The following is a 57,671-nucleotide window of genomic DNA, read 5'->3' as shown; positions in this document are numbered from 1 at the left end:
CATGTTCACCATTGGGAACGGGCCCAGGATCACGGAATCCGGTTCTACCCGGAGACCGTCCTGCACCGCCTGCCCGATCGCCAACCAGTCGCCGTGACAACGGGGTACACCCTTCGGTGCGGCCTCGGTACCGCTGGTCCAGCAGATCGTGATGCAGTCGTTGACGGTTCGCTCGATCCGTGTGGACGCGGTGCGGGCGGCATCGGACTCGCTCGCCGCCGGAGCCCCCCGGTCCAGGGCAACGCCGGCGTCGCCGTCGGACGGCCCGAAGGTGAAGACCTGGCGTAGCGACGGCGATTGACCGATGAGTCCGAGGACCTCCTCGTGCGGAGTTCGGTCGTGCTGACGCGTCGTGGTGACCACCGCCACCGCGCCGGAGGACTCGACGATCCGGCTGAGCTCGTGGCGGCGGTACGAGGCGGGCATCGGTGAGGCGATCGCACCGAGCCGCCACAGCGCGAAGTAGGTGGCGGTGAGGGCCGCCGAGTTCGGCATCAGGATCGCGACGACGTCTCCTGCGCGAATCCCGTTGGCGTGCAGTGTTGCTGCAATCCGGTCGACGGTCGCGTCGAGCTCGCGCCAGGACAGCGACAGCGGTGTCATCCCGGCGACGTCCGGCAGGTTTCCCGGATCGGTGATCGCAACGTCGTCTCCACGGGAGCGGACGTGACCGGCGAAGAGATCGAGGAGCGTCTCGGCACGCCACCAACCGTGCTCCACGTTGTCCCTGACACGATCCGCCGGATGGCAGCCACGCAGGGTGATAGAAGTGCACTGATCCATGGTGTCGGCTTTCATTTCCGTGTGGGAGGTGGAGGCACTCATCGCAGGCGCCTGACGACGACGGCGGCACCGAGTCCCAGTGCTGCCGGAATGGTGATGAGCGCGTGTTCGCCGTCGATGCGGCGCAGCTGATCGAGCGCGTTGACCAGCAGAACACCGCCCCCGGCGCCGAGCGGATGCCCGGTGGCCATGGACCCGCCCAGCGGATTGACCTTGGCCGGATCCAGACCGAGCTCGCGCGTGACCAGGAGAACGGAGGCCGCGAAGGACTCGTTGGCCTCCACCACATCGAGCTGCGCCGCGGTGATTCCCGCATTGGCGAGCGCACAGCGGGCGGCCACCACCGGTGCGGTCAGCAGCGGCGAACGCACCGCAGCCTGCGCGACGCCGATCACCTCGGCGATCGGCTCCCGGCCGATACGCTGAGCGGCGGACTTCGTGCCGAGGACGGCGACTGCTGCGCCGTCGGCGGGAGCGGGTGCGGTTGCGGCAGTGTGCAACCCGGAGTCGGGCCGCACAGCGTCGGGCAGTCGGTGTGCGACGCGTTCCCAGGAGGGGTCCTCGCCGAACAGCGGCTTCAGTTCCGCGAGACCGGCGAGATCAATGCCCTGCCTGGGTCCTTCGTCGACCGCGAAGACGGACTCGTCGCCGACACGAATCGGCACGATGGAGTCGGACGCCGGGGCCGCCAGCGCGCGCTGATGCGAGGTGACCGCGGCAGTGTCGAGATCGGTTCTGGTGAAGCCGTACTGGGCCGCGGTAAGGTCTGCCGAGACGCCGATCGCGACGTAGCCAGTGCGCCCGCCGAGAGTGTCGTCGAGCGCGAACGAGGGCCGATCGGCCATCATCGGAACCCGCGACATCGACTCGACGCCGCCGGTCACGACGATATCCGCGATACCCGACGCAACCTTGGCGGCGCCGGTCTCGACGGCGTCGAGGCCTGAGCAACACAGCCTGGACACGACACCGGCGCTGACGTCGTCGGACCATCCCGCCCAGAGGGCTGCTGCCCGAGCGATATTGCCGCCCTGGTCCCCGACAGCCGTGCTGGTTCCGATCAGGATGTCACCGACGGAGTCGGGATCGAGGCCTCGCGCCTGCACCGCCGTGAACAACTGGCCGAGCAGATCGTGTGCCGGAACGTCCGCGAGCGAACTACCCTGCTTGCGAACTCGGGCCTTCGGCGACCGGACCGCGTCGTAGAGGAAGACCCCGGATGCGAACTGAGAGATGCCGGTCATCCCTCGACCTGCCGGCGGTCCTGGACGATGCGGAATCGTCCGGCCACGAAGGACTCGTCGGTGAGGGTGGCGTTGCCCGCCGGATTGAGTCCGGTCACGTGGTAGTCGCTGTATGCGGCCGCATACTGCATGGGCATCGACGACACCAGGTTGGCCGACAGCGACGCTCCGGCATCGGCGTAGGCATCGGCGATCGTGTCGATCGCCTCGTCATCGGTGCAGTAGAGATACGAGCTGATCGCACCGTGCGCCCGGACGCTCGCGGTCGCCTGTTCCACCGCGGCGTCCCTGTCGGCGCAATCGATGAGGTACGCGACGGCGCCGAACTGCTCGCCATCGGGCAGTTGCTCGCCGCGGCGCGGGTCGACCCGGATCAGCAGCGGGGTAGCGGCGCGGGCCTGCGGGTAGTCAGGGTGCGCGTACGGTGTCGGGCGCCGCACCAGGGTGCCGTCCGATTCCGCCTTGTCGGCCATCGCGTTCAGCGACTGCAGCGTGGCGTCCGCCTGCAGCGCGCCGCACACTGCGGCGGCGCGGCGCGGCGCACCTGCCAGCTCGTCGATCGCCGAGCTCAGCGACGCGACCACCTCGTCGCGGGGGACGACGCCGTCCGGAGTCCGGACGCCGGCGTCGGGAATGTAGATGTTCTGGGGCGTCGTGCACATCTGCCCGCTGAACAGGGACAGTCCGCCGGCCAGAGTCCGCAGGACGGCGCCCAGGTCGGTCACGGAGTCGAGGATCACGGTGTTGACGCCTGCGGTCTCGGTGAACACCAGTGCATTGCCCGAGTTCCGTTCGAGCCAGGTGCCGAAGCCCTGGCTTCCGGTGAAGTCGACGATCCGCGTCGCCGGATCGGCGGCGAGGTCTCCGGCGACCGGCTGGTCGACCGTGTCGACGACGAGCTGGACCGCGTCCACCGGAAGTCCTGCGTCCGTGAGTACCTCACGGATGACCTGCACGGCGACGGCCGTCGCGAGCACCGAGCGGGGGTGCGGTTTGACCAGGACGGGGTTACCGGTGGCCAGGTTCGCGAGAATCGCCGGGTAGGCATTCCACGCCGGGAACGAGGCGCAGGCGATGACGAGCGCTGTGCCGAGTGGGCGGGGGCGGAAGCGCTTGTGAAGGGTCACGGGTGTCTTGCCGAACGTCTGCTGCCAGGTGACGGTCGCGGGAACACGGTCCATGGCGGCCCATGCCATGGCCACCGCCTCCAGGCCGCGGTCGAGTGCGTTGGTTCCGCTGCCGCTGCAGGCCATACCCAGGCTCTGCCCGGTGGTGTGGGAGGTAAGGGCCGCGAACTCCGTGCCGCGCTGGTGGATTCGGTGGAGCGCTTCGAGGCACGCTCCCACGCGGACCTCGACGCCGGCGTCCCGGAGTGCGGTCGCGGCGCCGGCGGCGCCGGCGAGGGCTTCGGAAACGGTCGGCGCACTGTAGGTGACGTTCAGTGCCTTCCCGGTGTAGGGCGAGATCTCGTCGGCTGCGATGGTCGATTCGGTCCGAGTCGAGAGGTTCAGCGTCACAGCGTCGTACGCGCCGACGTAGGCCTCGGCCTGCGTCGTGTCGGGGGGTGTGATGGGGGCGAAGCCGGTCCACGCCGAGCGCGTCCGGTTGGCTTCGGCGGCGGCTCGGAGAAGCGGAAGGTGGGCTGCGAAAAACATGAACGCTCGTTCCTGTCGGGCAACGGTGCAACTCAGTAGTCGAGTGCGAATTTTCGCCGGTGGGTAGGCGCGGACCGCGCGACCCAGATCAACTACTATTAATGAAGTGAATCAATCCCGGCAGAACTTGTCAATGCTCAATCGGGATGCGAAGACTGGATCGACAAGCCGGACGACGCATGGAAATGCGGGGCACCGACTGCACCCGACAACGATCGTCTAAACACGGTTCAGGAACCGCCGTCGCGAGAAACGGGGTCGGCTCAGCGTTCGAAGATCACGGTGGTGCGCTCGAGGATCGCCCCGCACCCGCGGCAGCAAAGCCCCGGTTCGAGCGAGCTCCCACATGCGGTGTGGTGAAGCCTGGGGCCCAACTGCTCGACGGGAACATCCGGATGCGCAACCTTCGTCCACGCCAACTGGCAGGCGAAGATGGGGAACAATGCCCGTCCACGAGGTGTCAGGACGTACTCTCGTCCGCCTTCCTCGCGCCTGAGAACTTGCACCTCGCAGAGCCTGGTCAGGCGCTCCGTCAGCGTCGTGGGAGAGACCTTCAGCAACGACTGGAACTCGCTGAACCGCCGCACTCCGGACAGCGCGAAACCGGTGACGAGGGCGCTCCAGCGGTCTCCGATCGCCTCCATGACCACAGTAAACTGCAGGTCAGCGCGACTCAGTGCGGGCGCACCGCGCGTCGACCGACGCCGACTGCCTCGCGCCGCGACGACCAGCGAGTCGGCGTTGACCTCCAAGCTGACGTCACGCGCGCCGACACGCCGGCCGCAGACCCGGCATACCAGCTCCGGTGGACCTCGGTGGCCGCAGCCCGCGTGCACGAGCTCGGGCTGGAGCAGACCGTCCGCGGACCATTCCCGCTGCCAGGTCCAGACACTGACCAGGAACTCCCATGTAGCGAGCCCCAGGTCGGTGAGCAGGTAGTCATGCCGATCGTATGCGCCCTCCTGCGGCCGTCGCTCCATCAGTCCGGCATCGACGAGAGTGTTCAGCCTGGAAGACAGCACGGCGGGTGGCGCGCCGGTCCGTTCGATCCACTGGCTGAAACGCCGGATGTGGTCCACGAACGCGTCGCGCAGAATGGCGACGGTCAATCGGTCCCCGAGCAGATCGATGGTCCGAGCAACCGGGCTCGGCTGAGCCGCGACGTCATCACCCACGTGACACGACCACCAATCCTCTCCACTCGTGCGCATATCCCGACCGTCGGTCAGGCCTCCACCACGATAGCGATGCCCTGCCCGACGCCGATGCACGCTGCCGCCACGCCGATGCCACCGCCGAGTCTGCGCAGGTGCCGCATGCAGTCGACGACCACACGCGCCGCCGACGCACCGAGCGGGTGTCCCATCGCGATCGAACCGCCGAAGGGGTTGACCCTGTCGAGGGAAATGGAAGGCAGCTCCCGCAGGCACGAGAGGACAACCGCCGCGAACGCCTCGTTCAGCTCGAGGACCCGGACATCGGACAGGGTGCGGCCCGCCCGATCCAGAGCCTTGCCGATCGCACCGACGGGCGCGACAGCGAACTGATCCGGAGCAACACCGACGACCGCGGAGGCCAGCACCCGTCCGAGTGGTTCGACGCCGAGGTCGCCGGCGACCGCACCGCTCGCGATCAGTGCGGCGACCGCACCGTCGCTGACGGGCGATGAGTTGCCCGCGGTGACGCTGCCGCCCGGGGAGAACGCGGGGCGCAGACGCGCGAGCGCGGACGGATCCGCCGCGCGGATCGGTTCGTCGCGTTCCAGGCCGCCGTGCGCCGTCACGAACCCGTCGTGCACACCGTCCGCCCAGGCCGTGGTCGCAAGTTCGTGCGACCGCAGCGCCCACTCGTCCTGTTCACGGCGACCGATGCCGCGCTCGTCGGCGACCAACTCCGCGGAGCGTCCCAGCGACTCGACCCACGGTGCCGGGAACTTCGGATTGACCATGCGCCACCCGACCGTGGTCGGCACCAGGTCGAGGAACCGCGGGAACGCGGTGTCCACGGGTGGAAGAACATACGGGGCACGGCTCATGCTCTCCGACCCGCCTGCGATCACGACGTCGGCGTCACCACCGGCAACCAGGCGCATCCCGGTCAGCAACGCTTCGGCGCCGGAGCCACACAGGCGGTTCACCGACACCCCGGGCACCGTGTGCGGCAGCCCGGCGAGCAGGGCGGCCATCCGAGCGATGTTTCGATTGTCCTCACCGGCGCCGTTCGCGTTTCCCCAGACCACGTCGTCGATTCGAGCGGGGTCCAACGCGGGGTGACGCTCCATGAGGTCGACGATGGGCAGCGCTCCCAGGTCGTCCGCCCGGATGCGGGACAACGCGCCGCGGGCCGAGCCGAACGGTGTTCGAGCTGCATCGATCACCCAGGGCGTGCGGGCGTTCGCGGGTGACGTAGCCACACGGGACATAGAGGCTCTCCTGTTCTCGCCGACCGCTGGGGGCTTGCGAAAGCGGCACAAAACGTTATTTACTTCAATAAGTGTAGCGAATCGGGAGGAATCGAATTCGATGTCAATCGCCAACGTGATCCGCACCGCGGCCGAGAAGTTCGGCTCCAGGGTCGCCGTGCAGGACGCCGACGGTGCCGTCACCTTCACCGACCTGTCCGCCCGTGCTCACCGACTGGCCACGGGCCTGGACGCCATCGGAGTGGCACCGGGCGCCGCCGTGCTCGTACTTCTTCCCAACAGCGTCGCGTCGGTGGAGGTCGACCTGGCGCTGGCGATCGGCGGGCAGATTCGGGTCGCCCTCAACCCGCGCGTCGGCGAGCGGGACTGGGAACGGATCATGGCGGACTGCACTCCCCGAGCCCTGATCTTCGATCCCCGTGTCGACGGCGCGTCCGAATTCGCGGCTCGGTGCAATGCAGGCATCATCATCGCTACCACCGCATCCGACAAGGCCGCACACCTGCTGAGCGACCTGATCTCGGGTGCGCCGGAGCATCCCGCGCTGCCCGATCTCCCCGCGGATGCCCTGTGCGCGTTGCATTACTCCTCCGGCACCACCGGGATCCCGAAGGGTGCGCAGCGGTCGCATTCCAACCGGCTCGCCTCGATGCGCGCGATGCGCGAGCACGTGCTCGCCGGGACCCTGGACGGACCACAACAGCCGGTGTTCGTCCACGCGGGCCCCGTCATCCACACCAGCGGCCTGTTCGTTCTGCCGTTCCTCGAGGCCGGTGGTCGCCAGGTTCTGCTCGACCACGCCCGTCCCGACCAGGTGGCCCGGGCGATCGGGCAGCACAACGGAACCCACACCGCATTGGTCCCCACCGTCATCACCCGGCTGCTCGACCTGAGCGATGCCGAACTCGCGCCGCTGCGACGGATGCGCATGCTCGCTTATGCCGGAGCGCCGATGCCCGTCGAACACCTCCGACAGGCCTACCAGCGGATCACGCCGAATCTCGTCCAGTACTACGGCATGGTCGAGGCCATCCCCCCGCTCACCGTGCTCAGCCCACACGATCACCAGATGGGGATGACCGAGAACCCGGACCTGCTCGGGTCCGTCGGCCGCCCCTGCACGCATGCCCAAATCGAGTTCCGGGCCGACAACCGCGAGCTCCCGAACGGACAGATCGGCGAACTCGTCGTCAGCGGCCCGGCAGTCAGCCCCGGCTACCACAATGCCTCCAGCCGAACGGATCTCGGGAAGAGCCACAGGGACGGCATCTTGTACTCCGGCGATCTCGGCTACCGCGCACCCGACGGATACATCCACCTGACCGGCCGAAGCAAGGACATGATCATCACCGGCGGCTACAACGTCTACCCACGAGAGGTCGAAGAAGAGATCTCCGCGATCGCGGGAGTGAACGATGTCGTCGTCGTCGGGCTTCCCGACGAGCTGTGGGGTCAACGCATCGTCGCGGCCTTCACCGGGGCCGCCGACGCCGCAATCGACGCGGCCGAGGTCCTCGCCGAGAGCCGGCGCCGCCTGCCGGATTTCAAGCGCCCCAAGTCCGTACACCGCGTCGAAGCGCTCCCGCTGACACCGCTGGGGAAGGTGGACCGGGCGAGCGCGACCCGGCTTCTGGAGAGCCTCACCCACGCCTCGGACGCATGAACCCGCAGCCGCCACTCAGCAACCACATCCAGAGTAGGACAGCCATGAACCACCATTTCGTCGACTCGCTCCGCCTTCCGGTCGTCGCCGCACCCATGTTTCTGGTCTCGGGGCCCGACCTCGTCGTCGCCGCCTGCGAGTCGGGCATCATCGGATCGTTTCCCACGCAGAACTGCCGAACCGCCGAGGACCTCGACACGTGGATGGGAACCATCACGGATCGCCTCGGCGGCGAACCGGGGGCGGGAACCGCTCCGTGGGCAGCGAACCTCATCACCCACAGCAGCAACGCACGGCTAGGCGATGACCTGAAGCTCATCGCCGAATACCGACCGCAGGTTGTGATCACCGCGCTCGGCTCACCCCGCCCCGTGATGGAGGTCGTGAAGGGATACGGCGGCGTCGTGATCGCGGACGTCGTCAATCTGAAGCTCGCGCACAAGGCCGCAGCCGCGGGGGTCGACGGTATGGCCTGCGTGTCGGCCGGCGCGGGAGGGCACACGGGTCATCTCTCCCCGTTCGCCTTTACCTCCGCCGTCCGCGAGTTCTTCGACGGCCTGATCATCATCGGCGGTGGGATCAGCGACGGCTACGGAGTCGGCGGCGCGGTGACCGCAGGTGCCGACCTGGTGTACATGGGCACCCGCTTCCTCGCGGCGAAGGAGAGCATGGCCGAACCCGAGTACAAGCAGATGATCGTCGACAACGGCCCGGACGACCTCATCGTCAGCTCCGCCGTGACCGGCACCCCTGCGTCGTGGCTGCGGGCCAGCCTGGTCGCCTGCGGGCTCGATCCCGACAACCTCGAGCCGCCGACGGGGTCGAAGATCTACACCGCGGGCAGCAGTTCGATCAAGCGGTGGAAGGACGTGTGGGCCGCGGGTCAGGGTCTGCAGACCATTCGCGCCGTCGAGTCCGTCGGCAGCATCGTCGATCAGATCGAACGCGAGTACGAAACCGCCTTGCACCGAGCCGCACTCGCGCGCTCTCGTCGCGAAGCCCTCGGCTCTGAAGTCACCGCGTAGCAGCGCATCCTCCGCCGTGGGGATTTGCGCCACTCGGTCGAGTTCGTGGTGTCGCGCCTGCGGGACGGACGCAACCAGTTCAGCCGTAGTGTCATGGCAGTTCAGAACGGCCACACCATCGTGACGGTCACGATCTCATCGGCCATCGACAGCGCACCCCCACTGACTCTGTTTATAGTAGTTACAGCGCCCCGCGACTGCGACCACACGGCTTACTCGAGGTCGCCGACGGCAGACACAGAATCGACATCGCCAGCAAGGAGACCCGCGTGTCCCACTACACCGCCAACACGCGCGACATCGAGTTCAACCTGTTCGACATTCTTCAGCTCGGACCTCTGCTCGACAGCGGTGCCTACGGCGACCTCGACAGCGAGAGCGTCCGCGGAATCCTTGTCGAGGTCGCCCGTCTCGCGGAGGGCCCCGTGGCCGAGTCCTTCGTCGACGCGGACCGCAACCCGGTGCAGTTCGTACCGGAGGAACACACGATCACCGTCCCCGATTCGCTTCGCAGAACCGTCGAGGCCACACATGCGGCGGGCTGGGCCGCACTGGGACTACCCGAGGAAATGGGTGGCGTCGACGCCCCCGCGACACTGATGTGGGCGACGCAGGAGATGTTCGCGGCCGCGAACCCCGCGGCGCTCTTCTTCCACATGGGACCGCCCATGCACTTCGTGCTCTTCAACGAAGGCACCGAAGAGCAGAAGCGCTGGGCTGCTCATGCTTTCGCCGAACACTGGGGCGGAACAATGGTGCTGACCGAGCCCGATGCCGGGTCCGATGTCGGTGCGGCCCGCACCAAGGCAATCGCCCAGCCCGACGGCACCTGGCACATTGAGGGCGTGAAGCGGTTCATCTCGGGAGGAGACGTCGGGGATACCGCCGAGAACATCCTGCACCTCGTTCTCGCCCGTCCCGAAGGCGCGGGCCCGGGCACGAAGGGACTGTCCCTGTTCGTGGTGCCCAAGGTGCAGTTCGACTCCGAGACCTTCGAACTCGGCGAGCGCAACGGCGTGTATCTGACGGGTGTCGAGCACAAGATGGGACTCAAATCCTCCCCGACGTGCGAGCTGTCGTTCGGCCTGGGCGACCGGCCTGCGGTCGGGTATCTTGTCGGGGACGTTCACAACGGGATCGCGCAGATGTTCAAGGTGATCGAGAACGCGCGCATGATGGTCGGGACGAAGTCCGCGGGCACCCTGTCGGCCGGATACCTGACGGCACTCGACTATGCGAAGCAACGCATTCAGGGTGCGGACCTCGCGAAGATGGCGGAGAAGGACTCCCCGCGGGTGACGATCATCCGTCACCCCGACGTCCGGCGCAGCCTGATGTTCCAGAAGGCGTACACCGAGGGCCTGCGCGCCCTCTACCTCTTCACCGCTGCTTTCCGGGACGCCAGGCACGCATCCCACGCCTTCGGACTCGACGAGGACGCCGCCGCCCGCGTCAACGACTTCCTGCTCCCCGTCGTCAAGGGCGTGGGTTCCGAACGGGCGTACGAGATGCTCACCGAAGCACTGCAGACCCTCGGCGGTTCCGGGTACCTGCAGGACTACCCCATCGAGCAATATATCCGCGACGTCAAGATCGACTCGCTCTACGAGGGCACCACAGCCATCCAGGCGCAGGACTTCTACTTCCGTAAGATTCTGCGGGACAATGAATTTGCACTCAATTACATCAGCGACGAGATCCAGCGCTTCATCGAGACGGACGCCTCGGCAGGCGCACTGGCCGAGGAACGCAAGGTCCTCGCCCAAGCCTTGGCCGACGTCGCATCGATGACAGCCTCCATGGGAGCCAACCTCACCCGCGCCGGCGAGGACCCCGACGCGATCTACACCGTGGGTCTGGCGTCCGTGCGTTATCTGATGGCGGTCGGCGACGTCCTCATCGCGTGGCTCCTGTTGCGGCAGGCGGAGATCGCACTCACCAAGCCGGCAGACCGAGCCGATCCGGCCGGCCGCGCCTTCCTCGACGGAAAGGTCGCCGTGGCCCGCTTCTTCACAGCGAACGCCCTGCCCCTGCTCAGCGGTGTCCGGGACGTGGTCAACCGACTCGAGCCTTCCGTCATGCGGATCGACGAAGCGGCATTCTGACACCCATCGGGGTCTGGCCTGGCCGTCCCCTGCGGCAGCCGCAGATATGAATGACAGCCGCGCGGTGCGTGCACCGCGCGGCTGTCTTACCGGCATGCGCTTGCGCGTCCGGCCGGGCTTCAGACGTTGAAGCGGAACTCCACCACGTCGCCGTCGGCCATGACATAGTCCTTGCCCTCCATGCGGACCTTGCCCTTGGCCTTCGCCTCGGCCATCGAACCGGCCGCGTCGAGGTCGGCGAACGAGACGATCTCGGCCTTGATGAAGCCGCGCTCGAAGTCGGTGTGGATCACGCCGGCCGCCTTGGGGGCGGTGTCGCCCTTTCGGATGGTCCAGGCTCGCGATTCCTTCGGACCCGCCGTCAGGTAGGTCTGCAGACCGAGTGTGTGGAAACCGGCGCGCGCGAGCTGCTTCAGACCGGCCTCGGTCTGGCCGATGGATTCGAGCAGCTCCATCGCCTCGTCCTCGTCGAGCTCGAGGAGCTCGGACTCGACCTTGGCGTCGAGGAAGACCGCGTCGGCTGGGGCGACCGCCTGACGCAACTCTTCCTTGCGCTCCTCGTTGGTGAGGACGGCTTCGTCGGCGTTGAAGACGTACAGGAACGGCTTGGCGGTGAGCAGGTGCAGGTCGCGCAGCAGCTCGCCCTTCACCTCGGCTTGGGCGGAGAAGATGGTGCGGCCGTCCTCGAGGATCGCCTGCGCCTTCTTCGTCTCCTCCAGCTGGGCGACGAGTTCCTTGTTCTTCCGGGACTCCTTCTCGAGCCGCGGCAGTGCCCGCTCGATCGTCTCCAGGTCGGCGAGGATCAGCTCGGTCGCGATGACCTCGATGTCGGCCATCGGGTCGACCTTGCCCTCGACGTGGACCACGTCGGGATCGTCGAACACGCGCACGACCTGACAGATGGCGTCGGCCTCGCGGATGTTGGCGAGGAACTTGTTGCCCATGCCCTCACCGGCGGAGGCCCCCTTGACGATGCCGGCGATGTCGACGAACGACACCGTGGCCGGGAGGATGCGCTCGGAACCGAAGATCTCGGCGAGCCGGTTCAGTCGCGGATCGGGCAGTTCGACGACGCCGACATTGGGCTCGATGGTGGCGAACGGATAGTTCGCTGCCAGCACATCGTTCTTGGTCAGCGCATTGAACAGCGTCGACTTGCCGACGTTGGGAAGACCGACGATTCCGAGGGTAAGGCTCACGGAATCGGTATTCTACGCGGCCGTCCGCCGCTCATTTCACCCGCACGCCACCCGCACCAGTTGCGCGATGCGCGCTGCCTGGTCCTCGTCGGGCACGGTCGATCCGTTGGCCGCGACTTCCTGAACCTTCGCGTTCACTTCCTGGTCGGATGCACCATCGTCGATGAGAGGGCAGGTCTCGGTGACGATGGACTCGATGTCCTGCGTCTCCCGGTCGGCCGACAGCTGCGGGTAACCGGTGCGGAAGGCCGCGACGAAGACATCGAGCTTCGCCTTGTCGAAGATGTCGCCGGCCCGCTCGGCCGCGCTGGACGCGACGCTCTGCACCGACGAGATGGCGCCCTCTGCCTGCTCCTGAACGCTCGTGACCGCGACATCCGCCGAGGAGCGCACGTCCTCGCCGCTGGGAGTGTCGTCGGAGCTGCACGCGGTGAGCGCGAAGGCGGCGGCGATCGCCACAGTCGCAGCGGACACACGCAGGAGTCGGGTCGTGCTCGTTCGGTTCGTCACGTTTCGAGAATGCCACGGCAGGGGACCCTTCAGCGCCGTTTCCGGCGTGTCGTCCGGACCACGCGCGGCGCTCGGTGACCGTAGATTGGCGACTGTCGATCGGTATCGAGCTCGATACATGTCGGAAGGACCGTCGTTGACCGAATCGAAGACCGCGCCCAGCGGTGACAGCAGTGGGAAGCCGTTGGCGAAGCCCGACCGCGGAAGCCTGCTGGGTACGGGCGGAATCTGGCTCGCCAAGTGGTCGGCCTGCTTGGTCGTCATCGCCGCCGGTGCGGTGGTGATCGGCTGGATCATCGAGAAGATGTGGGTGATCGTGCTGCCGGTCGCCCTCGCGATCGTCGTCTCCACGATCCTGTGGCCACCCACCCGCTTCATGACCAAACGCGGTGTTCCTCCGGCTGCTGCGGCCGGCTTGACCCTCGTGATGTTCTTCGCGATCGTCGGTGGCATCATCGCCGGCATCGTCCCGTCGGTGGTCTCCCAGATGCCCGATCTGGCCAACAAGGCCACCGAAGGCATCAACACCGTGCAGGAGTGGGTGAAGGGACCCCCGATCAACCTGCGCGACGAGCAACTCGACAATGCCGTCCACGCCGTGGTCGAACGAGTGCAGGGCAGTGCCGCCACCATCGCGGGCGGCGTCTTCTCCGGTGTCAGCACGGCGGGCTCACTGCTCGTCACGCTCGCTCTCGTCCTCGTGCTGACGTTCTTCTTCATCAAGGACGGTCCGCGCTTCCTCCCGTGGCTGCACCGTGTGAGCGGCGGCCGCGCCGGCCGCCACCTCGAAGCGGTACTCGGCCGCATGTGGGACACGCTGGGCGGGTTCATCCGCACGCAGGCCCTCGTGAGCTTCATCGACGCCCTCTTCATCGGTATCGGCCTGCTGATCCTCGGAGTCCCGCTCGCACCCGTCCTGGCGATCCTCACCTTCATCGGCGGGTTCATTCCCATCGTCGGTGCGTTCGTCGCGGGTGCGTTGGCAGTCCTCGTGGCGCTGGTCGCCAACGGTTTCACGACCGCGATCATCGTGCTGGTCCTCATCATCGCGGTGCAGCAGATCGAGGGGAACGTGCTGCAACCGGTGCTGCAGTCGCGGTCGATGAACCTGCATGCGGCCGTGGTGCTGCTCGCGGTGACGGCCGGCTCGTCGCTGTTCGGGATCGTCGGTGCGTTCCTGGCGGTGCCGGTCGCGGCGGTGGCCGCGGTGGTCATCCGCTACATCGGCGAACAGATCGACGAGCGCGCCAGTGAAGGCGAGGACGACGAGACGAAGGCACTCCCGGCTCCGGGCGACACCTCGGTGCCCGATCCGAAGCCGGCCTCTCCGGCACCGGCCGCCTCCGAGGACTGAGGGGCGGTCAGCTCACGACGCGGACGGTGGATCCCGAGCGGCCACGGATGACGTGTAGCCTGCTCGGGATCCGCTGCCGCATCTCGTCGACGTGACTGACCACGCCCACCACGCGGCCTCCCGCGCGCAGTTCGTCGAGCACCCCCATGACCGCTTCGAGGGCGTCGGCGTCGAGTGAACCGAACCCTTCGTCGATGAACATCGTGTCGAGCACGAGCCCGCCGGCCTCGGCGGCGACGACGTCGGCGAGGCCGAGGGCAAGGGCGAGGGACGCCTGGAAGGACTCGCCGCCCGACAGTGTCTTCGTCGATCGCACGGCGCCGGTGTACTCGTCGTGGATGTCGAGACCGAGACCGCCGCGACGCCCCCTGCTTTCGGCCGCGTCGGAGTGCACGAACTCGTAGCGACCGCCGGACATCCTGCGCAGGCGTTCGGAGGCGGCGTCGGCGACCTCCTCGAGTCGCGCCGCGAGCACGTACGAGCGCAACGACATCTTCTTGGCGTTCGACCCCATTCCGGCGACGACGTCGGCGAGCGCGGAGAGTTCGGCGTGTTCGTCGAGCAGCGGGACGAGTTCGGCGCAGGCACGCTCGAGTCGCCGGGAGTAGTTCTCGATGTCGAGGTGCCGGCGCTCGGCCTCGGTGGCCGCGCTCAGGGCGGCCTCGACCGCCGCGGCACCGTCGTCCACCGCTGCGCGCGCGGCCGTCACGTCAGCGACCTCGTCGCCGGTGAGGGCCGCGATCGCCGGGTCGTTCAGCGTGGAGGTAGCCACCGCGCGTTCGTCGTCGGCGGCGCGCAGGACGCGGTCGATCTCAGCGAGCCGCTCGGGTGTCCGGACAGCTGCGCGGGCGCTGTCGAGGTCGGTGAAGCCCGCCTCCGCGGCTGCGGTGCGGGCGTCGGCGGCGCGTTCGTCGGCGGCCGTGCGCGCCTGCAGGGCCGCGGTGCGGGCGTCGAGCAGCGCGGTGGCGGCGGCGGACAGTGCCGCGACCGTCCTCCGTCGCGGGGCGAGCAGGTCGAGGTCGCCGACGGCCTCGACGATGCGCTCGCGGATCTCCGTGATCTCGGCCGCGCGGACCGCGTCCTCGCGGGCGAGTTCGGACAGTTCGGCGTCGAGCCGCTTCTCCTGTTCGGCCAGCACCGTGTCGAGTTTGCGCAGGTCCTCGACCGTCGCGCGCAGATGGTCGAGCCGACCGGCGACGGTGGCGGCCTCGTTGTGGGCGCGGACCGCCTCGGCGTGGGCGGTGGTGAGTTCGGCGAGTTCGGCGTCGCCGCAACGCTGTCGGAGGACGGCGACGATCCCGGAGAGTTCGGTGACGGCCTCGCGTGCTTCGCTCAGCGCGGTGGCGGCGCGTTGCTCGGCGGCGTGGGCGCGTTCCTCGTCTGCCTTCGTCGCAGTGTCGGGAGCCGGGCGCGCGGGCTCGGGATGTTCGGTGGAACCGCAGACCATGCACGGTTCGCCGTCGGTGAGACGCGCGGCGAGTTCGGCTGCCATTCCGTCGATCCGGCGCTGCCGGACGTCGAGGTGCGCGTCGCGTGCGTGGTTGTATTCGGAGTGCAGTTGCAGTACCCGGGCTTCGAGCCGTTCGAGTTCGTTTCGGCGCGAAGCGAGTTCGGTGGCGGCGTCGAGCGCGTCGGCGGCACGGTCGCGTGCGGTGGACAGGCCGAGGAGCATCGCGGCTGCGCGTTCGGCCTCGGCGACCGCATCAGCAGCGGCGGTCGATCGTTCGGGCAGCGCGGCGCGCTCGTCGATCACCTGCCGACGCTCGTCGGTGAGGGCACGGCGACGTCCGGCGAACTTCTCGCGTTCGTTCTCGAGCTCGGTGAGACGACGACGGCGATCGAGTAGGACGTCGAGTCGCGCTGCCTCCGAGGACCATTCCTCGCATCGAGGTCGGATGATGTCGCGGTCGGCGGCGGACGACATCGGCCCGACAGCCTGGAGGAGTTCGCGTCCTTCGTCGTCGTTGCGGAGCGGCGCGGCGGCCGTCTCGGCGCGCGCCACGGCGGCATCGGCCTCGCGCGCGAGGCGGGCGGCCTCCCGATCGACGACCGCGACGCTCACCGCGCGATGCGCGGCGTCGCGTTCGGCTGTCACGGCGACGCGCTGCGTCTGCGTCTGCTCGAGTTCGGCAAGGATGTTCAGGGCGTCGCGGCGGCGGCGGAGTCGGTCAGCGAGAGCGACGGTCTCGTCGAGCCTGCGCCGGTTGACCTCGTCGACGGCGCGGACTCGTGCAAGCGCTGCGGCGGCGTCGTCGCGGCTCTCGGCGGCCTCGGCGAGCAGGCGGCCCGCCCATTCCACCGGATCGGCGTCGGCTCCCGCCTCGATCCCGGCCGACGCGGCCACCTTCGCCGCGAGCACTTCGACCTTCTTCTGTTGCTCGGCAAGCAGTTTCGTTCCGGCACCGCGCCGATCGCGGAACCACTGCTCGACGTCGCCGAAACGGGTGGTGTCGAACAGACGCTCGAGCAGCCTGCCGCGCTCCTCGCTGTTCGCACGCAGGAACCGGGCGAAGTCGCCCTGCGGGAGGAGCACCACCTGGAAGAACTGTTCGGCGCTCATCCCGAGCAACGACTTGACGACGTCGCCGATCTCCTGGGCGCGGGACAGGTTCTCCCCCGACCCGTCGAGCCAGGTGAGATTCGCCTTGGCCTGCTGCTTGATCGTGCCGGTGCCGCGCTTCTTCGGGCGTTCGAACTCGGGGCTGCGTTCGATGGCCAGACGGCGACCCGCGATGGTCGCCTCGAGCCGGACCGTCGGCACAGCACCCACCCGTGCGTGGTCGGACAGCAACCGGCGCCCCTCGGAGCGAGCACCGGGGACGGTGCCGTAGAGCGCGAACGCGACCGCGTCGAGGATCGACGTCTTGCCCGCGCCCGTCTGCCCGTGCAGTAGGAACAACCCATCGGCGCCGAGCTCGTCGAAGTCGATCTCGACGGTGTCGGCGAACGGACCGAAGGCCGTGATCTCGAGGTGGTGCAGTCTCATGCCGGCACGTCCGTCCGCCACTGCGTGTCGGTCTCGTCGCCGATGCCACGACGACGGTCGACCTCCCTCAACGCTTCGTCGATCCAGCCGCGCTCGCGTTCGGACGGCTCGGAACGCACATCGGTGAGGAACGACGCGGCGATGTCGCGATCACTGCGCCCGCGCACCTTGTCGCGGTAGCTGCTCTCCGTGGACCCGGTCGGTCGCTGCCATTCGACGTGCACGGCGTACGGGAACCGCTCCTGCAGGCGACGCATGGCGTCGAGCGGGCGGATCGCGTCGGTCAGCACCGCGGAGACGTAGTGCTCCTCGACGGCGGCATGCGCCGGATCGGCGAGCAGATCGTCCAGTTCGCCTTCGAGACGAGTCAATTCGCGGATCACCGGGAGATCGACCCGCTCGACGGACGCCGCACCCGAGGCGTCGAGGTCGACGACGAAGACCGCCTTGCGGTGCGAGCGCTCGCCGAAGGAGTACGGCAACGGCGATCCCGAGTACCGGACCGTCTCGCTCACCGTCTGCGGGGAATGCAGGTGACCGAGCGCGACGTAGTCGACACCGTCGAACGACGACGCGGCGACCGTCTCGACCCCGCCGACGGAGATGGACCGCTCGGAGTCGCTGGGCTCGCCACCGACGACGAAGGCGTGCGCCAGGACGACCGTGCGGCCGTGCCGATCCGCGACATCGGCGCGCACGCGTTCCATCGCCGCGTCGAGGATCTGCTGGTGCGAACGGGCCTCGGGCACGCCGAGCTCGGCGCGGGTGATCTCGGGTTCGAGATACGGGATGCCGTAGAAGCGGACCGGGCCGTGCTCGTCGTGCAGGACAACAGGGCTGTCGATCTGAGATACGCGGGTGATCAGGTGCAGACCCCCGTGCGCGGCGAAGGCAGCGCCGGCACCGAGCCGGACCGGCGAGTCGTGGTTGCCGGAGGTGGCGACGATGATCGCCCCTGCCTCACGGATGGCCTCGAGGCCGGCGTTGCACACGGCGACCGCGTCGGAACTCGGGATCGACCGGTCGTACACGTCGCCCGGCACGACCACCACGTCGATCCGGCGTTCGGCCACCAGATCGGCGATGGCCCGCAGCGCACGCGCCTGGTCGGCGAGCAGGTCGACACCGTGGAAGGTGCGGCCGATGTGCCAGTCGGAGGTGTGCAGGATCCGCATGGGACAGACGGTAGAGGAGAGGACCGACATCCCCGGATGTCGGGTGGATGTCGCATCGATGAGGCATCATCCGCCACATGACAGCACTCACGGCACTCGGCCTGCTCGTCGCGCTCGGTCTCGGGGTGGTGCTCGGCTGGCTGTTGCGGGCCACCCGCGACGGCGAACGCGCAGCCCGTGCCGAGGTGCAGCTGGCAGCCCTGCGGGACAACGAGGAGCAGCTGCGTCAGTCGCTGGCAGCGGTGAGCGAGGATGCCGCGCGCCGGCAGTCCGGTGCCATCGGCGACCAGGTCTCGCGGCTCGTCGGCCCGTTGAACGAGGCCGTCGGAGCGCTGGCCCGGCAGGTCGAACACGTCGAACGCAACCGCGTGCACGCCTACGCCGGGCTGAGCGAGCAGGTCGAGGGCATGCACCGCGCGTCGCAGCTGCTGTCCACGCGGACCCAGCAGCTGGTCACCGCGCTGCGCGCGCCGCAGATCCGCGGACGATGGGGCGAGATCCAGCTCGAACGCGTCGTCGAGCTCGCCGGGATGGTCCGGCACTGCGACTTCGACACCCAGGTGAGCAAGGACGGGGTGCGCCCCGACCTGCTCGTCTACCTCGCCGGTGGCAAACAGATCGTCGTCGACGCGAAGGTGCCCTTCGCCGCCTATCTGGATGCCGCCGAGGCCGAGGAGCCCGACGAGCGCGACCGGCACCTCACGCGCCACGCACGCCAACTGCGCACCCACATCGACCAACTGGCGGCGAAGGCCTACTGGGAGTCGTTCGACCCGACGCCCGAGTTCGTCGTGTTGTTCGTCCCCGGCGATCCGTTCCTCGATGCCGCGCTCGGCGCCGATCCCGATCTGCTCGAGCACGCTTTCGCCCGGAACGTCATCCTCGCCACACCGACCACGCTCGTCGCGTTGCTGCGCACGATCGCACACACCTGGCGGCAGGAGGCGCTCTCCCGCGACGCCGCGACCATCCACCGATTGGGCCGTGAACTGTACCAACGGCTCGGTGTGGTCGGTTCCCACCTCGATCGGCTCGGCAACCAGCTCGGCAAGGCCGTCGATTCGTTCAACATGACGGTCTCATCGATGGACACCCGGGTGGGCGTGACGGCCCGCAAGCTCCACGACCTGGAGATATTCGACGGTGAGGTGCCCGAGGTGCAGCGTGTCGACGCTTGGCCGCGACGCAGCACTCTGGCAGAAAGAGCAGTGGCGGACGGTCCTGTCGACGAAGCGAGCTGACATCGCCACGCTAATGTCTACGTTGTGTCTGCAACCCAACGTGCACGTTCGGCGGTGCCGCTCGACATGCGGTCGTTGGTGCCTACGGTGCCCGGTGTGCCCTGGTGGGGTGCCGTGGCGATCGCAGCCGGAACGACGCTTCTCGGGGTGCTGCTCGACAGCGCACGCGGGAACGAGCTGACCTCTGCGTTCACTGTCTTCTACGTGCTCGGCTGCGTCGCGGCCGTGGTGGCGGTGCGCTATCGCGGACTGTTCACGGCCATGGCCCAGCCGCCTCTGCTGCTGGTCCTCGCGGTGCCGATCGGTCAGGAGATCGTCTCCTCCGCCAGCACCGGCGGATTGAAGGATCTCGCGCTCAACGTCGCTTATCCGCTGGTGAACCGCTTCCCGGCGATGCTGGTGGCGACACTCCTGGCACTGGCCATCGGCGGTTTCCGGATCTTCGTGACTCGACAGAACACGGGAGTACGTGCCCGTGCGCCGCGAGAGCGGGCGAAGTCGCGGGCAGCGAAGACCGGAACCGCGAAGGACCGCCCCGCTCGCGCCGCGGGCGACCGGCCGACACGCGCTGCAAACGACCGGCCGACCAGGCGTGCGGGCCGGGGGCGACCGGCGACGGCCACCCCTGCGGATGCACGTCGCACCGCTTCGGGCCGCGGGACGCCGGCCGCGAAGGCGTCGGTCCGGGAGGTCGCCGACACCCGATCCCGTCGCCGCGTCCGTCCCGAATCCCCGGCCGCCGAGCAGCCCGCTCCCCGGCGTGCCCGCGCTCCCCGACCTGCGGACCCGGTGCAGCCGGAGATCCGCGAGCCGCGGCGCCGTCCGGCACCCGAGCCGGACACCGGTCGACCGGCGCCCTCCCCCGCACCCACGCAGGGCTACGAGCCGCCGCGCGTGCGGTACCGCGACCGCTACGAGGACTGACCCACACGACGAAGACGACCGGTCACGTGCCGCTTCACGGCGGTGACCGGTCGTCTTCGCTCTACGGAACTACCCGGTTCAGCGACGCGACGCGCGCAGTTCGCGCGGCAGAGCGAACACCAGGGTCTCGTTGGCGGTCGTCACCGACTGCACGTCGTGGAAACCGCGCTCGTCGAGGAACTGGACGACGCCCTGAACGAGGATCTCGGGGACCGACGCGCCGGAGGTGATGCCGACGGTCTCGACACCCTCGAGCCAGGCCGGATCGATCTCCTTGGCGTAGTCGACCAGGTGCGCTGCCCGGGCACCCGCACCGAGGGCGACCTCGACGAGCCGCACGGAGTTCGACGAGTTCCGCGACCCCACGACGATCACCAGATCGCACTCGGGCGCCATCGCCTTCACCGCGACCTGGCGGTTCTGCGTGGCGTAGCAGATGTCGTCGCTCGGCGGATCCTGCAGCTGCGGGAACTTCTGGCGCAGACGCTGCACGGTCTGCATCGTCTCGTCGACGCTCAGGGTGGTCTGGGACAGCCAGATGACCTTCGACGGATCGCGCACGGTCACCGAATCGACGGCGTCGGGACCGTCGACGAGCTGCACATGGTCGGGGGCCTCACCTGCGGTGCCCTCGACCTCCTCGTGGCCCTCGTGACCGATGAGCAGGATGTCGAAGTCGTCGCGGGCGAAGCGCTTGGCCTCCTGGTGGACCTTCGTCACCAGCGGGCAGGTCGCGTCGATGGTGCGCAGCTGCCGGGCAGCGGCCGATTCGTGGACCGCGGGCGACACACCGTGCGCCGAGAACACGAGCACGGCACCCTCGGGCACCTCGTCGGTCTCGTCGACGAACACCACGCCGCGGTCGGCGAGCGTGTCGACGACGTGGCGGTTGTGCACGATCTCCTTGCGGACGTAGATCGGCGCACCGTACTTGTCGAGCGCCTTCTCGACGGTCTCGACGGCGCGATCGACGCCGGCGCAGTAGCCGCGCGGCTCGGCGAGCAGGACGCGCTTTCCGGAGGTGGAGAGACCGGCGGACCGTGTGATCCCGACTTCGAGAGGAACAGGCGCAGACATACCTCCAGAGTACGGGGCGCGTCGGAGTGTGGCTTTCCAGCTCGCGGCCGACGTGCTCCCCGGCTACCAATCAGGCCGATCATCGGGCAGTCTTGGGGCATGATCCGTCCACCGTTCCTGGCACGGGTGGCTGCCGGCGTTGCTGTCACCGCGTACGAAGAGACCCTCAAGCTGCCGAGCACAGCCGTTTCGTTGCCGATGACGACGGTGAGCCAGATCCTGCAGACGACGATGCGAGTGCAGCAGGTCATGACCTCGTTCGCCATCAAGGGCGACCAGTTCTTCGAGATCTTCGGAGCGGAGCCCGCCGAGACCGCACAGTGGGCGACCTTCGACGACGACGGCTCGACCCCTTCGGACGAGACCGCGACCTCGACGAACAGCGCCGCGAACGGCGCTCCCGGCCGGTTCGCCCTGTACTCGATCCCGCCGGCCACCGAAGCCGACGCACCCGTGGCCGAGCAGGCCGCACCGGTAAAGGCCGGCACCGCGACGACGAAGGGTCCCGCGAAGAAGACGGCAGCCGAGAAGTCTGCTCCGAAGAAGGCCGCCGCGAAGTCCGCAGACGCCGAGGTCACGAAGATCGGCGAGACCACGGACACGAAGGTCGCTTCCGACGATCGTTCCGAGATCGTCGAATACCTCGACTACGACTCGCTGACCCTCGCCCAACTGCGTGCCCGCCTGCGCGCACTGTCGGTGGACGAGCTCACAGCGGTGCTCGAATACGAGAATGCTCACGCCGCGCGTACTCCGTTCGTGACGATGCTGTCGAACCGGATCACGAGCGCGCGTAACAAGTGACGGCCGGACAGAACGCGGCACGCCCGAACTCCGCGGAGCAGCCCTGGCCCGTCCGCACCGTGGCGCAGAAGGTCGCCGGGTGGATCGACAAGCTCGGCACCATCTGGGTCGAAGGGCAGATCACGCAGATCAACGCCCGCCCCGGGACGCGGACGGCGTTTTTGACCCTGCGCGACCCGTCGGTGGACATGTCCCTGCAGGTGACCTGTTCACCCCAGTTGTTGCAGCAATCGGGGGTGCCGCTCACCGAGGGCAGCCGCGTGATCATGTTCGGGAAGATGACCTTCTGGCCCGGCCGCGGCAGTCTGGCGCTGCGAGTCACGGAGATCCGGGCCGTCGGTATCGGTGAACTGCTCGCGCGGCTCGAACGACTGCGTGCGTTGCTCGCGGCCGAGGGACTGTTCGACCCGCGGTTGAAGCGCCCCCTCCCCTTCCTGCCGCGCCGCGTCGGTCTGGTCACCAGCCGCGGCAGCGCGGCCGAACGCGACGTGCTGTCGGTCGCGCAGCGTCGCTGGCCGGCCGTGCAGTTCGACGTCCGCCACGCGACGGTGCAGGGCCCGACCGCGGTTACGCAACTCATCGACGCCATCGAAGCACTCGACAAGGACCCGGACGTCGACGTGATCGTCCTCGCCCGCGGCGGCGGCAGCGTCGAGGATCTGCTGCCCTTCTCCGACGAGGCGCTGTGCCGCGCGATCGCCGCGTGTACGACGCCCGTGGTCAGCGCGATCGGCCACGAGCCCGACAGTCCGCTCTGTGATCACGTCGCCGACCTGCGGGCCGCGACCCCGACCGACGCCGCGAAGCGCGTCGTACCCGATGCGGTTGCCGAACTCGATCTCGTCGACGAACTGAGAGCACGGTCGGCGGCGGCGCTGCGCAACTGGGTCCGGCGCGAGGAACACGTGATCGCACAGTTGCGCGACCGTCCCGTCCTGGCCGATCCATTCCGCGATCTCGACCGGCGGAACGAGGAGATCGAGCGGTTGCAGCACGCGGCACGACGCGACGTCACGCGATTGATCTCGTCGCAATCGTCGACGCTCGAACACCTGCGGGCACGGTTGGCGACCCTCGGGCCCGCGGCGACCCTGGCGCGTGGCTACGCCGTGGTCCAGCGGATCGTGCCGGGCAGCGCCCCCGAAGTGGTACGCACACTCGACGAGATGCCCATCGGCACCCAGCTGCGAGTGCGCGTGGCGGACGGCGCGGCCCGCGCCGCCGTCATGGGACACGAACGACAAGGAAGATCAGGACAGTGACGAACGCGGGAACCGACGACGCCAACGCCGATGTGCGGGAGTTCGGCTACGAGCGAGCTCGGGACGAACTCGTCAACGTCGTGAAGATGCTCGAGCAGGGCGGACTCGACCTCGACGACTCGTTGCAGCTGTGGGAGCGCGGCGAGGCACTCGCGCAGCGCTGCGAGGAACATCTCGCCGGCGCCCGCGAACGTGTCGAGCAGGCGCTCTCCCTCACGGACGACGAGGACGAAGACGACGAGTACGAGGACGAGGACTGACCTCGACCGAGCTCACGATCAGGGCTCGGTCGCTCCGACCCGGATCAGGGTTCGAGGGGCTCGGCCCTGCCCGCGGCGGTGGCCAGGGTCGTGAACTCGGCCTCGTCGCCGGAGCCACCGATCAGGATGCGCACGTCGCCGAAGTCCGACACCCAGAGCGCTTCGACGCCCTCGCCGCCGTAGACCACCCAGTCGTGGCCCTCGACGGACCTGGTGTCGGTGGCGGTGCGGGCACCTCCGGCGACGAATCGCACCAGTTCGTCCTCACCGGCATCCGATTGGGTGAAGCGCACGTAGCGACCTGCAGGAGTGATGAAACCGACGGTGCTCGAATCGCCGCCCTGGTTACCGGAAACGATGCTGCGGCTACCGGAGTTGGGCTGCCAGTCCTCGGGCACCTCGGGGTGGCGGATCGGGAATCCGAGTTCCGCCGCGTCGTACTTCAGGCCGGCATCGATGTCGAAGCTCGGCACGGGACCCGCCGTGGGTCCGCCGGGCTTGAACTCGCACTGGCTGGCGATCGCCGCGATGAAGAGGATCAGCACGAGCAGCGGGATCAGCGACCACGCCATATCTCGACCGTCTTGCAGGATGCGAGGTTTCTTGGATGCCACCCGTCCAGTCTGACAGCTACGAAACGGGCAGGTTCAGGCCGGGCGGGTCCGACAGCCCACACCATCGGCCGTGATGAGACAATAGCCACGCGACACACACGGATCGTGCGGGCGCCCTCGGCGCCCGCTCCCTCTGCCGGCGCAACCCGCGTCGACCGAAAAGTCTCCAGGAGGCAGTAGCCCATGACGGCCAGCACCCCACGCCGCGAAGCTCCGGACCGCAACCTCGCGCTCGAACTGGTCCGCGTCACCGAAGCCGCGGCGATGGCGGCCGGCCGGTGGGTCGGACGCGGCGACAAGGAAGGTGGCGACGGCGCCGCCGTCGACGCGATGCGGCACATGGTCAGCTCCGTGTCGATGCAGGGTGTCGTCGTGATCGGTGAGGGCGAGAAGGACGAAGCGCCCATGCTGTACAACGGTGAGGAGGTCGGCAACGGCGACGGTCCGCTGTGCGACGTCGCGGTCGACCCCATCGACGGCACGACCCTCATGTCGAAGGGCGCTCCCGGCGCGATCGCGGTGCTCGCCGTGGCCGAGCGGGGCGCGATGTTCGATCCGTCCGCCGTGTTCTACATGGAGAAGATCGCCGTCGGTCCCGAGGCCGCCGACGTCATCGACATCACCGCCCCGATCGCGGAGAACATCCGCCGTGTCGCGAAGGCGAAGAACATCGCGCACGCCGACCTGACCGTGACGATCCTCGATCGTCCGCGCCACGCGCAGATCATCAGGGAGGTGCGCGAGGCGGGTGCCCGCATCCGTCTGATCTCCGACGGCGACGTCGCCGGCGCGATTGCCGCTGCACGTCCGGGTTCGGGTGTCGACATGCTGCTCGGCATCGGCGGTACCCCCGAGGGCATCATCGCCGCGGCCGCGATGCGCTGCATGGGTGGTGCGCTGCAGGGTCGCCTGGCACCGAAGGACGACGCCGAGCGCCAGAAGGCGATCGACGCCGGACACGATCTCGACCGTGTCCTCACCACCACCGATCTCGTCACCGGCGAGAACATCTTCTTCTGCGCGACCGGCGTCACCGACGGTGAGCTGCTCCGCGGCGTCCGCTACTCCGCCGGGGGCGCGGAGACGCAGTCGATCGTGATGCGCAGCAAGTCGGGCACGGTCCGCATAATCGAGGCGTACCACCGCCTGCAGAAGCTCAGCGAGTTCTCGTCCATCGACTTCCACGGTGTCGCCGGCTCCCCGCCGCCCATGCCCTGATCATCACTGCCCTGATCGTCACCGATCCTTCCGAGGAGGGGCACTGCACCGAGTTCTGGTGCAGTGCCCCTCCTCGTTCGTTCCGGCGGCATAACGTGGAGGACATGACCGACACCGAACAGTCTTCTCAGCAGTTCCGTATCGAACGCGACACGATGGGCGAGGTCCAGGTTCCGGTCGACGCCTTGTGGCGCGCCCAGACGCAGCGCGCCGTGGAGAACTTCCCGATCTCGGGCCGTGGACTCGAACGCGCACAGATCCGCGCGCTGGGTCTGCTCAAGAGCGCCTGCGCCCGGGTGAACAAGGACCTGGGTCTGCTCGACCCCGACAAGGCCGACGCGATCGTCGCGGCCGCCGATGCCATCGCCGCGGGTGAGTACGACGACCAGTTCCCGATCGACGTCTTCCAGACCGGTTCGGGCACGAGCTCGAACATGAACACCAACGAGGTCATCGCGTCGCTCGCCGCGAAGGCCGGCGTCACGGTCCACCCCAACGACGACGTCAACATGTCGCAGTCGTCGAACGACACTTTCCCCACCGCGACGCATGTCGCCGCGACCGAGGCGACGGTGAAGGATCTGATCCCCGCCCTCGAGCACCTGCACGGTGCCCTCGCCGAGAAGGCGAAGGAGTGGCGCGCGGTCGTCAAGTCGGGTCGTACGCACCTGATGGATGCGGTCCCGGTGACCCTGGGCCAGGAGTTCGGTGGTTACGCCCGCCAGATCGAGGCCGGGATCGAACGTCTCCGCGCGACCCTCCCCCGCCTCGGCGAACTGCCGATCGGCGGTACCGCGGTGGGCACGGGCCTCAACGCACCGGCGGATTTCGGGGCGCGTGTCGTGGCCGTGCTCGTCGAGACCACCGGGCTCGACGAGTTGCAGGGGGCCCGCAACAGTTTCGAGGCTCAGGCCGCGCGTGACGCTCTGGTCGAGGTGTCCGGGGCGCTGCGCACCGTCGCCGTGTCGCTGACGAAGATCGCCAACGACATCCGCTGGATGGGGTCCGGTCCGCTCACGGGTCTGGCCGAGATCCAGCTCCCCGATCTGCAGCCCGGCAGTTCGATCATGCCGGGCAAGGTCAATCCCGTTCTTCCCGAAGCGGTTACGCAGGTCGCCGCGCAGGTGGTGGGCAACGACACCACTGTGGCGTGGAGCGGCGCGGCCGGGGCGTTCGAACTCAACGTCTACATCCCGGTGATGGCCCGCAACGTCCTCGAGTCGATTCGTTTGCTCGCCAACGTCTCCCGACTGTTCGCCGATCGCTGCATCACCGGGCTGGTCGCGAACGTCGAACATCTGCGCACACTGGCGGAGTCGTCGCCGTCGATCGTCACTCCCCTCAACTCCGCGATCGGATACGAGGAGGCGGCCGCCGTCGCCAAGGAGGCGCTGAAGGAGAAGAAGACGATCCGTCAGGCCGTTGTGGACCGCGGCCTCGTCGGCGATCGCCTGAGCGAGGAGGAACTGGACCGCCGCCTCGACGTCCTGGCGATGACGCGGGTGGACGAGGAGTCCTGACCCGCAGGGTCCCGGCCGGCCCCCGCCTGCAGCCGCTACGAATTTCGCCGTCCGCTACAGCAACTCGGAATGTGCTGTAGCGGATGGCGAAAACGTGAGCGGATAGCCGAGGGCTCAGCGAGTCGGGGAGTCACCTCATTCCTGGACCACCTCGGTCCCGGCGCCGGGCGCCCAGGTGATGTAACCGAACTGGAAGTTGCTCCGCGCACCGTCGGGGGTCTGTTCCTCGTCGGTGATCGAGAAGCCCAGGTCGCCACCGGCACCACCCGCGGCCTCCCAGGCCGTGCGGATCTCACCCCACACGATGTGGGAGTCGGTGTCGGGGCTCCACGCGATGATGCCGCCCTCGAACTCCGCGACGTAGCCGTCGCCGACCTCCTCCTGCTGGCCGGTCGCGGCACCGAGCGGGCTGGACGCACCGCCGACCTCGTCGTACTTCTGCAGGATCGGCCCGCTGAGTTCGACCTGCTCGCCGTCCGGTCCCGGCACCGCACTGGACTGATCCGCCGCGGGCTCCTCGGCTTCGGGCGAATCGTCGCCCTGCGTGATCGATTCGACGGCGCTCTCCGCCTCTGACGCCACGCTCTCCGCGGCGGACTGGACCGCGCTGGTCGCGCTGCCCACCGTTTCCTCCGCCGACTGGTCGTCGCTGCAACCGGCCACCACCAGTCCGATCGCCGCTGCGGCCGCCACCAACGCTGCTCTGCGTCGGGGAATTCGATTCATCGGTTCGCTCCTGTCACTGAGAGGACGGGTACCTGACTTCAGGGTGCCCGACTCCTCCGCGACACAACCCGGTTTCCGGTGATTCCGTGCCGTGCACCAATCCGCCCCACCCCAGGTCTCCTGCCGTTACCATGCGACGCAGCCGACGCCGAGGAGAACGATGAGCACACAGACCGCCACCGCGCAGGACGCCGTCGCCACGGTGACCGATTTCCTGGAGGCAACGGCCGCCGAGGACATCGACCGCGCCGCCTCTCTGATCACCGACGACATCGCGTGGCACAACACCTGGCTCCCCACCATCCGCGGAGGCTCCCGGGTCCGGAAGATCCTCGCAGGTCTCGCGCGACCTTCGATGGGCTTCGGCGTCGTCGTCCACCACATCGCGGCCGACGACGACATCGTGCTCACCGAACGCACCGACATCCTGCGCTTCGGGCCGGTGCGCATCGAGTTCTGGGTGTGCGGCACCTTCGAAGTGCGTGGCGGACGGATCGCCGTGTGGGACGACCACTTCGACGTCCTCACCTTCCTCCGCGGAACCGTGGTGGGCGTCCTGCGCGCCGTGCTGCGTCGCTCCTGACGATCCTCACCCCACCGCTCCCCTGAGGGCGCCCGCATAGAATCCGTTCGTCGCCGAACCGTTCGGCGACGGATCAGCAGGGAGCGATGACATGTCCGACGCCGAGCACACTCCTGGATTCACGACGGGTCTGGAGATCCGGCGCGAAGTGATGGGTGACGACTTCGTCGAGCGGGCATTCGAGCGTTCCCGCGGCACCGACTCCGAGGCGATGCAGGAGTTCGTGACCGAGCACGCCTGGGGTGCCGTGTGGTCGCGTCCCGGCCTGGACCGGCGCAGCCGCAGCCTGCTCAACCTCGGCATGCTCATCGCGCTGCGCGCCGAGAACGAGCTGCGCGGACACGTCCGCGGAGCCCTGCGCAACGGGCTCGGCCGCACAGAGATCGTCGAATCCGTCATCCATTGCTCGGCGTACTGCGGCGCCCCCGCCGGACTCGCTGCGATGCGCGTGGTCCAGGAAGTGCTCGAGGCCGAACTCGGCCCTCTCTCCGAGGACACCGACGCCTCCGACGAGGCCTGACGACGACGGCGCGCCCGGCGGATGCCGGACGCGCCGCGTCGACCGTGCTCGGGCGTCAGGCGCCCGGAGCGAACTCCTCGAGCATCTCCGTCACCAGCGCCGCGATCGGCGACCGCTCACTGCGGGTGAGCGTCACGTGCGCGAACAGCGGATGTCCCTTGAGCTTCTCGATGACCGCCGCGACACCGTCGTGCCGGCCGACACGCAGGTTGTCGCGCTGGGCGACGTCGTGGGTGAGCACGACGCGCGATCCCGCACCGAGCCGCGACAGGACGGTGAGCAGCACGTTGCGTTCGAGCGACTGTGCCTCGTCGACGACGACGAACGAATCGTGCAGCGACCGGCCGCGAATGTGCGTGAGCGGCAGCACTTCCAGCATTCCGCGGCTGAGCACCTCCTCGAGCACCGCCGGGCTGGCGAGTCCTTCGAGGGTGTCGAAGACCGCCTGCCCCCACGGATTCATCTTCTCGGCCTCGGTACCCGGCAGGTAGCCGAGTTCCTGCCCACCCACCGCGTAGAGCGGCCGGAAGACCACCACCTTGCGGTGGGTTCGTCTTTCCAGGACGGCCTCGAGTCCCGCCGTCAGTGCCAGCGCGGACTTTCCGGTTCCGGCCTTGCCGCCGAGGGAGACGATGCCGACGGATTCGTCGAGCAGCAGGTCGAGGGCGACGCGCTGTTCGGCGGAGCGCCCGTGCAGTCCGAACGCCTCCCGGTCGCCGCGGACGAGCTGCACCCGCTTGTCGGCGGTGACCCGGCCGAGCGCACTGGAGGAGCCACCGAGAAGCCTGATCCCCGTGTGGCACGGCAGATCCCGCGCATCGTCGATGTCGACGATGCCCTCGGTGAACATCTCGTCGATGAGGGTCCGGTCGACCTCGAGTTCGGTCATGCCCGTCCATCCCGAGATCACCACGTCCTGGGCGTGGTACTCGTCGGCGTCGAGGCCGACGGCACCGGCCTTGACGCGCAACGGGATGTCCTTGCTGACGAGCACCACGTCGCGTCCCTCGGTGGCCAGGTTCAGGGCGCACGCGAGGATGCGGGAGTCGTTGGTGTCGGTGCGGAATCCCGCGGGCAGGACCATGGGGTCGGTGTGATTGAGCTCCACGTGGAGGGTGCCACCCTCGTCCCCGATAGGGATGGGCTGGTCGAGGCGTCCGTGCCGCTGCCGCAGGTCGTCGAGCAGGCGCAACGATTCGCGGGCGAACCAGCCGAGTTCGTGGTGGTGCCGTTTCCCTTCGAGTTCGCCGATCACGACCAGCGGAAGGACGACTTCGTGCTCGGCGAACCTGGTGACCGCCCAAGGGTCGGAGAGCAACACTGAAGTGTCCAGCACGTAGGTGCGTACAGCGGATTCTTTCGCAGCGGCGGTACCGGAGGCGTGGCCGGAGCGGGTGGGGACGGAGCGTGTTGCGTTCACGTGGGGCTCCTCGGCCCGGACGGCACCGCCCGGACGTATTCGGTGGGCCGGTGGGTCCCCGGTGTCGTCACGACCACGGAGGCCCGGTGCCGGCCCCCTCGCTCGGACTGTGTCAGCCACACGATCAGGGACCTCCCGTGTAGACGGCACCTGCGCCGCCTACACCCCCGACGCTAACCCCGATACGGGCGATTCGCTCGATGGCGGAGGAAGCGTGTCGGTGAAGATCGCGTTAACGACACCTCATGAGTACCCCTGAACCCCAGCAAACACGGTCGGCTCCGCTGCGTCAGGAACGCGAACCCGTGGATCGCGCGGCGTACGGTCACTCGACCGTCACCGGATGCGCGCTCGGTTCCACCGTCGCGCCGCGCAGTCGTCGCAGCACCAGGGTCACGAGCAGCGCGAGGACCGCCATCGCGGCGCTGTACCAGACGACCGCGTCCGGGGCGTCGAAGATGCCGCCGAACAGACCCGCGACGAGCGCACCGACCGACATGCCCGCGACCTCCTGGGCGGACCACAGACCGTTCACCCGGCCCAGCAGCGTGTGCGGCGTGTGCGTCTGGATCAGCGAGTAGCGCAGCACCTCCTGCACGGCCCCGAACACACCGACGATCACGAGCAGCACGACGGTGAGCGCCAGAACGGACGTGAAGCCGACCAGTGCCTGGACGACGAATCCGAGGACCAGGGCGGTGAGCAGCACGCGGCCGGGCCGCACCGAACGGCCGAGCCACCCGCTGGTGACCGTGGCCGCGGCGGCGCCGAGCGCGATCGCCGCGTACATGACACCGATGGCGACCGCATTGCCCTCGAAACGCGCGTCGGCAAAGGCCGGCACGAGCACGAGCACACCGCCGCCGAGCATCGCGACGACGCCGGCGATCATCACCCCGCCGACGACGCGTTCGCGGCGCAGGAAGCCGGTCACCGTCTCCGCGGGTGCGTCGGCGTCGTGCCCGGCGTCCGCCGTCGGTGGGTTCAGCGCCGGCAGGCCCGAGAGCAGGGTGACGGTCACGGCGGTGCCGATCGCGGCCACCCAGTAGTTCCACGCCACCGAGAACGTTGCGATCACGAGACCGCCGAGCGCCGGGGACAGGACGGCTCCCGCGCGGGCGCTGAGCACGTTGAGCGCACCGACGGCGACGAGCTGGTCCTTGGGGACGAGCGTGGGCACGACTGCCAGCAGAGCCGCGATGCTGATCGACCCGATCAGGCCGTTGACGACCGTCAGGGCGATAATCGCCGGCACCGAGGGCGACGACAGACCGGCGTTGACGGCCAGTCCGACGAAGGTGAGACCGGAGACGGTGCGGGCGAGCAGGATCAGGAACTTGCGGTTGTAGCGGTCGGCGAGCATGCCGCCGAGCAGCATGCCGCCGATCGCAGCGCCCCCTTCGAGCGCGGAGACCAGACCCACCATCGGCGACGATCCGGTCAGGTCGTAGACCTGGATCGGTACGCCGACCATGAGCATCCCGATACCGAAGATCGAGATGGTGCGAGCGATGAAGATCCGGCGGAAGGCCGAGCTCTCGCGCAGCGGCCGCAGATCGAAGAGGGCGCCGTTGCTCATTGCCGGGCCGTCACTCGGACTTCGCGGCGGCGTCGGCGAGCATCGGAGCGATCTCGTCGGTGGCCCACTTCAGCGACAACGCCGACGGGAAGCCCACGGCGTTCGGCATGCCGGTGTTGCGGGCGAGCGAGACGACCGCGCCGCGCTCGACGGCCGGAAGACGGTTCCACGCCTCGAACTTGGTCAGGTATCCGAGATCGCCGGTGGGCGAGACGACCACGAGCAGGTCGGCGTCGAGCTGCGAGATCTCCTCGTAGGACAGCACACCGCGTCCGTCCGCATCGACCTGCAGTGTGTTCGCGTACTCGCTGAGCTCGAGGCCGAGCGAGTTCAGGAACTGCCCGATGCCGCGGTCGTCGGCGGCGAGTACCGACAGCTGGCCACCGGTGTCGCCGATGATCGCGTTGTAGGTCGCGCCCTCGAGTGCGGGGTACTGCTCCTTGGCGGCGTCGAGATCGACCTCGGCCTGCTCGATGACCTCCTCGGCCTTCTCGGGGATGCCGAGGGCCGAGGCGATCTTGCGGGTGGAGTCCTGCCACGGCTCACCGTTGGCGCGGTAGTCGAAGTGGACGACGGGGAACTGTTCGGCGAGCTGGTCGTAGGTGTTCTGTTCGAGTCCCCAGAAGCCGGTGGAGACGATGATGTCGGGCTGCAGCGCGGCGATCTGCTCGGCGATCACCGTGGCACCGCCGTCCATGTTCAGCAGCGGCGGGACGTCGGCGCCGAGTGCTTCGGCCTCCCACGGCCACACGCCGGTGCCGCCGGTCGCCGCGAGGTTCTGGGCATCGACGGGGAGCGCGAGCGGGGTGACGCCCAACGACAGCAGGATGTCGGCGTCCTGCGGCGACAGCGGCAGGGCGCGGGTCGGGGCCGACTCGACGGTCGTGTCGCCGAACTTGCCGGAGACGGTGACCGGGAACTCGCCGTTCGCCGCCGTCGCGCTGCCGGACGAGCTGCCGCTGTCGGTGTCCGAGCCGCACGCCGTGACACCGACCAGCATGGCGGTGGCGGCGAGGGCGACGCCGATCCGGCGCAGTCGCTTGTGGATCCTCATCGATTCTCCTCTGCTGTGGAACACTTCGTAGGTCCGTCGTCCGGGTGTCCGTTCCCGGCGCCGCGGATCTCGTCCTCGTGGAGGGTCGCGGCGAGTTCGCCGATCGACCCGGCGGTGAAGATCGACTCGGCGTCGATCACGTATCCGTCCGCCCGCAGTCCGCCGAGGATCCGCATCACCGAGATGCTGTCGCATCCGAGTTCGAGCAGATCGTCGTCGACGCCGACCTGCTCGACGCCGGTGACCTCGGAGGCGAGGGCGCACAGCAGCTCTTCGGCCGGTGTGGACGGTGCCCGGTGCGTTCGCGGGGCGAGTTCCGGTCGCGGCAGCGCTGCGCGGTCGATCTTGCCGTTGGCGAGCGTGGGCAGGGCGTCGAGCACGACCGTCGCCGACGGCACCATGTAGTCGGGGAGCACCCGCGCGACCGCGCGTCGCAGCGTCTCGGCGTCGAGGGTGTGCCCGGCGGCCGGGACGACGTAGGCGACGAGACGTGCCGTCGCACCGAGATCGGTGCGGGCGAGCACCACTGCGGTCGCGACGTCCGGTCGCGACGAGAGCACGGTCTCGATCTCGGCCGGTTCGATCCGGTATCCGCGGATCTTGACCTGGTCGTCGCCGCGTCCGCGGTAGCGGATGTGTCCGTCGGGCGTCCACAGGGCCCGGTCACCCGTGCGGTACATGCGGTCTCCGGGGAATTCCGGATCGATCGTGTCCGCGACGAAACGGTCGGCGGTGCGACCCGGGTCGGCGAGATAGCCGCGGGCCAGTCCACGACCGGCGAGGTAGAGCTCGCCCTCCACACCGATCGGCGCGGGACGCATCCACCGGTCGACGATGTAGGCCCGGGTGCCGGCGACCGGTCGGCCCGCAACGGGCGCCTCGGCGTCCGAAGCCCGTGCGACGAGCGCGTCGACGGTGCTCTCGCTCGGCCCGTAGAGGTTGTAGGCGCTCACGCCGTCCAGCCCGCGCAACCGGTCCCACATCGGTTGGGAGACCGCCTCGCCGCCGAAGCCGAGCGAGGCCGGGCACCGTCCGTCGTCCGCGAGTCCGTGATCGAGCAGCTGCGCGAGGTGCGACGGGGTGACCTCGACGAAGTCCCAGCGGGATTCGTGGGCGACGCGGACCATCTCGGCCGGATCGCGCTGGACCTTCTCGTCGACGACGTGCACCGCGTGCCCGTCGAAGAGCCACAGCTGCGGTTGCCAGGACGCGTCGAAGGCGAACGACCACGCGTGGCCGACCCGGAGCCGGTCGCGTCCGGTCCGTGCCTGCGTCGGCGCGTAGAGGTCGGCGCGGTGACTGTGGAACAGCGCGGTCAGGCCGCGGTGCAGGGCGAGGACCGCCTTGGGTGTGCCGGTGGAGCCGGAGGTGTACACGACGTAGGCCGGGTGGTCGGCGCGCAGCGGTGCGAGCCGGTCGGCGTCGGTCAGCGGGGCGTCGTCGTAGCCGGCGACCCGCGCCGCGAGCGTCTCGTCGTCGAGCGCGAGCACCGGCGCGTCCACCGCGGGCAGCGACGACGCGAGTTCTCGGGTGGTGAGCACGACGGCCGGCTCCGCGGTGCCGAGGATCGTCGCGAGACGCTCGGTGGGAGTGCGCGGTTCGAGCGCGACGTAGGCACCGCCGGAGACGAGCACCGCGAGCATCGCCGCGATCGTGTCGGCCGTGCGGGGCAGCACGAGCGCCACGCGGGTCTCGGGAGCGACACCGTGGTCGACGAGCAGCCGCGCCCACCGGCGGACCCGGGACGCGAGGTCGGCGAAGCTCCATTCGAGATCGCCTGCCACGAGCGCGGTCTCGTGCGGATGGCGGGCGACCGCGTCGTCGAACAGGTCCGCGACGGTGACGGCTTCGGCGACCGGTGCCGGTGTGGCCCGCCACTGTTCGAGCCGGGCGCGTTCGTCGGCCGGCAGGACGTCGATGGCGGACAGGCGCCGGTGCGCCTCTCCCCCGGCCAGCGTGCGCAGCACCCGGTCGAGTCCGGCGGCGAGACGTTCGACGGTGCAGCGGTCGTACAGGTCGGAGCTGTACTCGACGACGCCGACGACGGTGTCGGTGCCCACATACTCGACGAGGTCGAACGACAGGTCGAACTTCGAGGTCTCCATCGGGTGCGGTTCGGGGGTGACACCCGCTGTGAGCCCACCCGCACTGCGCGGATCGGGTTCGACGAGATAAACGATCATCACCTGGAACAGCGGGTGCAGGGCCCGCGAGACGGATCGGTCGGAGCCGAGCACCGCGTCGACGACCTGCTCGAAGGGCAGGTCCTGGTGGTCGAACGCCTCGAGGTCGGTGCGGCGGATCCGGTCGAGCAGTTCGGCGACGGTGGGGTCGCCGGACAGGTCGGTGCGCAGCACGAGGGTGTTGAGGAAGAAACCGACGAGATCCTCGAGTTGCGCGTCGCCGCGTCCGGAGACCGGGGTGCCGAGGGGGATGTCCTCGCCGCCGCCGTAGGCGGCGAGCAGCACCGCGACGGCGGCCTGCACGACCATGAACATCGAGACGTCGTGTGCGCGTGCGAGTTCCCGCAGTGCCCGCACGACCTCCGGGTCGAGCGCGAATGGCACCGCGCCACCGCGATAGGAGGTGCGGGCCGGACGGGTCCGATCGGTCGGCAGCGGCAGTTCCTCGGGCAGGCCGGCGAGGGCGTCGCGCCAGTAGGCGCGCTGACGCGCGGCGAGCGACTCCGCATCCGCCGGGTCGCCGAGCAGGTCGCGCTGCCACAGCGTGAAGTCGGCGTACTGCACGGCGGGCTGCATCCACTCCGGTGCCTGCCCCACCTCCCGCAGCGCGTAGGCGGTCACCAGATCGGTGAGCAGCGCCTTGGTCGACCACTCGTCGACGGCGATGTGGTGAATCACCAGCGCCACCACGGTGCCGTCCCCGGCGTCGAGGACCGACAGCCGCACCGGCAGTTCGGCCGACAGATCGAAGCGGTGATCGATCGCCTCGGCCAGCGCATCGTGGACATCGGCCGCGGCGACCGAGCGGTGGTCGACGACCACGCGGACCTCGTCCGGCGCGAGCACCTGCTGGTAGGCCTGTCCGTCCGCGCTCGGGAGGACCGTGCGCAGCGCCTCGTGACGCAGGACGACGTCGCGCACGGCCGCTTCGAGTGCCGGGACGTCGACGCGCCCGTGCACCCGCCACGTGACAGGCACGTTGTACACGCCGCCGCGGGCCCCGAGCTGGTCGAGAATCCAGAGGCGTTGCTGCGCGTACGACAGCGGCACCATCGCAGGTCGCGGGTCGGCCGCCACCAGCGCGGGTCGCGGCGACGCCTGCCCGGCGGCCGCGCACCGCTGCGCGAGCGACTCCACCGTCGGGGCGTCGAAGACCGTGCGCAGGGCCAGATCCGCGCCGAGCTCCGAACGGATCGCGTTCACGAGCCGGATCGCAGCGAGGGAATGCCCACCGAGCGCGAAGAAGTCGACGTCGATACCGACCTCGTCGAGTCCCAGCGCGTCGGCGAACAGAGTCGCGATCGTCGCCTCGAGTTCGGTACGCGGCTGCCGTCCGGATCCGGTGTCGAACTCCGGTGCCGGAAGGGCACCGCGATCGAGTTTGCCGTTGAAGGTCGTCGGGACCGCGTCGATCACGAGAACCCGTGCGGGCAGCAGATAGTCGGGCACACGTCCGACGAGTGCGTCACGGACCGCCACCGGATCCACCGCGACTTCCGCTGCGGGAACGATATATCCGACGAGCACCGAATCGCCTGCGGGACGGGGTTTGATCGCGGCCACAGCACGGGCGACACCGTCGACGGCGTCGAGAGCCGCCTCGAGTTCGCCGAGTTCGATGCGCAGACCGCGCAGCTTGATCTGGTCGTCGCCGCGGCCGAGATATTCGAGGTCGCCGTGGGCGTCCCAGCGTGCGAGGTCGCCGGTGCGGTAGAGCCGGTCGCCGGGATCGCCGTAGGGGTCGGCGACGAACCGCTGGGCGGTGAGCGCCGGGCGCCGCAGGTAGCCCTGCGCAACCTGTACTCCCCCGATGTACAGCTCACCGGGGGTGCCGGCCGGCACGGGGCGCAGATACCGGTCGAGCACGTACAGGCACACGTTCGCGCCCGGCCGCCCGATGACGGAACCGCGGGTAGGCGAACCGATCCGGGCACTCGGGTCGGCGTCGAGGGTCACCTCCACCGCGGCTTCGGTCGGGCCGTACAGGTTGTGGACCTTCACCTGCGGGAGCACCGTCGCCGCGCGTGCGACGGTGCGCGGCGACAGTGCTTCACCGCTGCACACGATGCGGCGCAGGCTCGCGGCGTCCGCGGTGGCGGGCACGGCGAGGGTCTCCTCGAGCATCGACGGCACGAAGTGGGCGACGGTGATGTTCCCGTCGCGCAGCAGGGTCGCCGATTCGACGGGATCGCGGTGCGCGTCGGGTCCGCCGACGACGACGCTCGCACCGTCGACGAACGGCGCGAACAACTCCCACACCGACACGTCGAAGGTCGCGGGTGTGCGCAGCAGCACCCGGTCGTCGGGCGAGGCGGGCAGTTCGCGGCGCACCCATTCGAGCCGGTTCGCCACGGCGCGGTGCGACACGGCGACGCCCTTGGGCAGACCCGTCGACCCCGAGGTGTAGATGACGTAGAGCGGGTGGTCGAGGGTGAGCGGCGCGATCCGGTCGGTGTCGGTGACCGACTCCGGGCTGCGGGCGTCGATGCGGGCACGCACCTCGGTGTCGTCGAGGTCGAGTCGCGGATGCTCGCCGGGCAGTTCGATGTCGCTGCGCGTCAGCACGACTCGCGGATGCGCATCGCCGAGCAGGTACTCGATGCGCGTTTCGGGCAGCGTGGTGTCGATCGGCTGGTAGGCCGCACCGGACTTCACGACGGCGTGGATCGCGACGACCTGCCCCACGGAGCGGGGCACCGCGACCGCGACGATCGCACCCGGACCGGCGCCGAGCGCGACGAGTTCGCGGGCGAGGCGGTTCGAGGCGGCGTCGAGGGCGGCATGGGTGAGGGTGTGGTCGGCCGCGACGAGAGCCGGCCGTTCGGCGTGCTCGGCGGCGCTGCGGGCGAGCACCTCGCTCAGCGGGGCGAGAGCGAAGTCGACGCGCTCGCCGGTGCCGACGGCGAGTTGTCCCGCGGCCTCGTCGGCGTCGAGGATCGCGACGTCGCCGATCCGGGCCGCGGGTGCGCTCGCGACCTGATCGAGCAGAGTGAGCAGCGCGGCGAGAAGCGTGTCGGCCATGGTGGCGTCGAACAGGTCGGTCGCGTACTCGACCGATACGGCGACCTCGCCGGTGTCCGGGGCGTCGACGAAGGTGAGGTTGAGGTCGAACTTGGCGCGGACGTTGCTCAGCGGTTCCCAGCGGGTGGGCACACCGAGCAGGTCGGGCAGCTGCGCGGGGCGCTGCAGGTAGCTCATCATCACCTGGAACAGCGGGTTCCGTCCCTCGACGCGCGGCGGTGCGAGTCGCTCGACGAGCTGCTGGAAGGGCACCTCCTGGTGCGCCATCGCCGCGAGATCGGTCTCGCGCACCCGGTCGAGGAGTTCGGCGAAGGTGGGCTCGCCGGACAGATCGGTGCGCAGCACCAGGGTGTTGACGAAGAAACCGACGAGTTCGTCGAGTGCGGTGTCGGAACGGCCCGAGACGGGGGTGCCGACGACGATGTCGTCGCCCGCGCCGAGCCGGGAGAGCAGTGCCGCGACGGCCGCGTGCAGCGCCATGAACATCGTGCCGCCGCGGGCATCCGCGACCGTGCGCAGGCGGGCGGCGATGTCGGCGGGGACCGTCGCGGTGGTGTTGCCCGCCGCTCCGGTCGTCCGCGCGGGGCGGGGCCGGTCGGTGGGCAGGACGATCTCGTCGGGCAATTGCGCGAGAGTGTCGGTCCAGTAGTCGATCTGGGTGTCGATCCGGCCGGCCTCGATCAGTTCGCGCTGCCACAGCGTGTAGTCGGCGTACTGGACGGGCAGCGGAGGCCATTCGGGTGTCGCGCCGGCCGACCGGGCTTGGTAGGCGCGGGTGAGGTCGCCGAGCAGCGGCGCATCCGACCATTCGTCGGTCGCGATGTGGTGCAGCACCACTGCGAGGACGTGCCGGTCGGGCGCGACGCGCACCAGCACCACGCGCAGCGGCGGGTCGGTGTGCAGATCGAACGACGCGGTGAGCCGCTCGGTGAGCAGCGCCCGGACGGCATCCTCGGACTCTGTCTCGTGCAGTTCGAAGCGCACGGCCTCGGGCGTGTCCAGGATCCGCTGGTAGGGCGTGCCGTCCTCGGAATCGACGACGGTGCGCAGACTCTCGTGACGTTCCACGACGTCGGCGACCGCCGCGACGAGGGCATCGGCGTCCACCGCGCCGTCGAGGCGGGCGACGTGCGCGTAGTGGTAGGCGAGGCTGTCGTCCTGCAACTGCTGGAGCAGCCACAGGCGTTCCTGGGCGGCCGACAGCGGCACCCGGTCGGGGCGCGTCCGCGCGGTGATCGGCGGGAGCGCCGCTGCGGCGCCGGGGATGCGGCGGGCGAGTTCCTCGACGCTGCGAGCCTCGAACAGGTCGCGGATGGTGACGTCCACACCGAGTTCGGAGCGGATGCGGCCGACAATCCGCATGGCGATCATCGAGTGCCCGCCGAGTTCGAAGAAGTCGTCGTCGGCGCCGACCTCGTCGACCCCGAGGACGTCGGCGAAGACCTCGCACAGGACCTTCTCGGTCTCGGTGCGCGGGGCGCGTCCACCGAGGCCCGTGGCGGCCTGCGGTTCGGGCAGGGCGCGGGTGTCGAGCTTGCCGTTGACGGTCATCGGCACGGAATCGATGAGCTGTACCCCGGCCGGGACCATGTAGTCGGGCAACTGGGCGCGCAGGTGGGCGACGAGCCGCGACGACAGGTCGGACGGGTCACCGTCACCGACCGGAACGGCGTAGGCGGCAAGTCGTTTCGTGCCGGGCACGAGCGGGTCGTCGACGGCGATCACCGCCGCGGTACCGACCTCGGGGTGCTCCTCGAGCACAGCCGCGATCTCGTGCAGTTCGACGCGGTAACCGCGGATCTTGACCTGGTCGTCGACGCGGCCGAGATAGTCGAGGTTGCCGTCGGTGCGGCGGCGCATGAGGTCGCCGGTGCGGTACATGCGGCCACCGGCCGACCACGGATCGGCGACGAAGCGGTCGGAGGTGAGCCCGAAACGGTTCAGATAGCCGCGCGCGAGACCCACACCCGCGATGTACAATTCGCCGACGACACCGTCGACGACGGGTCGCAGCCACGGATCGAGGATGTAGGCGCGGGTCGCGCGGATGGGGACGCCGACCGTGGGGGTCGCGCTGTCGTCGGTGCCGCCACCGAGGGTGTTGATGGTGTACTCGGTGGGGCCGTACAGGTTGTACCCGAGGGTGCCATCGGTCTCGCGCAGGCGCGTCCACACCGAATCCGACACGGCCTCACCGCCGAGCAGAACGAGCGGCGGGCGGTGCTGTCCCGGACCCTCGTCGAGCATGCCGTCCGCGATCAGCTGCGTCGCGTAGGTGGGGGTGACGTTGACGACGTCGATGGCGTGGGTGTTGCAGTACTCGACGAGCGCGGTGGCGTCGCGACGCAGGTCCTCGTCGCAGACGTGCACCTCGTGGCCCTCGACGAGCCAGAGCAGTTCCTCCCACGACATGTCGAAAGCGAACGACACGGTGTGCGCGACCCGCATCCGGCGTCCGTCCACCGACGAGACCACCGGATCGAAGATCTCGTCCTGGTGGTTGCGCTGCATGTTGGTCAGGCCCCGATAGGGGGTGACCACGCCCTTCGGCTTGCCGGTGGACCCCGAGGTGTAGATGACGTAGGCGGGGTGCTCGAGCCGGCCCGGGCGACCCGGGGCGAAGGCACCGAGTTCGGCGTCGGTCAACGGCGCGGTACTCGCGGCGAGGGGCTCGTCCAGGCGGATGCTGCGGTCGGCGGGCAGGCCGAGACGGTTCTGCACCGCGGTCGTGGTGAGGAACAGCGCCGGCAGCGCGTCGTCGATGACGGTGCGCAGACGCTCGTCGGGCTGGTCGAGTTCGAGCGGCAGGTAGGCGGCACCGGTGCGCAGGATCGCGAAGAGCGCGACGACGGTGTCGATGCTGCGGGGCAGACCGAGGCACACGATGGTCTCGGGTCCCGCTCCCCCGGCGATGAGGGTGCGGGCGAGCGCTTCGACGCGGCCGGCGAGTTCGCCGTAGGTGCTGCTCTGTTCACCGGAGACGAGGGCGATGCGGTCGGCGTCGGTCGCGGCGCGGGCGATGAGCATCTCGGCGACGGTGACGTCCTCGACCTCGGGGATCTCGGCGCGCAGCCGGGCGTCGGTGACGGTGTGTTCGGCGGCCGTCAGTGCGGGCACGGACGCGACCGGCAGATCGACTCCGCGGGCGACGAAGTCGAGCAGCGCCACGAAGCGGTCGTGCAGGGCCCGGGCACGCGCACCGTCGACGACGTCGGGCCGGTAGTCGATCTTGACGTGCATGGTCCGCCCCGGCGACACGACGATCGCGAGGGGATAGTGCGTGTGGTCGAGGCTGTCCTCGGCGAGGATGTCGTGCCGCGCGGACTGCCGGGCCATCTCGTCGGCGTCCTTGAAGTTCTGCAGTACGAACAGGGTGTCGAACAGTTCGGAATGACCGACGGCGCGGAGGATGTCGCCGAGTCCGAGATACTCGAACTCTATGCGGTCGGCGTACTCGTCCTGCATGCGGCGCAGCAGGTCCGCGACGGTCTCGGCGCCGGACAGGCGCACCCGCACCGGGACGGTGTTGAGGAACATGCCGACCACGCGGTCGAGTCCGACGATCTCGGTGGGCCGCCCGGCGACGGTGGAGCCGAACACGACGTCGGTGCTGCCGGATTCGGCGGCGAGCAGCAGGCCGACGACGGCGTTCATCAACGCGTTGAGGGTGACGCCCGTGCTGCGGGCCCGATCGCGCAGTGTCGCGGTGAGCGTCTCGTCGATGTACGACTCGATGCGCAGCGGCACGATGGCGGCGCGGTCGCGGGTGGATCCGGCGAGCAGCGTGGGCTTGTCGAAACCGGCGAACTCGTCGCGCCAGGCCTGCTCGGCGGCGGCGCGGTCGCGGGCGGCGAGCCACTGCAGGTAGTCGGTGAAACCCGCTTCGGGCGCCGCGATTTCGTCACCGGCGTAGCGGGCGAGCAGTTCGTCGACGAACAGCGCACCGGACCAGCCGTCCCACAGGATGAATTCGCGGTTGACGACGAGACGGTCGATGCCGTCGAGGTGCAGCAGCAGCATGCGCCACAGCGGCGGGGACGCGAGGTCGAACGGCTGCAGCCGATCCTCCTCGATGAGTTTCTCGGCGCGGGCCTGCTGCTCGGCGGGGTCGAGGTCGGTGAGGTCGACCTCGGTGAACGGCACCTCGAGATCCGCCGCGCCGATGAACTGCACCGGGTCGGCCAGACCGTCGTCGGTGAAACCGGCACGCACGGTGGGGTTCTCGGCGAGCAGACGTGCGGCGGCGCGGCGCAGGCGTTCGACGTCGAGGCGGTGGCCGAAGTCGAGCGAGAACTGGGCGGTGTAGATGTCCTTCGACGAGTCGAAGACCGACTGGAAGTACAGGCCGCGCTGCAGCGGCGACAGCGGCCAGATGTCCTCGATCCGCACGGGCGCGATCCGTGCGACGCGGTCGATCTCGGTCTGCGTGAGCGTGACGTGCCCGAGATCGGACGGAGTGAGACAGGTCCGCCCCAAAGCTGCGTCGGCGCGGCCGAGGAGATCGTCGAATGCCGCGCGCCATGCCTCGGCGAGCCCGGCCACGAGATCGGGATCGAGCGCCTCGTCGGCGGTGAGATGCACCGTGGCGCCGCCGGTTCCCCGTTCGACGTGGATATCGAGCAGGTAGTTGCCGATGCGGTCTCCGCCGCTCCGCACGAGCACCTGTGGCTGTCCGAGCGGCGCGAGGGCCGGTCCGGCCTGGACGTTGGCGTAACGCAGCATCGGCCAGCCGATGCCCCGGTCGGGGGCTGCGCGCAGGCGTTCCTTCGCGGTGCGCAGGGCGTCGAGCGGATCGGTGGCGAGCGCCAGCCGCACCGGCGTCGTCCAGTCGAGCGCGCCGACGGTGCGGGTGAGGTCGGCGTCGGGGGCCAGTGCGATGCGGCCGTCGCGGACGATGTCGACGAGCAGTTCACCGTCGCCGCTCTCGCGGGTGTTCGCGACCGCGGCTGCGGTCACCGCGGTCCACACATCGGTCGAGACGCCCGAGACGAGACCGGCCACTGCGGTGGTCGCCATGGAGAATTCGTCGTCGGTCAGGGTGAGGGTCACAGGCGTCCGTGTGCGGCCGGTGGCCACCGCTGCGGCGAACTCGGCACCGGGTGCGACGGTGGTCATCCAGTCGGGAAGCTCGGCGAGTCGCTGCGGGGAGGCGGCCTGCTCGGTGAAGACGCGGGCGTGGGTCGCGGGCGAGGTGGGCACGGGCGGCAGCACGATCTGCGTGCCGCGCCGGGCGGCGCGCAGGGCACGGTGCAGGTCGGCGGTGACGATCGACCAGGACGTCTCGTCGACGAGCCCGGCGGGGGCGAGGAAGACCAGTTCCCCGGCGCTCTCGTCCGCAGCGGTGAGCCGCACCGCGGTCAGGACCCGGCCGGCGGTGGCGTCGGGGCGCAGGGGCAGGTCGGCGGTCGCGGTTCCCACCGGCAGGGCGGCGTTCGCGACGAGGGTCCGGACGTCGACGGCGGCGGTGTCGTTCACCGACAGCAGCCACAGCACCGGTGCCGGTGCGGTGAGGGTCGTCCGCAGCGCCGGGTGGTGCTCGACCACGGCGGCGACCGCGGCGAGCACGGCGTCGTCGGTGAGATCCTCCGGAGCCGGGACGCGGTATTCGCGCAGGTCGGCGTCCACGGAGAGTCCGGCGTCGCGGCGTCGCGCGGTGGCCGGCAGCAGCGCGAGCGGTCCGGCGGCGGTGTCCTCGTGGTCGGCCTCGGAGCTGTCGCCGAGGGCCGGCGCCGGGGCGACGTCGAAGGTGCCGAGCGGCGCGTCGAGGTCGTCGAGGATCGCGGCGAGGAAGTCGTCGAGATCGGCGGCGCAGCGCTGCGCGAGCGGTGCGTCGTCGGCATGACCGCGCAGTCCGATCTCGATCGGGTGCCCGGCCTTCTCGAGCACGAGGATGAATTCCAGTTCGCCGACCGGCCCGGAGGACAGCATGTGCGCCTGCGATTCCCGCCCGACCGAGTACCGCGAGGCAGCTGCGGGCATGATGTTCACGCCGACGGTCGGGGGCCGCCAGTCCGGGTCGATCTCGGCGAGTTCGCGACCGAGATCCTCACCGCGGTACCGGCCGTGTTTGAGCAGGCCGAGCAGTTTGCCGTCGATCACCTCGGCGACGTCGGCCAGGCGCGCGTCGTCGGGAACGTCGAAGCGCAGGGGCAGGACGCTGGCGACCATCGCGGGCACGGTGCGCAGTTCGCGGGTGCCGCGCGCGGTCGTGGGCAGGCTGATCACCACGTCACGGCGGCGGGTGGCCCGGGCCAGATAGGTGCCGAGGAGGGCGATGAGCACGGTGGCGGGCCGGGTGCCGTGGGCCTTGGCGTACCGCTCGAGCCGGCCGCGTCCGTCGGCGTCGATGTGCGACCAGGCGACGAGTTCTCCGGGGCTCGACAGGCGACCAGAGCCGAGCAGGCGCGTCACCTGCGGGAGGTCGGCGAGTTCGTCGAGCCAGTAGCGGCGGTCGAGTTCGCGTTGTTCGCTCGCGACGTACTCCTCGTCGACGCGCACGTACCGTTCGAGCGTCCACTCCGCGGCGCGGTCGGGACCCTTGCCTTCGACGTACGCCCTGGTCATCGCGGTGGTCGCGAAACCGATGCCGTAGCCGTCATTCACGATGTGGTGGTACTGCTGGTACAGCCGTACGGTGTCGTCGGAGAGGCGGTGGATGGCGAATCGGAACAGCAGGTCGCGGGCTAGATCTTGCGGTTCGTTCATCGTGGCGCGCATCCAGCGGTCGGACGCCGCGGCCGGGTCGTCCTCGCCGCGGAAGTCGATGACCGGCAGGTCCCACTCGCGGGTCGCGCGCCGGATCTGGACGACATTGCCGTCGGCGTCGACGTCGAAGTTGACGTGCAGGGTCTCGGCGGCGTCGAGGACCGAGTGGATCGCCGTGATCATCCGGTCGATGTCGATGTCGTCACCGATGGTCTCGGTGTACATGCCGGTGTTGTAGAGGTGCCCGGTGGCGTCGAGCTGATGACCGAAATAGATGGTCCGCTGCGCGCGCGTGACGGAATACACCGACTGCATCGAATTTTCTCTCTCCCACGGATGCCGCGACGAACCGCAGGCGCATACCGACTAGCTAATGGTTAGGCTAACCATACTAGGCGCCCGAGGGGGTGCTGAAACCTGCTTCCACCGGCGCGTTCATCGCCGTCGTCCAGGCCTCGGACAGCCCTCGGATCTCCTCGCAGGAAATTCGTCCGTCCGACCGCATCGTGGCTGTGAATATACGACCGCCCGCTTTCTCCTCGATCCGCACCGACAGCTCGAGGGCGCGCCCGCACGGGGTCCGCCGCTCCGTCGGCACCGTGTCGATCCGGACGAGGACGTCGGGCCGGGCCAGTGCCATGAAGGCCGGTGCGGCCTGGGCGTTGAGGTGCCGCAGCAGCGCGTAACCGGACCCGTCCCCGGGCACCCCGTCCACGGCGGCGGCCACACCGGTCGACACCGCGTCCGGATCGTCGGCGACGGGAACCCGCACGGGCACACCGACGGCGAACGGACCCACGGTCCGGGTGCAGTCCGGCTCGCCGTCGGAGAATTCACGTGCGTCGCGTTCGATCTCGACGAGCAAATGTGCCGGCGCGACCTCGCGGACGCGTCCGACGGCGACTGCCAACGCGGTCACTGCCGCGACAGCGAGGTCCTGTTCACCGGACGGACCGGCGTTGACCTCGACTGCGGCGATCTCGACCGGATCGCCGACGGGGAGCACCGCGGTGCTCAGCGCGGCGCCCGGGGCGAGGACCTGCGCCCAGTGCGCCAGTTCCCCGAGCAGTGCCGGGTCCTGCGCGCGCTCGTTGATGCGGGTCGCGAGTCCCTGCGCGGTGGCTGCGGGAACGGCAACCGGTCCCCCGGTGACCGCCGCAGCCAGGTCGGCGGCGAGCACGTCGACGGAGACACCGTCGGCGACGATCGGGTGGACCGCCACCACGAGTCGACCGGTCTGCCCGGTGGTCAGCCACACGGCCGAGAGCACCGGTCCGGCCTCGGGGTCGAGAGCCTCGGCGGCCTCGGTGCGGGCCTGCTGCTGCGCTGTTGCGAGGTCGGTGGTCTCGACGACCCGTACCGGTACCTCGTCGCCGGCGGGGTGGGTGTCGAGCGACCACAGCACCGAGGCCACGCGGGTGAGCCGCATGCGCAGCGCATCGTGAGCGGCGACCACCGTGCGCACGGCACCCGTCGCCTTCTCCTCGTCCGCCGGGGTGTCGACGGCGAACACGAGTGCGGCTCCGGCCGGCTCTGCACCGATCTCTCGCAGTGCGTGCACAGCCGGCGGCACGGGCACCTGGCCCGGCTCCCGATCGTCCACGAGACCGGCCGGCTGCCCCGCCGTCTCGGCGAATTGAGCAACAGCCGTCTCGGCGAAATGAGCAACAGCCGTCTCGGCGAACTGCGCGACGGCGGCGAGACCGGCCGGGGTGCGCCACCGGAAGATCTCGCGCGGGCCGAATTCGATGCCCTTGCGGCGCGCGGCCGTGACGACCTGCATCGAGACGATGCTGTCGCCACCGAGCGCGAAGAAGTCGTCGTCCGGTCCGACGACGTCGAGACGCAGTGCCTCCTCGAACAATTCGCACAGTGCGGCCTCGGCGGGGGTCTCCGGGTCGCGGCGCGTCGTCGCGGTCGGTTGCGGATCGGGAAGTGCCCTGCGATCGAGTTTGCCGTTCGGTCCGAGCGGCAGTACCTCGAGCACGGTCACGGTCACCGGGACCATGTGATCGGGCAGGGAGGTCGCGGCGTGCGCGAGTAGATCGGCCGGTTCGACGGTGCGCCCGGACAGGGGCACCACGTAGCCGGCGAGCATGCCGTCGCGCACCACGACGGCGCTCTGCGCGACGTTCGGATGCGCGACCAGCGTCGCCTCGATCTCCCCGAGTTCGATGCGCAGGCCGCGGAGTTTGACCTGCCCGTCGGCGCGGCCGATGTAGTCGAGTTCGAGGCCCGCGCCCCGGTCGCGCCACCGCACGAGGTCGCCGGTGCGGTAGAGCCGCTCTCCCGCGTCGCTGTAGGGGTCGGCGACGAACCGGCCCGCCGTCAGGCCCGCGCGCCGGTGGTAGCCGCGGGCGAGCTGGACACCGCCGAGATACAACTCGCCGACGACGCCCGGCGCCACGGGCCGGAGCCGCTCGTCGAGGACGAGGGTGCGGGTGTTGTCGATCGGCCGTCCGATCGGGACCCACGGAATGCCCTGCGCCGGAATCGGTGCCGCGGTGACGTCGACGGCCGCCTCGGTGGGGCCGTAGAGGTTGTGCAGTTCGGCGTCGACGAGGGTGTGGAAGCGGTCGCGATGGTCGGCGGTCAGCGCCTCACCGCTGCAGATCACCCGGGTCAGGCGCAGTGCCCGGTCCTGCTCTGCGGCGAGCACGTCGAGCAACGCCGCGAGCATCGACGGCACGAAGTGCGCCGTGGTGATCGACTGCCGGGCGATCACATCGCGCAGATAATGCGGGTCGCGGTGACCGTCGGCGGTCGCGACGACGAGCGTGGCGCCGGTGATCAGCGGCCAGAAGAACTCCCACACCGACACGTCGAATCCGGACGGGGTCTTCTGTAGCACCCGATCCTCGGCGGTGAGACCGTATTCGTCCTGCATCCACCGCAGCCGGTTGGCCACGGCGCGATGGCCGACGACGACACCCTTCGGGGTTCCGGTGGATCCGGAGGTGTAGAGCACGTACGCCGCGCAGTCGAGGGGCATCACGGTCGGTGCTGCGACCGGATCTGCGGGATCGGTTCCGACGGAACCGGATTCGTCGACCTCGAGCACCGGAACACCGGAGTCGAAGGTCATCGCCACACCGGCGGCCGCCACGACCGCGACGGGCTGCGCGTCGGAGAGCATGTACGCGAGTCGCTCGGCGGGATAGTTCTCGTCGAGCGGCAGATAGGCCGCACCGACGCGGTGGATCGCAAGGAGGGCGATCACGAGAGCGGTGCTGCGCGGAATCGCCACGGCCACGACGGCATCCATTCCTACTCCGGGAAAGGCACGCAGATGCCCGGCCAGAGCGGCGACGGCACGGTCGAGTTCGGCGTAGGTCCACCGCCGTCCGGTGGCGTCGTCGACGAGCGCGAGGGCATCCGGTGTCGCAGCGACCTGCTGCGAGAACAGCTCGGGGACCGTGCGATCGGGACCGTCGTCTCGGACCGTGCCGATCTCCGCTGCCACCAATGCCTTCCGGTCGTCGACGGTGAGCACGCTCAACTGCGACAGCGAGGCGTCCGGATTCGCCGCGATCTCCGCCAGCAGAGCCGTGAGTCGCTGCACGAATCCGTCGACGGTGCCGCGGTCGAACAGGTCGGTCGCGTACTCGATGCGACCGCGGATCCCGCCGTCGTCGGTCTCGGCGAGGTCGAAGGTCAGGTCGAACTTCGACGTGCCGGTCTCGACGAAGACCGGTTCGGCGTCGAGTCCGGGCATGCGGATCTCGTCGAGGCGGTCGCGGTACTGCACCATGATCTGGAACAGCGGCTGGCGTGCGAGCGACCGTGCCGGGGCGAGTCGTTCGACGAGCACCTCGAACGGCAGGTCCTGGTGAGCATAGGCGTCGAGGTCCACCTCCCGGACCCGCGTGAGCAGGTCGCGGACGGTGGGGTCGCCGGACAGATCGGTGCGCAGCACGAGCGTGTTGACGAAGAAGCCGACGATCCGGTCGAGGGCGGCGTCGAGACGACCCGCGACGGGAGTGCCGAGGACGATGTCGTCCCCGGCGCCGTGCGCGCGCAGCAGTACTGCGACGACCGCGTGGGTGAGCATGAACATCGTCGCGCCGGATTCGGCGGCGATGTCGGCGAGTGCTTCCCGGGTGCGCGGGTCGACGGTGAACGGGACCGCGCCGCCGCGGTAACTGCTGACGGCCCCGCGCGGCCGGTCGTGCGGAACGGCGAGTTCCTCGGGTGCGCCGTCGAGGACGCGTGCCCAGTACTCGGTCTGGACCTCACGCAGAGACTCGTCCCCGGTACCGAGACGTTCGTCCTGCCAGAGAGTGAAGTCCCGGTACTGCACCGGCAGCGGCGCAGGCGCGGGTGCCCCGGTGGTCAGGTGCGCGTACCAGGCGGACAGGTCGGCGACGAGCGGCGTGGCGGACCACTCGTCGGCGGCGATGTGGTGCACGAGCACCAACAGGCGCGCGTCGTCGGGAGCGGTGCGCACGAGCGTCGCGCGGATCGGCAGGTCGTGGGCGAGATCGAACGGACGGCCCGCCTCCTCGGTGAGCAGCACGTCGAGATCCGCCGGGGCGGCGTCGACGATCCGCAGGTCGACGGTGCAGTCCTCGGCGGGCAGCACCCGCTGGTAGCCGATCTGCTCGACGTCGCCCTCGTCCGGCTCGGTGAACACCGTGCGCAGCGTGTCGTGCCCGGCGATCAGGTGCTGCAGGGCACCCCGCAGAGCGTCGACGTCGAGCGCGCCGCGCAGCCGCATCGTGTACGGGATGTTGTAGGTCGCCGACGCGCCCTCGAGGCGGAAGAGGAACCACAGCCGGCGCTGCGCCGCCGACATCGGGACGAGATCGGCGTGGTCGCGGCGCACGAGTTCGGGTCCGCCGGCGGTGGCCGGGACCGTCGCCGCGAGTCGCGCGGGGGTGCGCAGATCGAAGATGTCGCGGATCGACGGGTTCCGGCCGGTGCGCATGCGCAGCGCCGCGGACAGACGTGTCGCGAGGAGCGAATTGCCGCCGAGGGCGAAAAAGTCGTCGTCGGGGCCCACCTGGCGGACACCGAGGAGTTCGGCGAGCACCTCGCACACGACGCGTTCGTCGTCGGTCGCCTCGCGCGTGCTGTGGCTCTGTGCGGGATCGGGCAGAGCCGCGCGGTCGACCTTGCCGTTGGGCAGGGTCGGCATGGCGTCGAGCACGTCGAAGACCGCGGGAATCATGTAGTCCGGCACCACGGTCCGCAGATGGTCCTGCAGGTCGATGGCCGCCGGACGCGGCGCGGCCGGATCGGCGACGACGTAACCGACGAGCAGATCGGTCCCGGACGCCGACGGGCGCACGGTGACGAGGGCCGCGGTCACCGCCGGGTGCCGCAGCAATGTGGCTTCGACCTCGCCGGGTTCGATGCGGAAACCGCGTAGGCTCAGCTGGTGGTCGGCGCGCGAGACGAACTCGAGTTCTCCGGAGGCGTTGCGCCGCAACAGGTCCCCGGTGCGGAAGAGCCGGGTGCCGCTGCCGGTGGGGTCGGCGACGAACCGCGCCGCGGTCAGATCCGGGCGGCCGAGATAGCCACGGGCGGACTGCACTCCCCCGACGTAGAGTTCGCCGGTCACCCCGTCCGGGACGGGACGCAGGTGCCGGTCGAGGATGCGCGCGGTCACGCCGTCGACTGGGGCACCGATGCGGACGCGGTCGACGTCGGAGCCCGGCGCCGTCCAGATCGTGACGTCGCCGGCGACCTCCGATGAACCGTACGAGTTGATCACCCGTGCGCCCAGCAGTGCCGCGATCACGCTCGTGCCGAGGGGTTCTCCACTGAGGAACCACGTGTCGACGAGTTCCGCGGCCTCGGGGCGCAGGGCGGCGAGGGTCTCGGCGAGGCTCGGCACCGCGGTGAGCATCCGGACGCGGTGCCGGACGACGAGATCGGCGAGGGCCTCGGCGTCACGGGAGGCGGCGTCGTCGGCGAGGACCATCGTCGCACCGGAGAGCAGACCGGCGAACAGCTCGGTGGATCCGTCGATGAAGCTCAGCGAGCTCTTGGCCAGGCGCACGTCGTCGCCGGCCGGGCGGACGCGTGCCGCCTGCCAGACCAACCGGTTCGCCAGCGCCGCAGCGGTTCCGACGACACCCTTGGGCACGCCCGTCGAACCGGAGGTGTAGACGACGTACGACCCGTCCGCCGGATGCAGCGGGCGGCTGCGGTCGAGGTCGGTGATCGGTGCGTCCGAGTAGCCTTGCGCCGCTTCGGCCAGTGCGGCGAGGGTCAGCTCCGGTGCCTCTCCGGGCACGGCGCCTTCCGTATCCACAAGCACGAGATCGGGTGCGGCGTCGGTGAGCATGAACTCGATGCGTGCCGGCGGGTACGACAGGTCGACGGGCAGGTAGGCGGCACCGGCGACGACGACGGCGGCCAGGGCCACCACGGCGGCGTCGGAGCGTGCCGCCGCGACCGCGACGACACTGCCGGGTCCGATGCCCCGCTCGGCGAGCGCACGAGCCGAACGATGCACGCGCGCCCCGAATTCCCGATAGCTCAGGGTCTCGGTGCCGAACACGAGCGCCGGGCGATCCGGGTGGGTGGCGAAGGCCGCCGCGAGCAGATCCGGCAGCAGCTGCATGGTGGCGGGCACCGCCTCGGCGGTGCCGGCGGCGCGCTCCTCGTCGGTGCGCACGTCGATCGTCGAGAGGTGCCGCGGTTCGGGTTCGGCGAAGGCCGCGAGCACCGACAGCAGACGCTGCCCCAGGGTCCGTACGCTCGTACGGTCGTAGAGGTCCTCGGCGTACTCGAAGCGGATCGACAAACCGTCGGTGGCGTCGACGAAGTCGACGGTGAGATCGAACTTCGACGCGCCGGTGGACAGATACGACACGGTCGCGACGGTGTCGCCGATCTGCGGGACGACCGGTTCGGTGCGGTACTGCACCATCGTCTGGAAGAGCGGGTGCCGCGCGAGCGACGGGGTGACACCGACGGCGTCGACCACCTCGTCGAACGGCACCTCCTGGTGGGCGAGCGCGGCGAGGTCGGCGCGCCGTACGCGTGTCAGGATCTCGGCGGTGTCGGGATCGCCGGACAGATCGGTGCGCAGGGCGACGGTGTCGACGAAGAAGCCGACGATGTCCTCGAGCCCACTGTCGGCGCGACCCGCGACGGGCGCGCCGAGCACGATGTCGTCGCCCGCACCGAGCGCGGTGAACAGGGCGGCCACCGCGGCGTGGGTGAGCATGAACATGCTCGTCCCGGAACGGGCACACGTATCCCGAAGGGCCGCAGACAGTTCCGAACCCACCTGCACGTGCACCTCGCCACCGCGGTGACTCGGCACCGCGGGTCGCGGACGGTCGTGCGGCAGGGCGAGTTCCTCGGGTGCCCCGGCGAGGGTGGAACGCCAGAACGCGAGATCGCGGTTGCGGAGCGCGGCCGCGGCGGGGTCGTCGGCGAGACCGCGCTGCCACACCGCGAAGTCCGCGTACTGGGGACGCGGCGCGTCGTCGGGCACACGACCCGCCGAGAGATCCGCGTAGGCGGCGGCGAGGTCGGCGAAGACCGTCTCGGCCGACCACTCGTCGCCGGCGATGTGGTGCACGACGAGCAGCAGCACCGCGTCATCCGGTGCGCGTCGCACGAGATGCGCACGGAACGGACGGTCCTGTCCGAGGTCGAAGGATGCCCGCGCAGCCGCGTCGAGAAGTGCCGCGGCATTCCCGTCGCGCGCCTCCGCGACCTGCAGGATCGTCGACGGCGTGTCGGTGACGACCTGCACGGGCTCACCGTCGACGACGCCGACGACGGTGCGCAGCACCTCGTGCCGGGCAACGACGTGCACCAGCGCACGGTCGAGCAGGTCGGCGTCGAGCCGGCCGTGCAGTTCGAGGGCGAACGGGATGTTGTAGGTCGGCGACGGTCCCTGGGCGCGGTCGAGGAACCACAGGCGTTGCTGGGCCGACGACAACGGGATCCGTTCCGGTCGCGGCCCTGCGACGAAGCGGGGACGCGCGGGGCTCGCGCCGTCGACCACCACCGCCAGTTCGGCCACGGTGGGAGCGTCGAAGACGTCGCGCAGCGACACCTCGACGTCCAGCGCCGAGCGGATCCGCGCGACGAGTCGGGTGGCGGACAGCGACGTTCCGCCGAGGGTGAAGAAGTCGGCGTCGACACCGACGGCCGGGAGCCCGAGCAGGTCGGCGAAGACATCCGCGAGGGTGTGTTCGGTGGCGGTCTCGGGATCGCGTCCGGTGTCGGGGGCGCCGATCTCCGGGGCGGGCAGGGCCTTGCGGTCGACCTTGAGGTTCGCGGTGAGCGGGAACTCGTCGAGCGCGACCGTCACCGACGGCACCATGTACTCGGGCAGACGTGTGCGGAGGAAGTCGTGCAGTGCTGCCGTGTCGACGTCGGTGCCGGTCACGTAGCCCACGAGGCGGGCCGCTCCGGTGGCGTCGGGCCGGGCGACCACGACGGCCTGCGCCACGCCGGGGAAGTGCGCTGTTGCGGTTTCGATCTCACCGAGTTCGATGCGGTGGCCGCGAACCTTGACCTGGTCGTCGCCGCGTCCGAGATACTGCAGGGTGCCGTCGGCGGTCCAGCGCACGAGATCGCCCGTGCGGTACATCCGGCCGTCGCCGAAGGGGTCGGCGACGAAGCGGGTCGCGGTGAGGTCGGGGCGGCCGCGGTAGCCGCGCGCGAGTTGCTGCCCCACGACGTACAGCTCACCGGCCGCGCCGACCGGCACGGGCTGCAACTGCCGGTCGAGCACGCGCACACCGGTTCCCGGATAGGGGCGGCCCACCGACCCGGTCCACGGCAGATCCGGCGGGACCGGAGCGGAGGTGCACCACACCGTCGCCTCGGTGGGACCGTACATGTTGACGACGGAACGCGCTCGCGCGGCGAGGGTTCCGGCCAGGACGGCGGGCAGGGCCTCACCGCCCACGAGCACGTTCGCACCGGCGAGATCCAGACCGTCGTGCTCGACGATCGCGCCCCACAGCGACGGGGTGGCCTGGATGCAGTTCACCGACTCGGTGGCGGCGAGCGTGGCGAGGGCCGCCGGATCGCGCGCCTCGTCGTCGCCCGCGAGCACGACGGCCCCGCCGCGGCACAGCGGCACGATCAGTTCGAGCACCGAGATGTCGAACGACAGGGTGGTCAGGGCGAGAAGCCGGGTGTGCGTGCCGATTCCGGTGAGATCGGTCGCGGCGTCGACGAAGCGGGCGAGTGCGCCGCGCGAGAGCACGACACCCTTCGGCCGGCCGGTCGAACCCGAGGTGTAGATGACATATGCCGACTGGTCGGGCACGACTCGCCCGGAAGGCGTGGTGCCGGCGGGGACGTCGCCGCGCCAGTGCAGGACGCCGTCACGGAAGACCGCCGTGGCGTCCGGGGTCGATGCGCCGAGACGGTCGGCGAAGTCGTCGGTGGCGAGCAGGATCGCCGGTCGCGCGTCGTCGAGCATGTACTCGAGTCGCTCGGCGGGAAAGGCGGGGTCGAGCGGCAGGTACGCCGCGCCCGTCCGCAGCACGGCGAGAAGCGCGACCACCATGTCGGCGGTGCGCGGCAGCGCGAGCGCGACCGTCACCTCGCGTCCCGCGCCGGCCCGTGCGAGTTCGTCTGCGACGGCATCGATGCGCGCGTCGAGTTCGGCGTAGGTGAGACGGTCGGCACCGGCGACGAGCGCGGGCGCGGCACCGGCGGCGGCCACCTGCGCGTCGAACAGATCCATCGCGTCGGGCGCGACGGATTCGGCGACGGTTCCGTGCCAACGGGATTCGAGGCCGGCACGGAAATCCGGGTCCAGCAGGTCCGCGTGAGCGAGGGGACGCTCGTCAGTGTCCTCCCGGGCGGCGAAGGCGAGCAGTCGCGCGAGGGCCGCGGCGTGACCGGCGACTTCCTCGACGGTGTACCGGTCGGCGTCGGCGTCGAGGGTCAGTTCGAGTGCGCGGGTGCTGTCGACGCGACGGGCGACCACCGCGAGGTCGTGGACGGGACCGCGCGCGAGCGAGTGCACGGTGGCGGTCGCGTCGCCGAATCGCACGGTGTCGCCGAACGGCTTGATGTTGACGGTGGGGCCCACCGGACCGGGGCTGGTCGCGGGCAGACGCAGGTCGCGGTGGATGTCCTCGCCCCGGTAGCGGGTGTGGCGTCCCTGTGCGGCGACGGTGGCACGCACATCGGCGGCGAGCGCCGCGAGACTCGCCTCCGGGGCGACCTCGATGCGGAGGGGCACGACATTGACGGCGGTGGTGAGCACATTCGCCGCGACGCTGCCCATCCGGTTCATGGCCGGGAAGCCGAGCACCACGTCGCGGACCCCGGTGACCCGGCCGAGATAGGCGGCGGTCGCAGCGGTGACGAGGTCGGGCCAGCCCACCCCGGCGCGGCGTGCCGCTGCGTCGAGTGCCTCGGCGACGTCCCCGGGGACCTGCACCGATTCGGTGACCACCGCGCGGGCGAGCGACGACGCGGCCGGCACCGCGGTCTCTGCGAGGCCGAGTGCGTCGGGCGCACCGCGTAGCGTCCCGGTCCAGAAGTCGCGGTCGGCGACGATGCGCTCGCCGCTGCGGTACTCCTCGTCCTCGGCGACGACCTGCTCGACGGAAGCGAAGGTCGCGGGCGGGACGTCCTCGCCGCGCACGAGTGCGGTGTACACGGCGACGATGCGGCGTTCGATCAGGCTGTAGCCGTAGACGTCGAGCAACGCGTGGTGGGCGCGCAGGAACAGCAGGACGCGGTCCGGTCCGAGGACGAACACCCGGGCGCCGATGCCGGCTTCGGCCGTCGGATCCATCGGCACGCGCAGGATCGCGCGCATCGTGTCGACGGCCGTCCGCCGCGGGTCGGCGTCGGCGGTGAGGTCGGTGACCTCGATCTCCGGCGCCGGATGGGCACCGGGGAACTGGACGGGCACCTCGTCGACGACGGCGATCCGGGCGCGTAGTCCGGCGGACTCGGCAAAGACCGCGTGGACGGCGCGGGCGAGGACGGCCGGATCGATGGCGCCGTCGATCTCGAGGAAGTGCCCGGTGACGAGTGTCGGGTTCGACGGGTCGATCGTCTGCGCGAACCACATTCCCGCCTGGGCAGCGGTCAACGGCAGAGGCACGATCGATTCCACGGGTACTCCTCGACATTCCTGGACCCGCCCCCTCGGATCCGCCCCTCCGTCCGGATATAGTTAGGGCCGCCTAACCATACCAGCAGCGACGCGCCCGCCCGAATTGTCCGGCCGGTCCCGTCCGGAAGGAGCTCACCATGCCGGTGACGACGCCCCCGACCCGCGTCTCCCTGCCCATCGTCCTGCGGCGCCTGACCGTGCTCCGCGCGGTGGACGTGACACCGCGGATGCGTCGGATCACCCTGGGCGGCGAGCAGCTCGGTGCCTTCCGCAGCGGCGACTACGACGCCCCGGCGTTCACCACCGAGGGTGCCGACGACTACGTCAAGATCTTCCTGCCCGAACCCGGCAGCGACACCCCTGCCCTGCCCGAGCAGCACGACGGGCACCTGCACTGGCCCCGCAAGCCCGCACCCGTGGCCCGCGCCTACACCGTGCGGCGGTTCGATCCCGTGGCCGGGGAGCTCGATCTGGATTTCGTCCTGCACGGCCACGGCCCCGCCGGTAACTGGGCCCGCACCGCCGAACCCGGCAGCGTGCTCCATCTCGCGGGACCCAAGGTCGCGATCATCCCGCCGCAGGGCGCCGACTGGTGGCTGCTCGCCGGCGACGAGACCGCACTGCCCGCGCTGGGGCGCTTCGTCGAGACCTTCGGCGGCACGGTGCCGATGCACGTCTTCGCGCTGGTCGACGGTTCGCAGGAGGAACAGTCCGATCTCGCGGGCGTGACGTGGGTGCACCGCCGTCCCGGCGTCTCCGACGCCACCGTGCTCGCCGAGGCCGTCGAGTCGGGTGCGCCGCGCGGCGGCGAGGGCTGGATGTGGATCGCCGGCGAGGCGTCGATCGTGAAGGAACTGCGCGCCGTGTCGAAGCGGCTCGGCATCGCCAAGCCGATGCTCGACGCGTCGGGTTACTGGCGCAGCCCCGAGTCCGATCGCCCACTGGCCCGCCTGCGGCTGCTGCGCGAGCAGGCCGTCGAGACCCTCGAGGCGCGCCGTCGCGGCACCACCTAGACGATTCCTGTGTGCTCTGTTTCGGTGTTCTCGACAGCGCCTGGCGAGGTCGAGAACACCGAAATCGTTTCCCGGGTCAGCGCGGTGAGAGTTGGCCGGTCGCGCCGGGGACGGGTCGTGCCGGATCGGCGCCGAGTTCGACGATCGTGTTCACCCCGTCGACGTGCACGATGCGCGGCCGGAAGTCGCGGGCCTGCTCGTCGTCGACGTGACGGTAGGACAGGATGATCACGAGGTCGCCGGGCGAAACGAGCCGTGCCGCAGCACCGTTGATGCCGATGACACCCGACCCGCGTTCCCCCTCGATCGCATAGGTCTCGAGCCGTGCCCCGTTGTCGATGTCGACGATGTGCACGAGTTCGCCCTCGCGGATGTCGGCGGCGTCGAGGAGATCGCGGTCGATCGTCACCGATCCGACGTAGTGCAGATCGGCGTGGGTGACGGTCGCGCGATGGATCTTGCCGGACAGAAGAATTCGCTGCATGTGCTGACGTTCCTGCTTTCTCGGACCGTGTCGGTCAGCGCAGCGACGCGGTGAGTTCTTCGGTCTCGCGATCGCGGCGACGCGCCGACGCGGTGATCGACTCGATCAGCGCATCCGTGGTCTCGACCCGGCCGACCCGCTTGGCGACGTACTGCAGCGCCATGAGGTGCTCGTCGCGGGAGAAATCGGCGGTGGCGTCGAGGGCCATGAACGGCGCGACGTCGCTCATGAAGGCGTCGGCGGCGCTGAGCATGCAGCCCATGTGCGCGTAGACGCC

Annotated in this window: 33 protein-coding genes (2 of these 33 only partly in view); 14 read left to right on the top strand and 19 right to left on the bottom strand. The window is 69.8% G+C overall.

Annotated elements, in window-relative coordinates; all coding sequences use genetic code 11:
• The 5 genes from LPH33_RS06205 to LPH33_RS06185 form a co-directional block, all read right to left on the bottom strand.
• A protein-coding gene (locus LPH33_RS06205; protein WP_229567448.1) for a class I adenylate-forming enzyme family protein crosses the window boundary here: on the bottom strand, positions 1-720 show its 5' end (the start). 945 nt of this gene lie to the left of the window's left edge; only the first 720 of its 1,665 coding nucleotides appear in the window; it begins with the start codon at positions 718-720; its stop codon lies beyond the left edge, outside the window.
• Between the two features lie 101 nt (positions 721-821).
• Positions 822-2,027 carry a thiolase family protein gene (locus LPH33_RS06200; protein ID WP_229567447.1) on the bottom strand — a complete coding sequence of 402 codons (1,206 nt, stop codon included), beginning with the start codon at positions 2,025-2,027 and terminating at the stop codon, positions 822-824.
• On the bottom strand, positions 2,024-3,682 hold the full coding sequence (locus LPH33_RS06195; RefSeq protein WP_229567446.1) for an aldehyde dehydrogenase family protein: 1,659 nt from the start codon (positions 3,680-3,682) through the stop codon (positions 2,024-2,026). Before LPH33_RS06195 ends, LPH33_RS06200 begins: the two co-directional genes overlap by 4 nt.
• A 263-nt stretch (positions 3,683-3,945) precedes the next feature.
• The gene (locus LPH33_RS06190; protein ID WP_229567444.1) at positions 3,946-4,857 is read right to left on the bottom strand and encodes a winged helix-turn-helix transcriptional regulator; all 912 of its coding nucleotides are present in this window, start codon (positions 4,855-4,857) and stop codon (positions 3,946-3,948) included.
• A 50-nt stretch (positions 4,858-4,907) separates the two neighbouring features.
• Positions 4,908-6,104, bottom strand: coding sequence for a thiolase family protein (locus tag LPH33_RS06185; protein WP_229567443.1), 1,197 nt, complete (start codon positions 6,102-6,104; stop codon positions 4,908-4,910).
• A gap of 100 nt (positions 6,105-6,204) precedes the next feature.
• Here LPH33_RS06185 and LPH33_RS06180 point away from each other — a divergent pair, with 100 nt between their 5' ends.
• The 3 genes from LPH33_RS06180 (at position 6,205) to LPH33_RS06170 (ending at position 10,897) form a co-directional block, all read left to right on the top strand.
• Positions 6,205-7,767: a class I adenylate-forming enzyme family protein gene (locus LPH33_RS06180; protein ID WP_229567442.1), complete on the top strand. Its 1,563-nt coding sequence runs from the start codon at positions 6,205-6,207 to the stop codon at positions 7,765-7,767.
• Between the two features lie 44 nt (positions 7,768-7,811).
• Entirely contained in the window at positions 7,812-8,792 is a 981-nt protein-coding gene (locus tag LPH33_RS06175) for an NAD(P)H-dependent flavin oxidoreductase (protein ID WP_229567441.1), read from the top strand.
• A gap of 269 nt (positions 8,793-9,061) precedes the next feature.
• Positions 9,062-10,897, top strand: a complete 1,836-nt coding sequence (locus tag LPH33_RS06170) for an acyl-CoA dehydrogenase (RefSeq protein WP_229567440.1) — start codon at positions 9,062-9,064, stop codon at positions 10,895-10,897.
• 119 nt (positions 10,898-11,016) lie between these two features.
• Here the strand turns inward: LPH33_RS06170 and ychF are convergent, their stop codons facing one another.
• Together ychF and LPH33_RS06160 are read right to left on the bottom strand one after the other, a co-directional pair.
• Positions 11,017-12,096, bottom strand: coding sequence for a redox-regulated ATPase YchF (ychF, locus tag LPH33_RS06165; protein ID WP_019288713.1), 1,080 nt, complete (start codon positions 12,094-12,096; stop codon positions 11,017-11,019).
• A gap of 36 nt (positions 12,097-12,132) precedes the next feature.
• A complete protein-coding gene (locus tag LPH33_RS06160; protein WP_229568268.1) occupies positions 12,133-12,570 on the bottom strand; it encodes a hypothetical protein in 438 nt (145 codons plus the stop codon).
• A 172-nt stretch (positions 12,571-12,742) separates the two neighbouring features.
• Here LPH33_RS06160 and LPH33_RS06155 point away from each other — a divergent pair, with 172 nt between their 5' ends.
• Positions 12,743-13,960 carry an AI-2E family transporter gene (locus tag LPH33_RS06155; protein WP_229567439.1) on the top strand — a complete coding sequence of 406 codons (1,218 nt, stop codon included), beginning with the start codon at positions 12,743-12,745 and terminating at the stop codon, positions 13,958-13,960.
• Between the two features lie 7 nt (positions 13,961-13,967).
• Here LPH33_RS06155 and LPH33_RS06150 read toward each other — a convergent pair whose 3' ends face one another.
• Together LPH33_RS06150 and LPH33_RS06145 are read right to left on the bottom strand one after the other, a co-directional pair.
• Entirely contained in the window at positions 13,968-16,946 is a 2,979-nt protein-coding gene (locus LPH33_RS06150) for an AAA family ATPase (RefSeq protein ID WP_229567438.1), read from the bottom strand.
• On the bottom strand, positions 16,943-18,121 hold the full coding sequence (locus tag LPH33_RS06145) for an exonuclease SbcCD subunit D (RefSeq protein ID WP_229567437.1): 1,179 nt from the start codon (positions 18,119-18,121) through the stop codon (positions 16,943-16,945). The genes LPH33_RS06150 and LPH33_RS06145 overlap by 4 nt, the downstream gene beginning before the upstream one ends.
• A 77-nt stretch (positions 18,122-18,198) precedes the next feature.
• Here LPH33_RS06145 and LPH33_RS06140 point away from each other — a divergent pair, with 77 nt between their 5' ends.
• Positions 18,199-19,362, top strand: coding sequence for a DNA recombination protein RmuC (locus tag LPH33_RS06140; protein WP_229567436.1), 1,164 nt, complete (start codon positions 18,199-18,201; stop codon positions 19,360-19,362).
• Positions 19,363-19,386: 24 nt separating this feature from the next.
• Positions 19,387-20,286, top strand: a complete 900-nt coding sequence (locus LPH33_RS06135) for a DUF6542 domain-containing protein (protein WP_324256227.1) — start codon at positions 19,387-19,389, stop codon at positions 20,284-20,286.
• Between the two features lie 78 nt (positions 20,287-20,364).
• Here LPH33_RS06135 and LPH33_RS06130 read toward each other — a convergent pair whose 3' ends face one another.
• Positions 20,365-21,363 carry a 4-hydroxy-3-methylbut-2-enyl diphosphate reductase gene (locus LPH33_RS06130; RefSeq protein ID WP_006553909.1) on the bottom strand — a complete coding sequence of 333 codons (999 nt, stop codon included), beginning with the start codon at positions 21,361-21,363 and terminating at the stop codon, positions 20,365-20,367.
• 99 nt (positions 21,364-21,462) lie between these two features.
• Between LPH33_RS06130 and LPH33_RS06125 the strand changes: the two genes are divergently transcribed.
• Genes LPH33_RS06125 through LPH33_RS06115 form a run of 3 tightly spaced genes read left to right on the top strand, consistent with a single transcriptional unit; the run spans position 21,463 to position 23,689 of the window.
• Positions 21,463-22,167 (top strand): lipid droplet-associated protein, encoded by a 705-nt coding sequence (locus tag LPH33_RS06125; protein WP_006553908.1) that lies wholly within the window; start codon positions 21,463-21,465, stop codon positions 22,165-22,167.
• Positions 22,164-23,429: an exodeoxyribonuclease VII large subunit gene (gene xseA, locus LPH33_RS06120; protein WP_033097245.1), complete on the top strand. Its 1,266-nt coding sequence runs from the start codon at positions 22,164-22,166 to the stop codon at positions 23,427-23,429. Before LPH33_RS06125 ends, xseA begins: the two co-directional genes overlap by 4 nt.
• Positions 23,426-23,689: an exodeoxyribonuclease VII small subunit gene (locus LPH33_RS06115; RefSeq protein WP_006553906.1), complete on the top strand. Its 264-nt coding sequence runs from the start codon at positions 23,426-23,428 to the stop codon at positions 23,687-23,689. Before xseA ends, LPH33_RS06115 begins: the two co-directional genes overlap by 4 nt.
• A gap of 44 nt (positions 23,690-23,733) precedes the next feature.
• Here the strand turns inward: LPH33_RS06115 and LPH33_RS06110 are convergent, their stop codons facing one another.
• Positions 23,734-24,303, bottom strand: coding sequence for a DUF4245 domain-containing protein (locus LPH33_RS06110; RefSeq protein WP_024103281.1), 570 nt, complete (start codon positions 24,301-24,303; stop codon positions 23,734-23,736).
• 183 nt (positions 24,304-24,486) lie between these two features.
• Between LPH33_RS06110 and glpX the strand changes: the two genes are divergently transcribed.
• Together glpX and LPH33_RS06100 are read left to right on the top strand one after the other, a co-directional pair.
• Positions 24,487-25,521 carry a class II fructose-bisphosphatase gene (glpX, locus tag LPH33_RS06105; protein WP_229567435.1) on the top strand — a complete coding sequence of 345 codons (1,035 nt, stop codon included), beginning with the start codon at positions 24,487-24,489 and terminating at the stop codon, positions 25,519-25,521.
• 104 nt (positions 25,522-25,625) lie between these two features.
• Entirely contained in the window at positions 25,626-27,041 is a 1,416-nt protein-coding gene (locus LPH33_RS06100) for a class II fumarate hydratase (protein ID WP_229567434.1), read from the top strand.
• Positions 27,042-27,176: 135 nt separating this feature from the next.
• Here the strand turns inward: LPH33_RS06100 and LPH33_RS06095 are convergent, their stop codons facing one another.
• Complete coding sequence (locus tag LPH33_RS06095; RefSeq protein WP_229567433.1) at positions 27,177-27,767, bottom strand: LGFP repeat-containing protein; 591 nt, start codon at positions 27,765-27,767, stop codon at positions 27,177-27,179.
• Between the two features lie 160 nt (positions 27,768-27,927).
• Between LPH33_RS06095 and LPH33_RS06090 the strand changes: the two genes are divergently transcribed.
• Both LPH33_RS06090 and LPH33_RS06085 read left to right on the top strand, forming a co-directional pair.
• Positions 27,928-28,350, top strand: a complete 423-nt coding sequence (locus tag LPH33_RS06090; RefSeq protein WP_229567432.1) for a limonene-1,2-epoxide hydrolase family protein — start codon at positions 27,928-27,930, stop codon at positions 28,348-28,350.
• A gap of 91 nt (positions 28,351-28,441) precedes the next feature.
• Positions 28,442-28,870: a carboxymuconolactone decarboxylase family protein gene (locus tag LPH33_RS06085; protein WP_120281767.1), complete on the top strand. Its 429-nt coding sequence runs from the start codon at positions 28,442-28,444 to the stop codon at positions 28,868-28,870.
• A gap of 55 nt (positions 28,871-28,925) precedes the next feature.
• Here LPH33_RS06085 and LPH33_RS06080 read toward each other — a convergent pair whose 3' ends face one another.
• The 5 genes from LPH33_RS06080 to LPH33_RS06060 all read right to left on the bottom strand — a co-directional run bounded on the left by LPH33_RS06080 (position 28,926) and on the right by LPH33_RS06060 (position 55,897).
• Positions 28,926-30,290, bottom strand: a complete 1,365-nt coding sequence (locus LPH33_RS06080; protein ID WP_024103276.1) for a PhoH family protein — start codon at positions 30,288-30,290, stop codon at positions 28,926-28,928.
• Positions 30,291-30,615: 325 nt separating this feature from the next.
• The gene (gene entS / locus LPH33_RS06075; protein WP_229567431.1) at positions 30,616-31,869 is read right to left on the bottom strand and encodes an enterobactin transporter EntS; all 1,254 of its coding nucleotides are present in this window, start codon (positions 31,867-31,869) and stop codon (positions 30,616-30,618) included.
• Positions 31,870-31,879: 10 nt separating this feature from the next.
• Positions 31,880-32,923, bottom strand: coding sequence for an ABC transporter substrate-binding protein (locus LPH33_RS06070; protein WP_006553897.1), 1,044 nt, complete (start codon positions 32,921-32,923; stop codon positions 31,880-31,882).
• Positions 32,920-45,147, bottom strand: coding sequence for a non-ribosomal peptide synthetase (locus LPH33_RS06065; RefSeq protein WP_229567429.1), 12,228 nt, complete (start codon positions 45,145-45,147; stop codon positions 32,920-32,922). The genes LPH33_RS06070 and LPH33_RS06065 overlap by 4 nt, the downstream gene beginning before the upstream one ends.
• A gap of 76 nt (positions 45,148-45,223) precedes the next feature.
• On the bottom strand, positions 45,224-55,897 hold the full coding sequence (locus LPH33_RS06060; RefSeq protein WP_229567427.1) for a non-ribosomal peptide synthetase: 10,674 nt from the start codon (positions 55,895-55,897) through the stop codon (positions 45,224-45,226).
• Between the two features lie 137 nt (positions 55,898-56,034).
• On the opposite strand from LPH33_RS06060, the gene LPH33_RS06055 reads away from it, so the two are divergent.
• Positions 56,035-56,910, top strand: coding sequence for a siderophore-interacting protein (locus LPH33_RS06055; protein ID WP_160877115.1), 876 nt, complete (start codon positions 56,035-56,037; stop codon positions 56,908-56,910).
• A gap of 76 nt (positions 56,911-56,986) precedes the next feature.
• Here the strand turns inward: LPH33_RS06055 and panD are convergent, their stop codons facing one another.
• Complete coding sequence (panD, locus tag LPH33_RS06050; protein WP_160877113.1) at positions 56,987-57,394, bottom strand: aspartate 1-decarboxylase; 408 nt, start codon at positions 57,392-57,394, stop codon at positions 56,987-56,989.
• Positions 57,395-57,428: 34 nt separating this feature from the next.
• On the bottom strand, positions 57,429-57,671 hold the 3' end of the coding sequence (locus LPH33_RS06045; protein ID WP_160877111.1) for an isochorismatase family protein. It continues 444 nt past the right edge of the window; only the last 243 of its 687 coding nucleotides appear in the window; the start codon falls outside the window, past its right edge; its stop codon occupies positions 57,429-57,431.

The sequence above is a fragment of the Rhodococcus sp. RDE2 genome, from assembly GCF_020885655.1.
Taxonomy (GTDB): Bacteria; Actinomycetota; Actinomycetes; order Mycobacteriales; family Mycobacteriaceae; genus Rhodococcus; species Rhodococcus pyridinivorans.
This window is presented reverse-complemented; position numbering and strand designations above follow the sequence as displayed.

Excerpts from the sequence above, each read along its gene's own strand:
- LPH33_RS06175 (WP_229567441.1), top strand. The coding sequence starts at position 7,812 with ATGAACCACCATTTCGTCGACTCGCTCCGCCTTCCGGTCGTCGCCGCA.
- LPH33_RS06055 (WP_160877115.1), top strand. The coding sequence starts at position 56,035 with ATGCCGGTGACGACGCCCCCGACCCGCGTCTCCCTGCCCATCGTCCTG.
- LPH33_RS06150 (WP_229567438.1), bottom strand. The coding sequence starts at position 16,946 with ATGAGACTGCACCACCTCGAGATCACGGCCTTCGGTCCGTTCGCCGAC.
- LPH33_RS06095 (WP_229567433.1), bottom strand. The coding sequence starts at position 27,767 with ATGAATCGAATTCCCCGACGCAGAGCAGCGTTGGTGGCGGCCGCAGCG.
- LPH33_RS06090 (WP_229567432.1), top strand. The coding sequence starts at position 27,928 with ATGAGCACACAGACCGCCACCGCGCAGGACGCCGTCGCCACGGTGACC.
- LPH33_RS06100 (WP_229567434.1), top strand. The coding sequence starts at position 25,626 with ATGACCGACACCGAACAGTCTTCTCAGCAGTTCCGTATCGAACGCGAC.
- entS (WP_229567431.1), bottom strand. The coding sequence starts at position 31,869 with ATGAGCAACGGCGCCCTCTTCGATCTGCGGCCGCTGCGCGAGAGCTCG.
- LPH33_RS06065 (WP_229567429.1), bottom strand. The coding sequence starts at position 45,147 with ATGCAGTCGGTGTATTCCGTCACGCGCGCGCAGCGGACCATCTATTTC.
- LPH33_RS06130 (WP_006553909.1), bottom strand. The coding sequence starts at position 21,363 with ATGTCTGCGCCTGTTCCTCTCGAAGTCGGGATCACACGGTCCGCCGGT.
- LPH33_RS06180 (WP_229567442.1), top strand. The coding sequence starts at position 6,205 with ATGTCAATCGCCAACGTGATCCGCACCGCGGCCGAGAAGTTCGGCTCC.
- LPH33_RS06200 (WP_229567447.1), bottom strand. The coding sequence starts at position 2,027 with ATGACCGGCATCTCTCAGTTCGCATCCGGGGTCTTCCTCTACGACGCG.
- LPH33_RS06125 (WP_006553908.1), top strand. The coding sequence starts at position 21,463 with ATGATCCGTCCACCGTTCCTGGCACGGGTGGCTGCCGGCGTTGCTGTC.
- LPH33_RS06070 (WP_006553897.1), bottom strand. The coding sequence starts at position 32,923 with ATGAGGATCCACAAGCGACTGCGCCGGATCGGCGTCGCCCTCGCCGCC.
- LPH33_RS06145 (WP_229567437.1), bottom strand. The coding sequence starts at position 18,121 with ATGCGGATCCTGCACACCTCCGACTGGCACATCGGCCGCACCTTCCAC.
- LPH33_RS06185 (WP_229567443.1), bottom strand. The coding sequence starts at position 6,104 with ATGTCCCGTGTGGCTACGTCACCCGCGAACGCCCGCACGCCCTGGGTG.
- panD (WP_160877113.1), bottom strand. The coding sequence starts at position 57,394 with ATGCAGCGAATTCTTCTGTCCGGCAAGATCCATCGCGCGACCGTCACC.
- LPH33_RS06085 (WP_120281767.1), top strand. The coding sequence starts at position 28,442 with ATGTCCGACGCCGAGCACACTCCTGGATTCACGACGGGTCTGGAGATC.
- LPH33_RS06195 (WP_229567446.1), bottom strand. The coding sequence starts at position 3,682 with ATGTTTTTCGCAGCCCACCTTCCGCTTCTCCGAGCCGCCGCCGAAGCC.
- glpX (WP_229567435.1), top strand. The coding sequence starts at position 24,487 with ATGACGGCCAGCACCCCACGCCGCGAAGCTCCGGACCGCAACCTCGCG.
- LPH33_RS06140 (WP_229567436.1), top strand. The coding sequence starts at position 18,199 with ATGACAGCACTCACGGCACTCGGCCTGCTCGTCGCGCTCGGTCTCGGG.